This is a genomic window from Bacillus cereus group sp. BcHK124 (assembly GCF_027712065.1).
GTDB lineage: Bacteria > Bacillota > Bacilli > Bacillales > Bacillaceae_G > Bacillus_A > Bacillus_A pacificus.
Genome location: NZ_JAQFPJ010000024.1, coordinates 1 through 57,671, shown reverse-complemented (window position 1 = coordinate 57,671; position 57,671 = coordinate 1). Strand labels below are relative to the sequence as shown.

Genomic DNA, 57,671 nt, shown 5'->3' with positions numbered 1-57,671 from the left:
GATGTACAACGTATTTATAATGCGGTAGATATTAAAGATCAATTAGAATTAATTGAACTTGGAAAAGAACCTTCTATGGAAATTTCACGTTTTGCTGATCAAATTTTACATACGATGTCATTATCAAAGATAGAAGATTCTGGTGAATTATTAAAACAGCTTGGTAAAATTATGGACCGATTCGATAGCAAAGACTTTGCGGAAGAGAAAAGTGGTTTCTTCTCACGTATGTTCAAAAAAGCGGATAAAATGATTGAACAAATCTTTAGCAAGTATCAAACGATGGGCCGTGAAATTGATAAAGTGTATGTGGAAATTACGAAGTATCAAGATGAAATGAAAAAATCAATTGGTACGTTAGATGGTTTATATGAGCAAAACTTAAAATATTATTTAGACTTAGAAAAATACGTAGTAGCAGGAGAAATGTTATTAGAGCGTTTAAATACAGAGTTAGTTCCGATGTATGAAGAGCGTGTACGTAATAATGATCAATTAGCAGGTATTGAATTAGAGTCGCTTAAAAACTCTGTTGAAATTTTAGAACAACGTATTGATGATTTAGAAAAAGCGCGTATGGTTGCGTTACTGACAGCACCACAAATTCGAATGATTCAACGTGGTAATAATAAATTAATTGGTAAAATCAATACAGCATTTATTACGACGATTCCTATCTTTAAAAATGGTATCATTCAAGCGGTAAATGCGAAGCGTCAAAAGCTTGTTGCAGATTCCATGGCTGAACTGGATCGCCGTACAAATGAATTACTTAAGAAAAATGCACAAAATATCGCAACGCAAAGTGTGGAAGTAGCGAGATTATCCGGTTCTTCTAGTATTAAGATGGAAACACTTGAGGAAACTTGGAACATTATTTCAAGAGGTATGCAAGAAACACAACAAATTGAAGAGCAAAACAAACGTGAGCGTGAAGAAAGTCGCAAACGTATGGCTACATTAACTGAGAACATTAAAAAAGAATTACAAGGGTAAATGAAAAGGCAATGAGGACTATTCCTCATTGCCTTTTAGTTTTTCTTCGCTAATTTAATGATTTCATTCACAACGAGCGGAATGATACTTAATAAGAGAACAAATCCCCAATCTCGCAGCGTTAATGCATGCACACCGAATATATTTGCAAGGGGCGGAATGGAGATGATACAAACTTGCATAAGAACACCGATAAGAAGGGAGAAGACTAAATATTTATTTGTAAAAATCCCAATTGAAAAAATTGATTTCGTTCTTGAACGCAAGTTAAATGAATGAACGAGCTGAGAAAAACTAAGAACGACAAATGCCATCGTTTGAGCGTGTAATAGAGCATCCTCATCAATTCGCTCTGGGAAAAGAGGGAATAAATTTGTATCTCCAGTATAGAACTTTGCTCCGGCGATAAAGGCTATTAGCGTTAAAAGTCCAATGACAACCCCATTGAAAATAAGGAAAGGAACGCTACCGCTAAATAAGCTTTCTTTCGCATGTCGTGGTTTTTCCTTCATCACATCAGGATCTTCAGGATCCACCCCAAGTGATAATGCAGGCAGCGTATCTGTAATTAAATTTACCCACAAAATGTGAATAGGTCGTAGTGGTGTTGCCCAGCCGAGTAAAATGGCTAAAAATAAAGTGATAATTTCTCCGAAGTTACAAGAGAGTAGGAAGAGAATTGATTTTTTTATGTTACGATAAATGTTTCTACCTTCCTCAACAGCTTTCACGATAGATGAGAAATTATCATCTGTTAATACGACATCCCCTGCCCCTTTTGCAACGTCTGTTCCTGTAATGCCCATCGCTACGCCAACATCTGCTTGTTTTAAAGATGGAGCGTCATTGACGCCATCACCAGTCATAGAAACGATATTGCCTTTTGCACGTAATGCTTTTACGATCTTTACTTTATGTTCTGGAGAGACTCTAGCGAATACATGTAAGTGATCAATTTTGCTTGCTAGTTCTGTATCTGAAATGTTATCTAATTCAGTTCCAATCATAATTTCACATATGTCTTCAGCAATGCCAAGTTCTTTGGCAATGGCGAAGGCGGTATCTTTATGGTCACCAGTAATCATAACTGTGCGAATACCGGCTTTTTTACATTCTGTAATGGAATCTTTTACTTCAGTTCGCGGTGGATCAATCATACCGACAAGACCAATAAAGATGAGGTTTTCTTCGAGATGATCTATATCCACATTGCTTGAATTGTATTGTTTAAATGCGAATGAAAGTACTCTTAAAGCTTCTCGGGACATTGCCCTGGCAGCTTCTAATATTTGATTTTTATCAGCCTCTGTTAGAACTTCGATTTTATCGTTTTTCAATATGTGGGTACACCGAGGTAAGAGCTTATCGATAGCACCTTTCGTCATGCTATAGTAGCTTTCATCGTATGTATGTACAGTTGACATCATTTTACGATCTGAATCGAAAGGTAGCTCATTAATACGTTCATGTATTTTTTCTAAATAATCTTTTTGCATATTAAAAGTGCTTCCGGCAACGAGAAGAGCAATTTCAGTCGGGTCTCCCGTTTGTGATTCATTGTTGTAAGACGCATCGTTACATAGCACCATATTTTCTAACAATAGACGTTGCACATCATTATTTACATTTAAATTTTCTAATTGATCGTATGTGTTATCACTATAAAAGTGAGTAACGGTCATTTTATTTTGTGTTAACGTACCTGTTTTATCTGAACAAATAATTGTGACAGAACCGAGAGCTTCGACAGCTGGTAGTTTCCGAATGATAACATTTTGTTTAATCATACGCTGCACACCAATTGCAAGAACGATGGAAACGATAGCTGGCAAACCTTCTGGAATAGCTGCAACGGCTAAACTAATAGCAGTCATAAACATTTCTAGTGTATCTCGTCCTTGTAAAAAGCCGATGAGAAACATAACGATACAAATCGCTACAGCAACAAAGCCTAAATACTTTCCGACTTGTGCTAAGCTTTTTTGAAGTGGTGTCATATCATCGTCTGCTTCATGCAACAGGGTAGCAATCTTACCAATTTGTGAGTTCATTCCAGTTTCAACAGCAACACCGACGCCTCTTCCGTATGTTACAAGGGTAGACATAAAGGCCATGTTTTTTTGATCACCGAGTGGTACTTGTTCATCACTTTGCATGGAAGGGTGGTAGATTGCATCTTTATCAACAGGGACAGATTCACCAGTTAGAGCAGATTCTTCAACTTTTAAATTTGCGGTTTCGATAAGGCGTAAATCGCATGGGATATATCGTCCGGCGTCGAGCATAACGATATCACCTGGAACGACGTGCTCAGATGGAATTTCTTTTAGTTCACCATCTCGCTTGACGATAGCTTTAGGTGTCGCCATCTTTTTCAATGCCTCTAAAGCTTGTTCTGCTTTCGATTCTTGGACGACACCGATAACAGCATTTAAAACTACAACGAGTGCAATAATACTTGCATCAGCCCATTCACCTACAAAGGCTGAAATAAGAGCAGCAATAATAAGGACATATACGAGGACGTCATTAATTTGGGCGAAAATACGTTGCCATAAAGTGCGTTTTTGTTTTGTAGCTAATTCATTAGAACCGTATTGCTTTAAACGTTCACTTGCAATTTCTTCTGTTAAACCGTGTTGTTCATTTGTTTCTAAGTCGATTAATGTTTGATCTTTCGTCTTACTGTACCAATTGCTCATAAGTAAGCACCTCCAGTAAAAACAGTTAGCAATGGTAGTGTTGCTATTATTTGTGAGTAGTATGTATGGAGAAAAAATCTAAGGTGAGGTTCTACTTCTATTGTACAATATTTTACAGTTGCTTGAGGGAAAGAGAAGAGTTGTCATGAATTTGTTGGAAATAAAAAAGAGCCTCATAAACGAGGCTTTTTACTTTTTAATTAATGTACCTAATTCTTCTGTAATAGCTTGCATTTCACTAATGCTGAATGTTTCACGTTTCATAACATGCTCATAAATGTCACGTAAGTCTTCGTACATTTCTTCATTAAAGCTAGCAGCTCTCATCGCTCCAGCATTAACCATACGTAATTTTTCTTTAATAGCTTCGACCATATATTCAACGTTTTCTTCTGACTTTACGGATAAATCCACCGAAGTGTCCCCCTTTAAAATAACATAAGGCTATCTTAACATTTTTTATCATTTTCGTTAATGAATCTTTTCAATCCTATTAAATTAGTAGGGATTTCCTTTATATTTAATAATTGGTTGTTTATACTATAAGTATATATAAAGAAATGCACCAAGAAAGGAAGAAACAAAAATATGGTTCAAGTATTGTTTGTTTGTCTTGGGAACATTTGCCGTTCTCCAATGGCAGAAGCGATTTTTCGAGATCTTGTCGTAAAAGAGGGACTCGAAGAGAAAATTGTCATTGATTCTGCAGGAACTGGAGATTGGCATGTTGGCCATCCGCCACATAAAGGAACACAAAAAATTTTAAAAGAAAATGCAGTCACTTTTGAAGGAATTAAAGCAAGGCAAGTAGAAAAAGAAGACTTAACAAAGTTTGATTATATTATTGCCATGGACAACAAGAATATAGCAGATTTAAAAAGTTTAGGTAAAACTGGAGGCTATATTGGTAGGCTGTCCGATTTTGTTCCAGACGGTGGCTGGACAGACGTTCCCGACCCTTACTATACAGGGAATTTCCAAGAAGTATATGACCTTGTAACAGAAGGGTGTGCAAAGCTATTAGCTTTCATTCGAAAAGAACAAGGAATATGAGGAAGCTTAGAAAGAAATACTTTCTAACATAAGAAATGAAAGGGTGAAGGAATATGGCAAAGAAAAATAATATTGCTCGAAACATTGCGATTGGTGTAGCTGCAGGTGTAGCTGTATCTATGTTGAAGAAAGAAAACCGTGAAAAAGTAAAAAATACTGCAGAAAAAGCAAAAACCAAGATGATTGAAATTGGTGAAAATGCAAAGATCAAAGAAAAAGTGCAAACTGTTACAGATAAAGGACGCGAACTTGCTGATTTAAATGTAGTGAAAGCAAAAGTAGCAGAAATTAAAAAATTGACGCCGTCTGTTGTAGAGACGTTAAAAGAAACGAAAGAAATTTTTAGTAAGAAAAAGGTTGAGCCAGCAGAGAAGCCAGAAACGATTGAAATTCAAGCTGTTTCTCCAAAGGTAGATGAGCTGAAGGCAGAAGAAGAGCCGGTAGTTGCTGAAGATGGCGGTATGAAAGAAGCGCGTGAACTATTTATGAAAGACTCCAATGTAGAGGAAAAAAAAACTGAAGCGTACATTGAGTTGAAGCAAGATAAAGAAGAGAAGAAAAGCGTTTAACCATATATGAGAAAAATTTTAGAAAAGGTGAGAAGAAATCGTACTTATTCGTTTGGTAAAGATTTATATGACCGAACGATGCGCGATGATGTAGCGGGCTTGGCAGCACAGCTCGCTTATTTCTTCTTGCTTGCGATTTTTCCTGGGCTTGTTTTCTTAATTACGCTTCTTGGATTCATTGACCTTCAAACAGAAAGTGTGCTCAACTTATTAGAACCGTACGTACCCGAAGATGCAATGTCTTTAATTGAAGTAAACGTTGATAAAGTTGTAAATGAGCAAAATGGTGGTTTATTATCATTTGGTTTATTATCAATGCTATGGTTTGCTTCAAATGGTGTAAATGCGGTGATGAATGCTTTTAACCGTGCGTATGATGTAACGGAAACACGTTCTTTTATTAAAACGAGAGCTTTATCAATTGTGTTTACGTTAGCGATTATTTTTATGATTGTGTTTGCGCTAATTGTTCCAGTGTTTGGACAAGTCATTGGGGCAGCTGTATTTAAAGCAATTGGTTTATCGGATAGCTTTTCTTACGTGTGGAGTATTACGCGTTTAGTAGCGAGTTTCTTCGTGTTATTTGCATTGTTTAGTTTTTTATATACATTTGCACCAGATCGAAAATTAAAAAGAAGAGAAGTCATTTCAGGAGCAACATTTGCTACTGTAGGATGGATTGTGGTATCGTACTCATTTGCTTATTATGTAGATAAGTTTGCGAATTACGCCAATACATATGGTGGTCTCGGTGGTATTATTATTTTAATGTTATGGTTTTACTTAACTGGATGGGTAATTTTACTTGGCGGCGAAATTAATGGTTTACTCCATCATTATAGGACGGGTGACAATAATTCCCGTAATGAAAAGTGAGCTCTTGTTCCATAATAAAAAGGAACAGGGGGGATATTTCATGAGTAATAATAAAAAGAATCACAACAATAAAAATAACAATAAGCAAAAGAGCAGTTCGCATCCAAAGCATAAAACGAGTGGTAGTGCGAACGGGCATAATAGCTATCACTAAAATAAAACGGGTCCTCTATGAGGGACCCGTTCTTATTTGTTTCCTTTTAATAATCGTAAGCCATTCAAAATAACAAGAATTGTACTTCCTTCATGCCCGATAACACCGAATGGAAGAGCTAAAAATTGTAAGAAGTTTGAACAAATGAGCATTGCAATTACAGCTAGTGAAAAGATTACGTTTTGCTTTACAATACGGTTCATTCGTTTTGATAAACGAATTGCTTGTGAAAGTCGAGATAACTCGTTCTTCATAAGTACAACGTCTGCCGTTTCTAAAGCTACGTCTGTTCCTTCTCCCATCGCTACACCAATGCTAGCAGTAGCGAGTGCAGGGGCATCATTTATACCATCTCCGACCATTGCTACTGTCCCGTATTTTTCTTTTAGCTTTTTAATCGTTTCAACCTTTGTTTCTGGTAAGCATGATGCGTAATATTCCTTTATATTACTTTCAGAGGCAATAGCTTTTGCTGTTTCTTCATTATCTCCAGTAATCATAATGGCCTCGACACCGATGCTTTGTAATTCGCGAATAGCAGCTATTGTCTCTTGGCGAAGAGTATCTTTTAAAGCGATAAGTCCAAGGATGCCATCCTCATCACTAATATAAACCACAGTTTTACCTTCTTTTTCAAGTGAGGCAGAAATACCATTATGAAATGTCTTTGTTTCTTCACCGATAAAATCAGCTTTACCTATTTTATAAGCTTTGTTTTCGAATATTCCTTTTAGCCCAAAACCAGTTACATCTTCAACGTTTTCTGGTTTTTTTAATGTAATGTCATACGCATGTTTTGCATATTTCACAATAGATTCAGCTAAAGGATGTGTAGAGTGACTTTCAATTGCTGCTGTAATAGAAAGTACTTCTTTTTCTGTCATATTTTCTCGAACATATACATCTGTTACAGTAGGTTTTCCTTCTGTTAATGTTCCTGTTTTATCAAAGGCAATTGCTTTTACTGAAGCGAGACGTTCTAAATGTATGCCACCTTTAAAGAGAATTCCGTTTCTTGCGCCGTTAGAAATAGCAGATAACGTTGCTGGTGTAATGGCAGCAACGAGTGCACAAGGAGATGCGACTACAAGTAAAATCATAGCGCGATAAAACGTTTCATTCCAGCTCCAATCCAGCAAGAAATGAGGGACGAACATCATAAGCGCAACAACGAGTAGTACACCTTTTACATATGTTCCTTCAAACTTTTCGATGAATAGTTGTGATGGTGATTTTTCACTCTGTGCACTTTGAACGAGACGGATAATCTTTTGGAATAATGTTTGATCGCTCGGCTTCGTAATTGTAACTTCGATAGCACCGCGTAAATTTACAGTACCAGCAAATACTTCATCACCATATTTTTTTTCATTTGGAATGGGTTCACCAGTAATCGCTGCCTCATCGATATTTGTTTCACCGCTATGAATTGTACCGTCAGCAGGAACGCGCTCACCTGGTTTAATTAGAATAATGTCGTTAATTTGTAATCGTCCAACAGGAACACGTTCTTCAGTTCCGTTTGAAATACGTAATGCTTCTTCAGGTTGTAGATCAAGAAGCGCTGAAATTTCTTTTTGACTTTTACTTAATGTATAAGATTCCATCGCACCGCTTAGTGCGAAGATAAAGATTAAAATCGCGCCTTCTGCCCAGTAGCCAATGACTGCAGCGCCGATAGCAGCAAAGAGCATAAGCATTTCGACATTTAGCTCTTTCTCCTCAATTGTATCTTCAATACCTTCTTTTGCTTTTGCATATCCACCAACTATATAAGCAAGGATATAGCAAGTAATGCCTACATTCATTACATCGTTCTTTGTGAATAACCAACCAGCTAAAATGAAAATACCAGATGCGATTGCAAATATAAGTTCATAATGTTTCTTTAATGTATCCCATAAAGAGGGATGAGAAATAGACTTTTGTACTTGTAATGTTTTTACTTCTGAGTTCATTACTACTCGCTCCTTCCAAATTCTTATTGAGAAAAAGAATCAAAATCGAAACCCCTATAAAACGACGAAAGCTGCCATCCATAATGGATAGCAGCATTTCTGTTGAAACTGATTTTAATAGTTATTATGTTGTAATTATTCTATAGTATAGCATATGTTTTCGTTAGATGATATATTTTTGTTTGTTTAGAAACTGAAAACTTGTGTTTTCTCAATTCCTTTGGTATATATGAATACTGTTCATAAAAAGGTCGGAAAGGAAGACAACAAGTGAAGACAGAGAAATTTTTTACCCATCCGATTGGCGTATTTATTGCTGCAATAGTAGCAACTTTTTTATGGGGAAGCGCATTTCCTTTTATTAAATTAAGTTATGCTGAACTTGGAATTCAGCCACAAGAAGTTGGAGAGCAAATATTATTTGCTGGCTATCGTTTCTTTTTATCTGGGGTTATGCTTTTATTCTTCTTTAAAGCGTTAGGAAAAGATATGAATTTCAAAAAAGGAACGGGGAAGCAGTTAGTACAAATTGGCTTATTTCAAACATTTCTTCAATATATATGTTTTTATATTGGGATGAGTTATAGCTCTGGTATTGAAGGAGCTATCATTTCAGGAACATCATCATTCTTTCAAATTTTACTCGCGCACTTCTTATATAAAGACGATGCGCTCAATATGAGAAAAATAATTGGAGTCTCTATCGGATTTTGTGGTGTCGTTTTAGTAAATGTACCGAGTGATGGTAGTTTGTCATTCCATTTCGGAATCGGTAGTTTATTACTTCTGAGTGCAGCAATGTTGTACTCGTATGGGAATATATTGGCGAAAGAAGGTAGTAAAACATTAGATGTTGGCTATATGACAGCATACCAAATGATTTTTGGTTCTATCGGGCTATTATGTATAGGGGCTTTGCAAGTTGGAGTTATGCCATTTACATTCAGTGTACATGCAATACTTATGCTGATTTACTTATCTTTCTTATCCGCAGCAGGATTTTGCATTTGGAATACAATTATGAAGTACAACAAGGTTGGAAAAGTATCAATGTATATGTTCTTCATACCCGTATTTGGTGTGCTATTATCGAGCATGATTTTAGGAGAAGCAATTCACTCATTCGTACTATTCGGTTTAGCGTGTGTAGCTACGGGAATTATTGTGGTGAATCGGACACCAGCTAAGCAAAAAATAGAACAAGAAAAACAAGTAGCATAGGCAAAGGGAAGACGATTACAATGGAAGAACAGTACTGTTCTTCTTTTTTTGTATAGAAAAAGGATAATAGACTAGGTGTCACGAAAAAAGATACAAAAAGCATTTATTGAGGAGAACATATTATGAATCTACTTTATATGGTATTAATTGGACAAATCATTCTTTTTTTAATTGGTGCAATGTACGCAATAGGGCAGACGAAAAAAACAAGAAATAACATGCCGTTACCTTTAGCGGTGCGTCTTATTCTTAGTTTTTCTTTAACAGCAAGTGCAATTTGGATATGGTTACAAGATCCATCAGTAGATTATAGTACGTGGGTTGCACTAGGGATGACGTTATCAACTGTAGGGGATTTATTTATGGCAGGTTTAATTCCAATTGGTCACAGGCTAATTGGAGGGATGATTACTTTCGCGCTTGCGCATTGTTTTTATGTAAAAGCATTTTTGCAAACAGGCATTTCATGGAATGGTTTTTGGATTGGTTTACTCGTATACGGACTCTTTCTCATTATAGGATGGTTCTTCTTTATTCGAAATGAGAAACAGGATAAATTGTTTACGATAGGAGCGCTCATTTACGGATTGTGGGTTGGAGGCATGGCTTGCTTTGCGTTCGCCTTATACTATGAGAATACAGGAATATGGTGGATACCAGCTTTTGGTGGCTTACTATTTGTCATTTCTGATTTTATTATTGGCGTGACAGATATTGGAGGACGCAAATTAAAGTATGAACCACTTTGGATTTGGTTTACATATGTAGCGGCTCAAATGTGTATTGTATATGTGGGAATATAAAAAGGTACTCTTCGAATAGTGGATAGACTATTTGAAGAGTATCTTTTTTGTTACTATGCTACAATGTTTTTTTGTTGTAGAGCAGAAAGGCTGTATTCATCTGCTGCTTTATAACCTTGGGATAATAAATCATTGATGTAAAGCTTGTTGTAAATAAAGCAGAAGACTAAGTTAGAGAATCCGAATGTAAACATACTAGCGACTAAAATAATTAAAAACCATTTCCAGTCTCCACGGAATATAGCAGGGAAGAAACCAAAGAAAAATACAGTCCAACTAAAACCAATTTTTGCTTGTTTAATTTGACCGGTATTTTCATTTTTAAGCATAACTTTCATAGAAAAAGTCCTCCTAAGTAACTAAAAATATAATGATAAATGCAAGATATAGTATATCAAAATAATACATTCTTGAATATTATTATTTGTATTTTTGTAATATTAGAATTTTATAATTCAGAATTTTGTGGAAAATACATGGTTGAAGTCTTTATAATAAAAGTAAAAAGATAATGAGATGGTGGAATGATGCAAAAGAAAAAACGTTTGCGTGAATTCTTTGGAACAATTGCAATTGCTTTTTTGCTCGTGTTTTTGGCGAAAATTTTCGTGTTTTTTCCTACGACTGTAAAAGGGGCGTCTATGAAGCCAACATTACAAGATGGGGATAAGGTGATTGTGAATAAGTTGGCAAAGCAATTTGAAAGTTATGGGAGAGAAGATATTATTGTTGTAAAGACAGATAATTTTTATGTGAAAAGGGTTATTGGTTTGCCTGGCGATGTTATTGAGGTGAGAAATGATCAATTATATGTGAATCATGAAGTAATAGAGGAAGCGTATTTGTATAGTAATAAAAAACAAGCTGAAAAAAAACTTATGAATTTAACGGAGGACTTTGGACCGATTACAGTTCCTAAAAATAAGATTTTTGTTATGGGAGATAATCGCTTAATAAGCAGAGATAGTAGAAATGGTTTAGGACTCATTGATAAAGCAGATGTATTAGGAGAATTAGCGGCAATTTATTATCCATTTGGACATATGAAAATAATGAATTAAAGTAAAAAACCAAGCAAATTTCAGTTTGCTTGGTTTTTATGTTAAATCGTAGGAGACTCATTAAATTCATAGACGTCTTCATTGTTTTTGTTCGTACTTAAAACGAATTTGTGCTGCAATAGTTGTAGTTTAAAGAATGCTAACGGATCGTGATAAGTTTCTGGGTTGCTTCTTAACGTTGCTAATGTTTGCTCGTCTTCCTGTATTTCAAGTTGAGCGGTTTCTACATTTTGCTTCAATATGCTAAGTGGATCTTTAAAGAACATCATGATATCTCGTTCTAATGCGCCTTCAAATACTTCAAATTGAAGGAAGAATTGTTTTGAGATTGTTTGAGCAATTTCCGTATAATCTTCCGTTTCAATGTATTGTTTATATTTGTTTGCAAGCATAGATTGATTTTTTTGCATGTTACCAAACAGTTTTCCTGCACTCTTTAAGAAAAATTGTGTCGGTGTAAAGCGTAATAAAATATTGATGTTCGATACTGTAATTCTATTTGTCATACGTACAACATCTCGATGCCAATCATCTAGTAATTTGAAATCGCAAGGAAGTTTCATACGTTCTTCTTTATATAATTTATTAAATGTTTCACTCATTTCATCTAAATAAGATTGAGCTTGAATAAATTCATTATGCGCTGTTTCAATCCACTCTTGAATAAATCCAGTAAATTTAGGGAGAAGCACTTGCTGTACATGTTTTTGAATTCGTTCGTTCATGGCAGTATTTAATTCTTCATGAACTAATTTGAAATCACTATCTTCTTGAACAAGATCAGAGCAGCTCTGTAATAATTCAGGAATTTGAGAATGGATATCTCGTGTGATTTCTTCTTTCGTTAAAAGATAAGATTCTGTAATAGAACGAATTTTATCTTTTTCAAGAGCGGTAAGATTGTTAATAAATCCGTTTAGTTTTACTGAGATATGTTTATTCCAACGTACTGATTTGACTAATGTATTTTCTAATTCCACACGTTCATTTACAAGGTATGCGATGGTCTTTTGAGTAAACCATATTAGTTTTTCGATACGTTCTTGTTCTATATCGCGTTCTGCTAGATTAGAAAGAATAGACTCTGTCACGTCCCCAAGTTGTTGGCTTCCCTCTTGTGAAGGAGAGTATGGGAAGAACTGCGCATTTGGGAAATGGACTTTCATCTTACTCATTAGTTTTTCATTCGTATCCGCACTATTTGTGTGTAATACGAAATGAATTTGTAAGTTTGGTACTTGTTCACTTAAATAAAGTAATGTATCGAGTTCTTCACCATGTAACGATGAAGCAGAATTTAATACGTAAATAAGGCTATCTGCGGCTTGTAAGTATTCAAAATATGAGCTGTTTTTATCCACTTGTCCTTGAACAGATGGTGTAACAAGAAATGCAAATTTATTCTTTCTCAAAAATCTACTTGGTAATTTAATTTCTATACATTTGTTCTCAAGTTCTGATTGTTCAGGTGTAGCCATTATTTGATGGAATTCATCAAAGTTCGGTATATTGTGCACATCTAGCTCAGTGAATTCTGTTATTTCAGTTTGGCTATCATCCTTAAATAGAATAGGAGTTGTTATAGTTTCAGTTAAGATGTTCTCTCCTAATATTGAATTGACGAATGATAATTTATCATGGTCACTAGTTCCCGCAATTAGTAATTTTGTAACATTTAAATCACATAGTTCATGAACGAGTAACGTAAATTGATGACTTAAATCTACATCATTTTTTTCAGCCCATACAGCAATTGTTTCGAATAAATGAGAAACAGTTTCCATATTTACATTTGTTTCAGCTGTTGAATTAGAGAGTAGGGCTCCCGCACTTTTTACGAGTAATGACTCTAAAGTTGTAGGTGAAACTTCATTCCACGCTAACACTGCAGCAGAGACGAATAGAGCGTCTTTTGCTCTCGTTAAACTAAACCAATTTGTTAATAAGTCAGGTACAAGTCCTTGCATTTCATGCATGAAATGTTCACCAGTAATTAATTCAAAGTACGTATCTTGATAGCGTTCAACAATTTCATGCCAATCGTCATTGTTGTCTGTTTCAATATGTAAGAATAAATGATTTATTGTTTGAATCCAAGCTAGATGCGATTTTTCATTTTGATAGCTGTTCCAAAGAGCGATAACAAGTTCCTTAAATTGGACTTGATCAATTGCATATAAAGCTTTTAAAGATTCATAGAAATATTCTGGTTTGATTTGTTTCGTAAATCCTTGATTCACATAATTAATTAAAGTATCGAACCAGTGTAATGATTTTGTTCGAATTCCTTCTTGAACGGCAAGTTCGATGGCGTTATTCCAATCTTCTTGTTTTTCATAGAACGAGCGAGCAATTGAAGTAATATTTGGATAGTCAGGTTGAAATGCAACAGCTTCACTAATCGTCTTAAATGCTAGACCTAAACGATCTTGTTCGATATAAAGAGAAAGAAGTTGTAAGGAAACCTCCATTGTAAGAGTTGTATCTTCCGTTTGGATAGATTGATACATTTCTTCTGCTTTTGGTAAGAATCCTAGTTCAAAATAAGCATCTGCAATATTTTTGGTTGCCCAAAGTGCAAGCTCATTATTTACTTTCTCCCATTTAAATATCGCTGCTTCAAAGTCTTTATTTTGGTAATACAATTCACCTTGAGCAAAGCGAATATTAGAAATGTTGGAGAATTCATTTGTAGATTCATTTATATATGCTTCACCGAGTACTTCTGATACTGGAGTAGAAGTTTCTTCTGTTAAAAATGTTTTATAGTAAACCTTTTGGATAAATTGATTTTCAATGGTCATGTTCGTTCCCCCTGTATAATTTAGAAAAATGATGTTGTATGTAAAGGGTGCATGTTCTTTTAATAGGTAGAAGTTGCATTATATCGACCAAACTATGTTTTTGCTAGGTATATCATTTTTCCTGAGAGTTAAACCGTTGCGAAAAGTAACTTTCCTTTATTGTAACAAAAAAACAAGCATATGAATTTTTATTTTTTAATCCCGGTATTGGTGGATAGTAAGATTAGCCCTTCAAGAAGAGATAGATATAAGGGAAGAAGGCGGGAGTCTAGCGCATGATTGATGTGTACTAAGAATGAGCGAGGTCACTGATTAATAGTTCAATTTCCTCCTGCTAAAGGAATGGATAGAAGTAGAGTTCATTATAAAAACAATGTATAGTGAATATGTATACCATGTTTGTCTGAAAGATAGAAAGGGCACAATATGGAATAACGATCGTGTATAGGATGTGTCTTCCGAATGGAACAACATATTGGCGAGTTAATCGCACATTATGGGTATTTTGGAATTATTATAGCTTTGGCCGGTGGGATTGTTGGATTACCGATACCAGACGAGTTTTTATTGACTTTCGTTGGTTATAACGTTTCAAAAGGAGTTATGTCAGGAACTGCTGCTTTTTTAAGTGGGATGGCTGGTGCGATGTTAGGCATTACATTAAGCTACATATTAGGTTTAAAACTTGGACTCCCTGTTTTAAAAAAGTATGGACCGAAAATTAGAATTAAGGAACATCACATTGAAAAAACACATATTTTATTTGAAAAATATGGCCCATTTCTTTTAATAGTTGGTTATTTTATCCCAGGAGTACGTCATTTAACAGCATATTTTGCTGGGATGTCGAATTTAACACTTTGGCGTTTTTGTTTGTACGCTTACGGTGGTGCGTTTATTTGGATAAGTGTTTTTATTGGACTTGGCTGGAAGTTAGGAGAGAAGTGGCGTTTCGTTGAGTATAGTTTGCATCATTATGGAATATGGATTTTATCCATTTCAGTAGTTGTTACATGTGTCGTATGGTTTTACATAAAGAAAAAGAAAAACCGCGAGTAGCGGTTTTTTAGCTGAAAGCAATAAATAGTACACCAGCTGTAATAAAGACAACACCAATACCAGTCATAAAGTTTAATTTTTCGCCGAGTATAATCATAGCGAGAATGATAGAAAATACGACGCTTAATTTATCGACAGGAGCTACTTGTGAAACTTTTCCTGTTTTAAGGGCAAGAAAATAAAATAGCCATGACGAAGCACCTGCAACTCCACTTAATGTGATAAAAAGCAGTGCTTTTTTATTTAGAAGTACGTCGCCAATATTTTGAAATTTACCTTGTATAATAATAACGCCTACCATAAATAATGCCATGATAATAGAACGAACTGTCGTAGCAACATTGGCATCGATTCCATCTAAACCAATCTTACCGAAAATAGATACAAGGGCAGCAGCAATTGCTGATAATAGTGCGAATAAGAGCCATGAACTCATAGTAAAATTCCTCCAATCTTACATTATTATACATGAAAATCATTCTCACGTATAAAGTGAATGGGGTTTTACCGCCTCGCAAAGAGCTGGATAGATAACGAAATAATCCCCACCTTATATTTTTCATAAGGTGGGGATTATTATACTACTCTGCAATTTCTTCATATAAAAAGTACGTTACATTATAAATATGTTCTACTTCATCATCTGTCATAAACAATAATTCGTCACGCTCAATCCCTTTTTTCTTTTCAATAAACTCAATCATGTTTTTACGTTCTTCTCTTTTCATCAATTTTATTTCTCCTCTCAATCTGTTTTAATACAGTTTATTTAAGTTACTGCTATTATATAACAGAATCTTTAGAAAGTTCCACCTATTTTATTGTTTTTTTCAGAAGAACTTTTCGACAAAACAAGCCCACCTAAAGGGGGGCTTGTTTCACTTTATAGTCGTAAAAACTCGGGCTCCGTCGTACCGGCACCATCGATGTAATAAATTGTATCGGGGTTGATTTTAATTAGTACATAATTAGGGTCTTCAGGACCGAGTAACCAACGCTTTAAGCTATTATTCCAAAACTTGTTTTTTAATGTGGAGTCTTCCTCGATGGAGGCTAAGCCTTCCACTTCGATATAATCTTCATCTAATTTTTTTCCTTCACGACCAAGTAGTACATGTACATTTGGATTGTTTTCAATATCTGTTATCTTTTTTGATTGTCGATCTGTTGCAACATACAGTACAAAATCTTCATGGAAAAACATCATAAAGGCGCTATGAGGTTTCTCATTTCGTACTGTAGATAATACACCGGTACGTTGACCTTGAATAATAGTTGCGATTTTTTCTTTTAAGTGCATAATTTTAACCCCTTTTCATAATTTATAATTCTGTCTGTTTCAACAAGATAATTTAAATATCTTTCATACTGTTTTCTTCAATCCGATTTTTTAAACGCAATTGTGATGAAATCGGACAAGTTAGGAGAAGAATAATAATAATAATATCGAGGAGAAATACATACGATGGAAGGATGAAAAGCATGTTTAATAAAATATTTCTTATAGTAGCGCTTATAGGTGTACCACTGTCTGTACTTGGGAAAACACTTCATTGGCCTCAAACAATTATGTTCGCTGTGTATTGTATTACGATTATCGCATTAGCGGGTTTTATGGGGAGAGCGACAGAAAGTTTGGCAATTGTATCTGGTCCTAGAATAGGTGGATTATTAAATGCTACTTTCGGTAACGCTGTTGAACTAATCATTTCAATTTTTGCACTTCAGGCAGGATTAATTGAGGTAGTGTTAGCTTCTTTAACGGGTTCTGTACTTGGAAATTTATTATTAGTAGGAGGGCTATCCTTCTTTGTGGGAGGGCTTAAATATAAAAGACAAAGTTTTAATGTGTATGATGCAAGGCATAATTCAGCTTTATTAATCTTTGCTGTAGTAGTAGCATTTGTTATTCCAGAGATTTTTTCAATGAAGATGGACGCTGGAAAGACGTATCAGTTAAGTATTGGTGTTTCGATTATTATGATTATTATGTACCTTGCTGCATTGCTATTTAAGTTAGTTACGCACCGTGGTGTATATCAGCATAAAAGTGATGAAGTCGCTCATGAGGAAGAACCAGAGTGGTCGAAAGGGAAAGCACTACTCATTTTAGCGATAGCAACAATTGCGGTAGCGTATGTATCAGAGGCGCTCGTGCATACATTTGAGACAGTTGCAAAATCATTTGGTTGGTCAGAACTATTTATAGGGGTTATTATCGTCGCAATTGTTGGGAATGCAGCGGAACATGCATCTGCAATTATTATGGCGTATAAAAATAAAGTAAATATTGCAGTTGAGATTGCAATAGGTTCTACATTACAAATTGCCATGTTTGTTGCTCCTGTATTAGTACTGCTTTCTATGTTCTTCACGCAAAGGATGCCTTTAGTATTTACGATACCAGAACTTGTTTCTATGATTACAGCTGTTTTCTTAACGATTGCGATTTCAAATGATGGAGATACAAATTGGTTTGAAGGCGGTACTTTATTAGCAGCGTATGTCATTATGGGAATTGGTTTTTATTTATTATGAAAAAATAGGCATAACAATTGTGCCCAGAGAAAACAATAAACAAAGTAGTATATACCTTTACGTAGGAAGGAGCCAGACAGGTGAAACGAGTATACAGCATATGTCTTTCAACTATGGTCTCGTTTATTCTATTATTTCCTAACATGAGTTTTGCAAAGACAACGGTAGAAACAAAAATGCCTTCATCTGTTTTAAATATTTCTAAAGACAATACGTTTCCAAACGATGCACAAGATTTACCGCGTTTGCAGCCGAGTAAGTTTGCTCAAGAACTATTGAAAACAGCGAATATTAAAATTGAAAACCCAGACTTAATTCGAATGTTTAATGAAACGACAATTTCGAATGCGCCGCTTGCGGTAGGATACCGAGCGAAGATTTATTTAGGTCAATGGGCTTTGCATTATGAATCGGTTGATACATCGATTAATTGGGAATATAAACAAGTAAATCGCAATGTGTATGATAATCGAGGAGGAGATCGCCTATATCCGCTACGCTATAAGCAAGAAACGCAAAAGACGGTTGAAGGCGATTTAACAGCAGATATGAAAGATGCTGCAGATGTGAAGAAAATGATGCTTCTCAAAGCACTTGAAAAGGTACAATTGCCGCTTTCATTTAAAACGACCATTGGTTATGGTACCGGACATGAGCGTGTGTATAATATTAGTCCGAGTCAACTTGGATATTTATATGCTTATACACCAGCTGTAAATGAAAAAGGGAAAGTAACATTTGGAGAAGTATACCTTGTACTAAAGGGAAATCAAAAAAGGCTTGTTGTAAAAAATATTACTTCTCAAGGAATTGGAGCGGCTATTCCAATTCATGATCATTTATTCTTTAAATTCATTTCTTCTTCTCACTCGCAATAACATAAAAAACGTCAGCTTATAAGCTGACGTTTTTTTATAATGTAATATTTGCTGTTTTTGATAAGAAATCTTCTGTCGGATAGTAGCTGTTTTTTACAAGAACATTCGGTCCAAGACACTTTACTGCAGGACAGTGACAGCTTAATGATTTTGCTGTTTTTGAAGCGCTCCATTTTTCATACGCTTCTTGTAACGTATTTGTTTGTATGTTTCCTAGAAGTGGAACATCACCAAAGTCCGTTACAATAATATTTCCATCGAAAATATTTACATTTAAACGAGAACGGCCATCTGGATCATTACGAACTGTGACATTTTTGCTCTCTTGTAATTTTTTAAATGTGGCAATGTCTCGCTCGTCATTGCTACAAGCATAGAAAGGTAAAGTTCCAAATAACATCCATACATTTTCATCGCGAATTTCTAGTAAATGCTCAATTGCATCACGAATTTCAGCTTTTGTTAAAATCTCTAGATTACTCGCGAAGTCACTTGGATACATTGGGTGAACCTCATGACGTTTACATCCCATTTCGTCAACGATTTGACGATGAATATGTTCAATGTGTGGTAGAGTTCGTTTATTCAGCATCGTTTCAGCAGATACAAGTACACCTGCATCTGATAGAGCTTTACTATTTGTAATCATTCGTTCAAATAACTTTGCACGTTGTTCATACGTAGGTTTACGCTCCATCATTGCAAATCCACCTTCAACGAAGTCATCAATTGTTCCCCAGTTATGAGATATATGCAATACGTCTAAATAAGGAATAATTTGCTCGTAACGTGCTAAATCTATAGTTAAGTTTGAGTTGATTTGAGTGCGAACGCCTCGTTCATGGGCATATTTTAAGAGTGGTGTTACATAGTTGTCGACGGATTTTTTTGAAAGCATAGGTTCTCCGCCAGTAATACTTAAAGAACGTAAATGAGGAATCTCATCTAATCGTTTTAATAAAAGATCCATCGGAAGCGGATTCGGGTCTTTCGGCTGTAACGTGTAACCAACAGCGCAATGCTCACAGCGCATATTGCATAACGTCGTCGTTGTAAACTCAACATTTGTTAATAGTAGTTTGCCGTACTCTTCAAGGTCCATATACGCTTCCCATGGATCGTAAGAAGGAGTAATCGGCTTCATTTTTTGTGATATCGTCATATGAAATACTCCTTTGACTATTGAAATAACAATTTGTCCATTCTCTATAATAGAAGAATATGTACTTTTTATAAAGTGAAACTTTTTAGAGGAAAAAGAGAGAGGGCTTACATTATAGTGAATAACCGTGACAAAATTGATGAAATTACATACCCATTGTAATCATTTTTGCGGTATAATAAAAGCAACTCGAATTAAAAGGAGAGTGCCTTCATGGGAAAAGCAATTCAAGATAAAGATACACAATTAGTATATTTAAAGGAACGTTTAAATATGTTCATTGAAGTAATTGATACAATTGAACCTGAAGAAGTAGAATTAGAGGATGTAGATCGTCTTCTTGCAATGTTAGATGAATTAGAATTAAAATGTGAGCAATTTAAAAAAGACGAATAATATATTAAAAAGGCTGCCAATTCCAATTTGGTAGCCTTTTTCTGTACGGATAATAGAAGGACGATAGAAAAAGAGGTATAATCAAGTTGTGAAAAATTTCATTTATGCTTTAATAGCGTGAAAGAAATAAAAAGCTGAAGAGCATAACAATGAAATTTTCAGCTCATAACGTTTTGGTAGCGTTCACAATTGAGGGGGAAGTAACAATGGAAAAGCTTCAAGAAAGCATGTATCAACTAATTGTTGAAACGTCAACGAACTTACCGAAAGATGTTCGTCGTGCGATTCAACAAGCGAAAGAACGAGAAAATGCAGGGACTCGTTCTGCGATGGCACTTGGCACAATTACAAATAATATTAAAATGGCTGATGATAACATCTCGCCAATTTGCCAAGATACAGGGATGCCAACGTTTAAAATTTATACACCAGTTGGTGTGAATCAATTAAAGTTGAAGGAAGCTATCTATAATGCGCTTGAGCGGGCGACAAAAGATGGTAAACTTCGTCCAAATTCTGTTGATTCTCTTTTTGGAGACAATAGTGGAAATAATTTAGGACCAGGTACACCGGTAATTAAGTTTGAACAATGGGAAAAAGATTATATTGATGCACGTTTAATCCTAAAGGGTGGTGGCTGTGAGAATAAAAATATTCAGTATAGCTTACCATGCGAACTAGAAGGACTTGGACGAGCTGGCCGTGATTTAGAAGGGATTCGTAAATGCCTTCTTCATGCAGTATATCAAGCGCAAGGTCAAGGATGTAGTGCAGGTGTAATTGGTGTTGGTATCGGGGGAGACCGCACATCAGGTTACGAATTAGCAAAAAATCAATTATTCCGTACATTAGATGATGTGAATCCAATCCCAGAATTACAACAACTTGAAGAGTACGTATTAGAAAATGCGAATAAGCTTGGCATTGGTACGATGGGATTTGGCGGAGAAACAACTTTACTTGGCTGTAAAATTGGCGTGTATAACCGTCTGCCAGCTAGTTTCTACGTATCTGTGGCGTATAATTGCTGGGCATATCGTCGCCTTGGCGTAACAATCCATCCTGAAACAGGTGAAATTATGGATTGGTTATATCAAGAAGGTGAAGATACACTGGAGCAAGAAGTACAAGAAAAAACAGAGCAACGTGAAATTGTATTACAAGCACCAATTACAGAAGAGCAAATTCGTGAACTTCGCGTTGGTGATGTTGTAACAATTAATGGCATGATGTATACAGGGCGTGACGCAATTCATAAGCATTTAATGGATAACGATTGTCCAGTAGATTTAAATGGACAAATTATTTACCACTGTGGTCCAGTTGTTGTGAAAGATGAAAATGACAATTGGCAAATTAAAGCGGCAGGTCCAACGACAAGTATTCGTGAAGAACCGTACCAAGGTGATATTATGAAGAAATTCGGTATTAGAGCTGTCATTGGAAAAGGCGGTATGGGTGCGAAAACATTAGCAGCTTTAGAAGAACACGGCGGTGTATATTTAAATGCAATCGGTGGTGCAGCGCAATATTATGCTGAATGTATTAAAGAAGTGAAAGATGTTGATTTCTTACAATTCGGTATTCCAGAGGCAATGTGGCATTTACGTATCGATGGATTTAAAGCAGTTGTAACAATGGATTCTCACGGTAATAGCTTACATGCAGATGTTGATAAAACATCACTTGAAAAATTAGCTAGCTTTAAAGAGCCAGTATTTAAGTAAATAAAAAATGCATCTCGAATCATTCGAGATGCATTTTTTTGGTATATATAGAAAAACATGTTCAGCATGAAAGAATGCGTAGCAACAGAAACTACAAGTACGATTATATATGGAAAGGAGACTATTTATGAAACATAAATGGTTATATATCGGTCTCATTTTTTCAATTATGATGGCACTTGTTCCAGTTTCGGCATTAGCTTATACAAATACTCCACATAACTGGGGAATCCCGCGCCCTAAAAATGAAACAGTACCAGATGCAGGAAAGTTATATACAGATTTACTACAAAAAAATGGTGGTTTTTATTTAGGGGATACGAAGAAAAAAGATATTTATTTAACATTTGATAATGGTTATGAGAATGGATACACAGGGAAAATCTTAGACGTATTAAAAGAGAAAAAAGTACCAGCAACTTTCTTTGTAACGGGGCATTACATTAAAACACAAAAAGATTTATTGTTAAGAATGAAGAATGAAGGACACATTATTGGAAACCATTCTTGGAGCCATCCTGATTTCACAGCGGTAAACGATGAGAAACTTCGTGAAGAATTAACGAGTGTAACGGAAGAAATTAAAAAAGTAACTGGGCAAAAAGAAGTGAAATATGTACGTCCCCCGCGCGGTGTATTTAGTGAAAGAACGTTAGCCCTTACGAAAGAAATGGGCTACTATAATGTATTTTGGTCACTTGCATTTTTGGATTGGAAAGTAGATCAGCAAAGAGGATGGCAATATGCGCATAATAATGTTATGACGATGATTCATCCAGGATCTATTTTATTACTTCATGCCATATCAAAAGATAATGCAGAAGCACTTGCAAAAATCATTGATGATTTGCGCGAGAAAGGGTATCATTTTAAAAGTCTAGATGACTTAGTAAAAAGCAATCAACCGTAAGCATGTATGCTTGCGGTTTTCTCATGCTATAATGATGTGTAAAAAGGATGGGGAAACGTATGTGGAGCGAACATGTTACGTTAGAGTATCCGTATCATTTTGAAGAAGTGTTAAAACGTTTATCTTTTGATCCTCTTAACGTCATTCAATTAGATGAGAAAGTTGTTTATGTCCCGCTTTGTATAGACGAGGAACAGATTGTTGTTCGCCTGCAAGGGATTGGTACTGTTCAAAATCCACAGTTTTGGATTTCTAGTCAGACAGGAGATTCAGAGAAAGTCATGAAACGAATGAGGGCCATTTTTCATTGGAATGAACCGTTTCAAGATATACAAAATCATTTTTTAAACACATCATTACGTCCACTATTTGAAACATATGCTTATACTCCAATTATTTTAGAATTCGATTATTTTGCTTGTCTTCTTCGCTGTATCATTCATCAACAAATAAATTTGAAATTTGCTACTGTGTTAACAGAACAGTTTGTGAAACGATATGGAACAGAGAAGAACGGTGTATTCTTTTTCCCCACTCCAGAAATAGTAGCAAATATTTCAATAGAGGAATTGAGAGAGCAGAAGTTTAGTCAGCGAAAAGCTGAATATATGGTAGGATTAGCAAAGTGTATTATAGGTGGTAAGTTAGATTTAGCTAGAATAGAAAACGAAACAGAAGAAGGGGTTGCAGCACAATTGTTACCAATTAGGGGGATTGGTGCATGGACAGTGCAAAACTTTTTAATGTTTGGGCTTGGACGGAAAAATATGTTTCCGAAAGCAGACATTGGGATTCAGCGTGCAGTACAAGGTGTATTTCAATTAGATGATAAACCTGATGATGCATTTTTAGAAAACGTGAAACAAGAGTGTGAACCATACTGCAGTTATGCAGCGTTATATTTATGGAAAAGTATAGAGTAGAGGTGTAATAATGATACAAAAGCAACATGAGAGTAAGTTGGAAGTTGGTCAAACGTTTCCTGTGACAATTAAACGTCTTGGGATTAACGGAGAAGGCGTTGGTTATTTTAAGAGACAAGTTGTCTTCATTCCAGGGGCATTACCAGGAGAAGAAGTTGTTGCTGAAACGACGAAAATTCAGCGTGGCTTCGCTGAAGCGAAAGTGAAAAAGGTTCGTAAAGCTTCACCACATCGCGTGAAAGCGCCATGTCCGGTATATGAAGAGTGCGGCGGTTGCCAATTGCAACATTTAGACTATAAAGAACAATTAAATCAAAAGCGTGATATCGTTGTACAAGCATTCCAGAAGTATATGAACAACGGTTTGGAAGAGAAAATTCGTCCGACGCTAGGCATGGAAAATCCATGGCATTATCGTAATAAGAGTCAACTACAAGTGGGGCGTAAAGACGAAAAGGTTATTACAGGACTGTATAAACAAAATTCACATCAGTTAATTGATATTGCTCATTGTATGATTCAACATAGAGCAACGAATGAAGCGACAAAAGTTGTAAGACGTATTTTAGAAAAATTAAATGTTTCTATTTACAATGAGAAAAAACAAAAAGGTTTAGTACGTACAATTGTGACACGTACTGCAGTTCAAACAGGGGAAGTACAAGTTACACTTATTACAACAAAAGAAGAGTTGCCAAATAAAGAACAATTTATTGCAGAAGTACAAAAACAGATGCCAGCTGTTAAATCAATTATGCAAAATGTAAACTGGCGTAAAACATCTGTTATTTTTGGTGATAAAACATTTAAATTAGCTGGAAAAGAAGTAATTCAAGAAACACTTGGTGATTTATCATTTGAATTATCAGCACGTGCATTCTTCCAGTTGAATCCAGAACAAACGGTTGTTTTATATAATGAAGCGAAAAAAGCCGCTGCCTTAACTGGAAATGAGAAAATTGTAGATGCATATTGTGGCGTTGGTACAATTGGACTTTGGCTTGCAAATGATGCGGCGGAAGTACGTGGTATGGATGTAATTCCAGAAGCAATTGCAGATGCAAGAAAAAATGCGAAGCGTCACGGATTTACAAATACGAAATATGAAGCAGGTAAAGCTGAACAATGGTTACCGAAATGGGTAAAAGAAGGATGGCGTCCAGATGTAATTGTTGTCGATCCACCTCGTACAGGTTGCGATGATAAATTACTGGAAACAATTTTAAAAGTGAAGCCGAAACAAGTTGTTTACGTATCTTGTAACCCTTCTTCATTAGCACGTGATGTACAAGCGTTAATGAAGAGCTATGAAGTGGAATATGTACAACCAGTTGATATGTTCCCGCATACAGCTCATGTAGAAAATGTAGTGAAGCTTGTTAGAAAGTAAAGTTTATTAATATTCCCTCATGGTATGAGGGAATATTTTCTATGAAGGAGAATATTATGCACAATTATAAATTAACGATTCAGTACGACGGTGCACGTTTTAAAGGATGGCAGCGTCTCGGTAATAACGATAATACGATTCAAGGAAAAATCGAAAGTGTCATTTCTGAAATGGTCGGAAAAGAAACTGAAATTATCGGTTGTAGTAGAACAGACGCTGGTGTGCATGCTTTGAATCAAGTTGCTAACTTTCAAAGTGATGAGAAGTTAGTGGAACATAAAGTAAAAAAATATTTAAATCAATATTTACCTAATGATATTAGTATTACGAATGTAGAAGAAGTACATGATCGATTCCATGCCCGTTACAATTCTAAAGCAAAAACATACCTTTATAAAATTTGGAATGAAGAGCACACGAACCCATTTATGCGTAAATACAGCATGCATGTGAATAAAAAATTAAATGTGAAAAGCATGAAAGAAGCCGCGAAACATTTAGTTGGTTCACATGACTTTACTGCTTTTTCAAATGCAAAATCAAAGAAAAAGTCTATGGTGCGAGAAGTATATACACTTGAAGTGATGGAAGAAGCAGGATTTGTACAAATTAGAGTAAGTGGTAACGGATTCCTTCATAACATGGTCCGAAAAATTGTTGGAGCATTAATTGAAGTTGGGTTAGGACAATTAGATGCAGAGGCGATTCCACAGATTTTAGAGGCGAAACAACGTAATCAGATTAATTGCCTTGCTGAGGCGAGTGGTTTGTATTTGGAGAATGTTGAGTTTTAATAGTAATAAAAAAATCGAGCTGTGTAGGCTCGATTTTTTATGTTTTGGCGTTAAGAAGATTTTTCTTTCTTCATACGTATCTTCAAATTCCAAAAAGCAGCAAGCATAATAGCTGCAAAAGAGCCGCTAATTGTTGCTAATAGTTTTGCATAAGGATAGGCGTTTATATCAACTAGTAACATCATACATACAATGGTAGGGAAGAAGGCTAAGTATTGTAATAACTTTAATTTGTTATCATTACTCATATATATCGTTCCTTTCTAGTATGTTATATGTTTATTGTAGCATATTTTACCAAATGTTTATTTGTACTTGGAAAAAATTTAATGCGGTTTTAGTAGGAAATAAAAGTTAGGCTAGTAATCAGTGGAAGATGGACAAAATCTCCACTGATTAACGTCTTATTTTATATGTGTAAATGCAATTTTTTAATTCGATATTGTAAGTTTTGCCTACTTAATCCTAAAAACTTTGCAGCTTGTGAAATATTACCGTGATACTCTTTCAAAATTTGAGTGATGTAGTTCTTTTCCATTGCTTCTATTGTGTGCTTTAACGTTTTTGGCGCATCAGTATCGTTATTAGTTAGGAGAGGTTGCATATTGAATTCTTTTTTTATTCGTTCGCGAAAGCGAGTGGGAAGGTGAAACGCTGTAATGATATTTTCATCTTCAACTAAATTCATTGAACCTTCAATGACATGTTCCAATTCTCGTACGTTTCCAGGCCAATCATATGCATATAAGAATTCTCTTACATGTATATCTACATCTGTTACGCCGAGTCCAAATTGAATGTTGTACTTTTCGATAAAGTGCTGAACAAGAGCTGGAATATCTTCTTTTCGTTCACGTAAAGGCGGGAGACATAAAGTAACGACGCTTAATCTGTAATATAAGTCTTCCCGCAATCGATTGTGTGTAATAGCTTCAAGAGGGTCTTCATTAATAGTTGCTATAATACGAACATCAATTTCTTTTTCTTGTGTGCCTCCGATTCTTCGTATTGTTTTTTCTTGTATAGCTCGCAGCAACTTCGCTTGAAGTGCTGGACTTAACGAATTGATCTCATCTAATAACAAAGTTCCTCCGTTTGCTTCTTCAAATAAACCGGCTTTATCGATAGCTCCTGTAAATGCACCGCGGTTCGTACCAAATAATAAGCTTTCCATGAGTGTATCAGGTATAGCGGCACAGTTTTGCGAAATAAATGGTTTGCCCGAACGTTGACTTTCATTATGGATACTTTGTGCAAATAGTTCTTTTCCAGTTCCTGTTTCTCCTACGAGAAGTATGGAGGATGATGTGCGAATTACCCTTTTTCCTTCCGCAATGGTGGATTGAATGGCTTCAGAATCACCAATTATGTGATCAAAGGTAAATTTAGTGTTTTGTTTTCGGGAAGAGTCCATTTTTATTGTTTGCTTTAAGTGATTCATCTCTTTTGAAATTTCAATAGCGCCTTTAATTTTTCCGTTTTCTATTATTGGGAAAGTATTGTTAATCGTCGTAATTTCTTGCCCTTTATTGTTAAAATAAGTTTGTTTTATATTTTTGTTTGTTTTTCCTAATTTTAATGCTTCTATAAGAGTACTATTTTTATTTTCTTCAAATGCGAATACTTCTAAAGGACTTTTATATAGCACATCTGAGCGCTCCATTGATTCAATTTCCATCATTTTACGGTTATAGATAATCGTTTTACCTTCCTCATTAATAATATGAATCCCGATATCGAGTTCATTGAGCAAAGTTTCATATAGCATATTCATTTCAATGATCTGTTTCAAATTAATTTCTTCTGTACGCATAGATTATCTTCTCCTCATTTCACCCTATGAAGACTGACTTTTTATAATTTTATTAAAATTCTTATAAAATCGCAAAATTTTTTTGCGATTTTCCTTTTAAAACTTCTTACACGGTAGAAAAAATTTGCGGTTATGAAGATTTTTTTGTGAGGAACCCTCATTTTAAATAGGAATTTAAGATTGGTACGCATTTTGCATAAAGAATAGTTGAAATCTTTAAAGGAGGGATATGCAACGTTTCAGTACCAATTAATAAGAAGGAGGAGTGTATAAAGTGAAGACGGTTATAGAAGGCGTGTATAGTCCTTGTTACGGGAAAGTTGAGAAGTTATTTGTTACGGAAAATTCTTACGTATACGAATGGGAGAAATTAGCGTTAATTGAAACAATAGATAAACAGAAAGTAGAAATTAAGGTAGGAATCAGTGGGTATATCGAGTCATTAGAAGTAGTAGAAGGACAAGCTATCGCTAATAAAAAGTTATTAATAACAGTGAGGGATGATCTTTTAATAACAGGTAGTGATTAATACTATGTATTTTGCTCTTTTCAATAATTATTTTTCGTATAAACAATTTTAAAAACGCTTACATGAAATGGGTTTCCAAAGGGAAAAGGGGGGATTTATATGATGGATCAAAACCAAGGATTAAAAAGGGAATTGAAAAGCAGACACATATTTATGATTGCACTTGGAGGAGTTATTGGTACCGGACTTTTTTTAGGATCGGGGTATACAATTCATGAAGCTGGGCCTGGAGGAGCGATTGTAGCTTATCTTGTTGGAGGATTTGTTATGTATTTAACGATGCTCTGTCTCGGAGAATTAGCTGTTGCGATGCCTGACGCAGGATCTTATCAAACGTATGCTACGAAGCATATTTCCCCTGCAGCGGGTTATGTAGTCGGATGGATGTCGTGGCTAAACTGGTCGGCTACAATAGGTATTGAACTCATTGCAGTTAGTATTTTAATGAAACGATGGTTTCCTGATGTACCGTCTTGGATTTGGTGCGTAGTGTTTGCGGTACTACTTTTTGCTATTAACGCGTTATCTTCAAGAAGTTTTGCAGAAGTTGAATTTTGGTTTGCAAGTATTAAAGTCATTACAATCATTGCATTTATTATTTTGGGCGGGGCAGCAATGTTTGGTTTTCTAGATATGAAAGGAAATGAGCCAGCACCAATGTTTTCTAGCTTTACTGATTATGGTGGGTTGTTTCCAAATGGATTATCCGCTATTTTAATTACGATGATTGCTGTTAATTTTTCCTTCCAAGGAACAGAGCTAGTTGGTATTGCAGCTGGAGAGAGTGAAAATCCAGAAAAAACAATCCCGAAGGCAATTAATAATACAGTTTGGCGTATACTTGTGTTCTTTGTATTATCTATTTTCATTCTTGCAGGATTATTCCCATGGCAACAAGCAGGAGTGATAGAAAGTCCATTCGTAGTTGTATTTGATAAAATTGGTATTCCTTATGCAGCTGATATTATCAATTTCGTTATTATTACAGCGGTTCTATCCGTTGCAAATTCAGGGCTATATGCAACTTCTCGTATGCTATGGTCTATGTCTAATCAAGGAATGATTAGTCCGATTTTTAGTAAGTTATCTAAAAGCGGCGTTCCAATTTATGCATTGATTGTAAGTACAATTGTAGGTTGTCTCTCATTACTATCAGGTATTTATGCGGAAGATACAGTTTATTTATGGTTGCTTTCTATTGCTGGATTTGGAGCAATACTAGTTTGGGCATCTATTGCTCTATCTAACTTATTAGCTAGAAGGGCGTATATAAAGCAGGGCGGGGATGTGAAAGACTTGAAATTTAAAACACCGCTATATCCATTCGTACCACTTCTTGCATTAGTATTAAATGTAACAGTAATTGTTGCTATGGCCTTTATTCCAGAACAAAGAATGGCATTGTATTGTGGTATTCCCTTTATGATTGTTTGTTTACTGTTTTACCGTGCGACAAGAAATAAGGGGAGTAACTTAGAGCATATTGAAAAGACAAAGACAACAGAAATAGAGAGTTTATAATAGTGATTAATTTGGAGACTGTAAAATTGTAAACAGTCTCTTTTTTTGTGAAAATAAAGCTGGGAACATACTACGTATGCAAAGGGGAATTAGCGATGAATGAAGAAGTTGCACAGCTATTAGAACAGATTGATCTACGAAAAAATGAGTTACTAGAGCTTACAAAAACATTAATTCGTTTTGAAACACCAGCACCGCCGGCGAGAAATACAAATGAGGCGCAAGAATTTGTTGCACAGTTTCTAAGAAAACGAAATTTTTGTGTTGATAAATGGGATGTATATCCGAATGACCCGAACGTTGTTGGGGTGAAAAAAGGGATAGAAAGTGACACACATAAAAGTCTTATTATTAATGGGCATATGGATGTAGCGGAAATATCAGCAGATGAGGCGTGGGAAACGAGTCCGTTTGAGCCATTTATAAGAGATGGTTGGTTAGTTGGACGTGGTGCGGCAGATATGAAAGGGGGATTAGCTGGGGCATTATTTGCTATTCAGCTTTTACAAGAAGCAGGCATTGAATTGCCCGGAGATTTAATCTTTCAATCCGTAATCGGAGAAGAAGTTGGAGAGGCAGGTACGCTTCAATGTTGCAAAAGGGGTTATGATGCTGATTTTGCAGTCGTAGTGGATACGAGTGATTTACATATGCAAGGACAGGGGGGCGTAATTACTGGATGGATTACTGTGAAAAGCCCCCAAACGTTTCATGATGCAACACGCAGACAAATGATTCATGCTGGAGGACGTTTATTCGGAGCGAGTGCGATTGAAAAAATGATGAAAATTGTACAAAGTTTACAAGAATTAGAGCGTCATTGGGCAGTCATGAAAACATATGAAGGCTATCCATCTGGAACAACAACAATTAATCCAGCTGTTATTGAGGGCGGAAGACATGCAGCGTTTATTGCGGATGAGTGCCGGTTATGGATAACAGTACACTTTTATCCGAATGAAACACATGAACAAATAATAAAAGAAATTGAAGAGTATATTGGGAAAGTAGCAGCTGTCGATCCATGGTTAAGTGAAAATCCACCACAATTTAAGTGGGGCGGAGAATCAATGATTGTGGATCGTGGTGAAATTTTCCCTTCTTTAGAAATAGATAGTGAACATGCAGCTGTAAAAACGCTTAGCTCAGTACATGAATCAATTTTATCTAAAAATGCAATTTTAGATATGTCTGCAACGGTAACGGATGGTGGTTGGTTTAGTGAATTTCATATTCCAGCTGTTATTTACGGACCAGGTACATTAGAAGAGGCTCATTCAATAAATGAGAAAGTTGAAGTGGAACAGTTAATTGAATTTACAAAAGTAATAACAGCATTTATATATGAATGGTGTCATACGAAAAAATAGATTAGTATGTTGAAATTGTACAGGTATGTATACTTGTACGATTTTTTAGTGAACTATTTCAGAGTTGAATAGAAACAACTGAAATAGTTCTTTATTTTCTATGTCTTTCGTTTTAGTTCGATTAATTTCTCTTTTGCTAATTCAACAGCAATTGCATCATCTAAATAGCCAATTGGAAAGAGATAGTCAGGAATAATATCTGTCGATAAAATGAAATACAGTAATGCCCCTCCAAGAACTGCACGCTCTTCTTTTGGAATCGTTTCATTGCAAAATTGTTGATACATATCCGTTAATTGTTCAATGAAAGGACCAGCACTATCAATTTGTTCTAGCTTACTTGCAAAACTGTCATGAATACGTTTTTCTCCTTCTGTTGTTTGAGCATATCGTTCATAATTTTCAAGTTCTTGTTTCACACGGGTTGTTGTGTAGTCGAAATCGAATAAGTTAGAGGATTGCAGTGTTTGCTGAATGGTATCAAGAGATGTGTACATATCCGTCTTTTCTTTATTAATGTGAGGAGAATCAGGATACATTTCATCAAATAACAATTGGGGTGGAACTTGCAAACATTCTGCAAATTTTTGTAGATGTTTTTGTTTTGGCGGTTGTTTACCATTCATAATTCTTGAGATTGTTGCGGGATCAATATTTGTAAGCATTCCGAGTTGGCGCATAGATAAGGCACGTTCTTTTAAAAGTTTTTTTATTAATGTACTAAGCCGCTCATTTGGATTTTCTTTAGGCATAGCGAAGGCACTCCTTTTTGTTGTTGAAAAAATGTTGAGCATTTATTACATGTATATGAAACAGACAGGCACAGTTGCTCAACATTTTCATAAGATGCATGGAAAAGTGAGAAAAAAGGGGTGGCTGTTTATGAGTACGGCAGGTCTATTTTCAATTTTTTTAATTGGGATTGCTTCTAATTTAGATAATGCAGGTGTTGGAATTGCATATGGCATTCGTAAAATTAGAATTTCGTGGTTCAACAATTTTATCATCGCATTTTTTGGGTTTTTATTTACTTTATTAGCTGGCTTTTTTGGGAGTTGGATCGCATTATTTATTTCAGAGTTTACGGCAAATTTGATAGGGGCAATTGTTTTAGGAATAATTGGAGTGTTTATTTTATGTCAGCCTTTCTTGAGTAAAAAAGAGACCGTAGACTCTAAAGATGATAGTGTACTTATGGGGATTTTACGTGATCCGGAAAAAGCAGATTTTGATGGTTCTAAAACAATTAGTTTTTCAGAAGCAATTGTTTTGGGCGTTGCATTATCAATTAATAATATTGCAGGTGGATTTGATGCTGGGGTAACAAATTTAAACCTTTGGCTTACAGCGATTATTTCTGGTGTGTTTAGTTTTATTTGTATAAGTGGTTTTGCGTATGTAGGAAAACGATACTTAGCAGAATACTTAGGGAAATGGGCTACGGTTATTGCGGGAGTGTTATTAATTCTTATTGGGATCGATCAGTTGTTGTAAGGAGAACAAAAAACAACGTTCGAGTATTTCCTTGGAAATATGGCAAAGGATTGCATATATCGACGTACTTTTCTCCATACTAATACGGATTTCTTTTAAAGAAAGGGGGATCCGTATGGGACGCGGAAAAGCATTTGATCATAAGAAAAAAGGGCATGACCATCAACCACCTAAAGGAGCATTCATTCATAAAGATGTAAATGAACATACTTTAGAAGAGGAAGAGCTACCAGTAAATATTGAAACGTATAAAAATAGTTTGAAAAAACATTAAAAGCACCTACATAGGTGCTTTTTTAACGTATATCTTCAATTAATTGTTCCGATTCTTCATGCATACTGTACTCACTTAATACTTGGATACAAAGCCACTTTAATTCTTCAATCGTATGCTCAAATTCTTCAGGAAGCACATGATGAACGTCTTCAAGTCCCATTCCGAAATGAATAAGTTCAAGTACTTGATCATCGATGTTCCGATCCATTAATAGTTCAAGTACTTCTAAATTGAATATGTATCGGTGAGCTTCATCGAGTGAAACAACTTTTAGCTTTAAGCTTTCTACAATACTCAATATAAAAAGAAGAATTGTTTTTTCAAGAACAGGCTGTTTTCCCATTTGAAATATTAGTTTCATCTTTCACACCTCCACATATAGCGCTAGGTTGTACTATACTATTCAGGTTGGGGGAGCAAATATGCATAATATAGAGAAACTTTCAGCACGGTTTTTGTAAGGGGATCGGTAGCTAATAAAATTGAGGGTTTTATGCAAAAAAAATCCTGCTAGTATAGCAGGATGGTTCTGAATTAAAAAATGCTCCAACCTTCTTGAGCAGAAAGAAGTTCAAGGATTTTAAAACCAGCGATGCTATTTCCGTTTGCATCTAAAGCTGGTCCGAAAATACCAATTCCCATTTCTCCTTTTACGCAGCCGAAAATGCCACCAGCTACACCACTTTTTGCGGGGATACCAACACGAATCGCAAATTCACCAGACTCGTTATACATACCGCATGTAACCATAAATGTTTTACAAATCTTTGTAATATGCTTAGGGATAATTTGTTTTTTCTTATATGGATCATATCCATCCATCGCAAAAATTAAGCCGATACGTGCTAAATCGATACAGTTTACCTCAACTGCACATTGACGAGTGTATAAATCCATCAGCTCTTCAATGTCACAATCGATAATTCCGTTTTGTTTCATATAGTAACAAAGTGAGCGATTTAAGTAAGCTGTCTCTAATTCTGAATTAGCAACTTTAGAAGAATAATTAATAGTAGGATTATCTGTTATTTCACGTACGAAATGAAGAATGCGCTCCATTTTTTCTTCATTATCTTTACCTGCTAACATGCTTGTAATGGCTAGTGCCCCCGCATTAATCATTGGATTAAGTGGTTTAGAAGGACTTGTCGTTTCTAACTTAATAATAGAATTAAATGGATCACCAGTTGGTTCCATTCCAACTTTAGAAAATACATATTCTTCACCACGATCTAAAAGGGCAAGTGCAAGTGTAATTACTTTTGAAATACTTTGAAGAGTGAATAGTGTTTGTGAGTTGCCAGCATGGATGTATTCTGTTTCTTTATGGAAAATGGCAATCCCTAAATCATCTGGATTGGCATTTCCTAGTTCGGGGATATAAGTAGCAAGCTTTCCTTTTTTCGTATATGGTTTTACTTGTTCTAACAACTGTTGTAAGTTGTTTGTTTCAATGCACTGCATAGTACCAACGCTCCTATTTCGAATTAACTAAGTTTACTTTTCCCGATATGCTCGGAAATAAATAATAACATGAAAAAGTGGAATGATAAAACGAAAGTTGCATGTTCTATAGAGGGTCTTTTGTTTTGAATATTCTGTAGTAAAAAAGGAGAAATTTCCTTTTATATAACAGTTTGGAAATAGGAGATTTATCCATAAAAAATTCAAAAATAAAAACTACACATCTATACAACTATATGTTATTATGGTTATGTAAATAGAAAGCGTTTTCTAAGGCGTACTTATAATGATAACGATTTCATGAATTTGATAGGGGGAATTAAAATGTTGCAGTTTCTACAACGTATTGGTAAAGCGTTAATGCTTCCAATTGCCGTACTACCAGCAGCAGGATTATTGCTTCGTTTAGGACAAGAAGACGTATTTAATATTCCTGTTATGGCACAGGCCGGTGCAGCAATTTTTGATAATTTAGCACTTATTTTTGCAATTGGTGTTGCAATCGGTTTGTCTGTTGACGGTAGTGGAGCAGCTGGACTTGCCGGAGCAATCGGATATCTTGTTTTACAAAATACAACGAATGCTCTAAGTAAGACGTATTCAGCAGCAGAGTTAAATGATAAATTAAAAAGTGTTCAAGATTTAGTCGGTTCAGTAGATCCAACTAAATTAGCAGATACAATGACAAAGGTTTCAAAAGCAGCGGCGTTAACGCCGAAAATCAATATGGCCATACTCGGTGGTATTATTGCAGGGGTTGTTGCGGGATTACTATACAACAAATTCCATAAGATTAAACTGCCAGAATGGTTAGGGTTCTTTGCAGGAAAACGTTTCGTACCAATCATTACTTCAATCGTAATGTTACTTTTAGGATTAGTATTCGGTCAAATTTGGCCAACAATTCAAAGTGGTATTGATGCAGTAGCACATGGTATCGTAAACTTAGGTTCAATTGGTGCTGGTTTATTCGGATTATTAAACCGTTTATTAATTCCAATCGGTTTACACCACGTAATGAACACATACTTCTGGTTCGTACTTGGTGACTTTACAAATGCGGCTGGCGATATCGTTCATGGTGATATTGCACGCTTCTTTGCAAAAGATCCATCAGCAGGTATGTTTATGACTGGTTTCTTCCCGATCATGATGTTCGGTTTACCAGCAGCATGTTTCGCAATGATTGCAGCTGCTAAACCAGAAAAACGTAAAATGGTTACAGGTATGTTAGGTGGTCTAGCATTAACTTCATTCTTAACTGGTATTACAGAGCCAATTGAATTCTCATTCATGTTCTTATCACCAGTATTATATGGTATTCATGCTGTATTAACAGGTCTGTCTCTATTCATTACAACAACACTTGGCATACACGATGGTTTCTCATTTAGTGCTGGGGCAATCGATTACTTCTTAAACTTCGGTATTGCAACAAAACCAGTATTATTAGCAGGAATTGGTTTAATTTACGCAGCAATTTACTTTGTAGTATTCTACTTCTTAATTAAGAAGTTCGACCTAAAAACTCCTGGTCGTGAAGATGAAGAGGAAGAGGAAGTAGCTGAAGGTGAAGAAGCTCCAGTTGCAGGTTCAATTGGTGAAACTTACGTAGCAGCTTTAGGTGGAAAAGAAAACTTAACAGTTATTGATAACTGTGCAACACGTCTACGCTTACAAGTGAAAGATGCTGGTCAAGTAAACGAAGCAGCATTAAAACGTGCTGGTGCAAAAGGTGTTATGAAATTAAGTAACACGAGTGTCCAAGTTATCGTAGGTACAAATGTTGAATCTGTTGCCGATGATATGAAAAAACACGTATAAATAATTAGATAAGAGGATATCCAAAAAAATTGATAACATCAGTTTTTTAGAGGGTATCCTCTTTTTTTATATTAAAAATTTAACGGGAATCTTACTTTTGTAAATTTTCTTTTTCTTTTTTGTGCATATAGGTTGGTAATATGTGCAGTGCGTGATAAAGTAGGGATGACATCGAATGGAATGTCGAAAATCTATGAAAAAGATTCGGAATGAATCTTGTGTAGTGGAATTAAATTATCGGTAAATAAGGGGAAAAAAGCAATCATGGATCACGAAAAAAATAATGCGAATGGGAAATCACGTCGGCCAATTGTATACATAAAAAGAACAATCATTCTCGTTTTACTATTTTCACTTGTATATTTCATGTATACAAAAATTGTTGCGCATAATAAGAAAGAAGAAACTTTAAAAGCAGCAGCAGAAATGAAGAAACAAGAAGAGCTAAAAAAGAAAGAAGAAAAAAAGAAGCAAGAAGCAAAAAAACAAAAAGAGCAGGAAGAACAAGTGAAGCAAGCACAAGCTGTGGAAAAGCCTGCTGAGGGACCACCTCAAGAAATTAATGAAAACGCTCAATTAGATCAATATTTGCAAAAAACAGGATTTAGCGGGACAGCGGTTATTGTGAAGAACGGAAAGGTTCTTTTGAATAAAGGATACGGTATGGCGAACAAAGAAAAACAAGTACCGAATAATTCAGAGACAACTTTTTATATTGGTTCTATTTCAAAGGCTTTTGTAGCGACTACTATTATGCAATTAAAAGATCAAAATAAGTTACATGTAGAGGATACGATTGCGAAGTATATTCCAGATTTCCCTCAAGGTAATGGTATTCAGTTAAAACATTTACTAACACATACATCAGGAATTCCAGAGTATGAGCAGGGAACAGAGGATATCTCTCATGAAGAATTGATAAAACGAATAGGAAAGCAAAAGCGTATTGGAAGTCCAGGAGAGAAATGGAAGTATTCCGATTCTAACTATTCAATACTCGCCTATATTGCTGAGAAGGTAAGCGGACAACCGTTAGAAGAGTATATTAAACAACATATTTTTGCTACTGCTGGTATGAAACATTCTGGTTTTGGTAGAGAGCTAGAACAAACAAGATTTCCATCGACAGGTTATAAAATAGTAAATAACAATATGACAACACCTAATATTCCAAGTATGTCACAACTTTATGGTTGTGGTGATATATATACAAGTGCCCATGATTTATATTTATTTAATGAAGCGCTCTTCTCTGGAAAGTTGATTTCAAAAGAAAGCTACAATCAAATGTTTACAGGTGGAAAAAAAGATTACGGGTTTGGATGGTATGTAGACCCGGGAAGTTACTCGAACCACGGTGTAATGCCAGGCTGGAACTGTTTAAATGGATTTAGTAAAAATGGAAGTGTATATGTCGTTTTATTATCTAACATTCAAAACAATATTAAATCCTTTGGTAAAGTGAATAATGACATTTATACGATGTTACGAAATATTGAAGTGTAAGAGATTATCCTATTGGATAGTCTTTTTTTATTGAGGAAGTGTATGTGCAATGGGATAATGAAATAAAGTGAAACTTTAATCAGTTTACAGCTTCTATAAGTGAACAGGCAGCATTACCGAGAGCGGTTTATTATAGTGTCTCTGCGATAGTTACAATTAAAAATTAAGATATAAAAAAAGATAGATTGGATACCATCTATCTTTTTTGTAATTAGAACATATTGTTTCGTTGAAAAATGTATGTCTTACCTATCACAAAAAGAGTCTGCTTTGTATACATTAAGATGTATGGATATATTTTTATAATTTAAAAATAATAGGAGGAGAAGTGTATGTGTTTATTCGGTAAGTATTGGAAAAAGTTATCGAGATTGTTTAATAGACAATTAGATTATTTTTTAGATAATAAGTTATTACCTGCTGTGGAACGACTTTTATTTTCACAAAACTTCGCGAGATTTATTCAAAGAAACTCTAAGCAAGCTACGGAAGAATTTATTGAATCAAGTAGATTTCAATCTATTATTTGTAACATTTTAAAAGAATGTAATACATCACCTTTTAAAGAAATTGCAGAGCAGTATTTGGGTAAAAACGTAGAAATTACGGTGACAGTTGGACAGTTAACAGGTGTGATTGTAGCAGTTGGTGATGATTTCTTAACACTGCAAGAAGGAATAGGAACAGAAGTTTTATTGCCATTTACAAGTATTATATCAATTAAAGAAGCGTAAGAAAGGAGACTTATATATGTTATTTACTGAAGAATTACGTAATCATGTTGGTGAGCTAGTGCAAGTTGTGACAGCGGCCGAAATTGTTGCAGGTATTCTGTTATCTGTGACAGACGGGGCAGTAAGTGTTCGTACTTCTCCTTCTTATGGACCACCGGAAGATGTAGTTGTACGTATTCCTATCATTTCTTATGTTCGCTTGGAAGGGTAAGCGTGGTACAAGTATGAGGGTATCAGTTATTATTCCAGCGCATAATGAAGCGAGTACTTTATCACAAGTTTTAGTAGAAGTGGAGAAATTGAAACCATATGAAATTATCGTAGTAGATAATGGATCGACAGACGGAACAAAAGAAATAGCCTTACAACATCATTGCCATGTCATTTATTATAAATATTCTCTTGGTAATGATGTTGGACGGGCAATTGGTGCAAGAGAAGCGAAAGGCGACATTGTTTTGTTTTTAGACGGTGATATCGTCATTGATAATAAAGAGCTACAACGTTTTATAAAAGGCATTCAGCAAGGTCACCAAATTGTTGTGAATAATTTAACATGGTCTGTTTATTTAAAGATGAGACCGCATTATACGACAGTTGGCAAATTTATGTTGAATCGTTATTTGAATAAAAAAGAGCTTGTTGTTGGATCTTTAATCGCAATTCCGCATGCAATGAGTAGGGAAGTTATTCAAAAGTTTGGTTGGTGGAATTTAGCGGATCCAGCATTATTTCAAGCGATAGCGATGTCTAGAGGAGTAGATATTGTTGATATGGCTTCTGTCGATGTCATTCATACAAATAAAGTGCGTCCCGTTCATACTGGTACATCACCTGGCTCTCCTTATCCGAAAGCGACTAGTCGTATTATGGGGGATCATTTACGTGCTTTGCAATACGTAATCGAAATATATGGTAAGCGTGGTGGCTTTTCGGAAGGAAATAGGGATAGAGCATTTATAGGAAAGTATAAACCAGTTTTATTACAAAAGAAAAAAGCGAAATATAGTGCGATTATCCCAGTATCAGAAGAAAAGACGACTATAAGATCTGTTATACAAGAAGTGAAAAAATCAGGTGTAGATGAAATTATAGTTGTTGCGAATGGAGCGGACGTTGAGACAATTAAACAAGCGAAGCTAGAGAATGTCATTGTTATTGAATTTGAGGAAGCGCTTGGACATAATGTAGCCCGAGCGATAGGAGCTATGCATGCTACGGCCGATATTTGTTTATTTGTCGATGGTGATTTTGTTATTCCAGGAAAAAAACTAATTCCATTTTTACATGCTATTGAAGATGGAAATGATGTGGCATTAAATGATTTACAGTGTTTATTAGATATGTTTCATCCGGCAGACCCAATTAGCATGGGAAAATATTTTGTGAATTTAGTAGCGAAACGACCAGATTTATGGAATAACTCATTAACGGCAGTACCACATGCTATGCATAAAAAAGTAATAGAGAAAATCGGATATGATTCTCTTATCATTCCGCCACTCGCTCAAATGAAAGCTATTTTGGAGGGATTCTCTATTACAGCGGTAGAATTTGTAGATGTTATAAAAACAAATCGAGTACGCCCAGAGCAACATGGATTTGTAAATGGGCGTATTCCAGCATTTGATCGTATTTTCGGTGATCAACTCGAGGCGATTGCATATTTATTGCAATCCACAGACGAGCGCGGGAGTTTTACAGATGGAGAGCGGGATAGAAATATCATTCAACAATTGAGAAAGGAAGAAGAGAATACAGATGAATGTTAGTAGTACAGTTGCCATTATCGGATTAGGATATGTTGGTCTTCCTTTGGCAGTTCATTTTGCAGAGAGAGGACATACAGTACTTGGATTAGATAAAGATACTAGAAAAATAGAATCAATTATACAGGGAGAAAGTTATATTCCAGATGTTTCTTCTAAATTGTTACAAAGTTTATTGACTAGAAAAAAATTAATAGTAAATACACCGGATCAAGGTATTGCTGATTTTCAAAATAGTGATTACGTTATTGTCACTGTCCCAACCCCAATTAATGAACAAAGAGAACCAGACTTAAGTGCCCTCATTTCAGCTTCGCATTATATACAACAAAACCTTCAAAAAGGACAAACCTTCATTTTTGAAAGTTCCACATATCCAGGTACGCTCGAGGAAGTTATTATTCCGATTATTTCTCAAACAGGAAAAAAGGTAGGAGAAGATTTCTATATTGGATATTCTCCTGAGAGAATTGATCCAGCTAATAGTCAATATTCAGTTCAAACGATTCCAAAAGTCATTAGTGGACAAACAGAAATGTGTAAACAAAAAGTACAGGCTTTGTATAGCACTATATTTGATGTAGTTGTTCCAGTTAGCTCCCCAAAAGTAGCAGAAATGTGTAAGCTATTTGAAAATATTCAGCGCTTAGTCAATATTTCATTAGTAAATGAGTTAAATATACTATGTGAAAGTTTAGGAATTGATTTTTATGAGGCACTTGAAGCGGCATCTACAAAACCGTTTGGATTTACGCCGTATTGGCCAGGACCAGGGATAGGGGGACACTGTATTCCGGTAGATCCTTTATATTTCCAGTGGAGAATAAAAAAGAATGGAGCAATTAGTCAATTAATTGAGGCGGCACATGTAATTAATGAGGAAATGCCAGAGAAAGTGGTCCGGAAAGTAAAAGGTGTGGTGCAATCACCTGCAACGGTTTTAATTGTAGGGATTGCATATAAAAAAGATGTAAATGACTTAAGAGAATCACCAGCGTTACCAATTATTGAATTGTTAATAAAAGAAGGATATGAGATAGCGTATCACGATCCATATATTTCTTCTGCAAAATTTGGAGATAAGGTGTATCAATCTGTTTCTTTGGATGAACAAGTCGTTAAACAAGCGGATTGTATTTTAATTTTAACAGATCACTCTAATATCGATTGGAAGATTTTTAAAGGGATAAAGCAAGTCGTAGATACACGTGGAATTATAAAGAAGGTGAGTGTATGAGTAAGAAATGTTTAATTACAGGTGGAGCAGGATTTATTGGATCACATTTAGCTGAAGAGCTGGTGAAAAGAGGTTATGATGTCACCGTCGTTGATAATTTCTATAAAGGGAAAAATAAATATCATGATGAGTTAATGAAAGAAATTCGGGTTATTCCAATAAGTGTTTTAGATCGAAATTCTATTTATGAATTAGTGAATCAACATGATGTAGTGTTTCATTTAGCAGCAATTTTAGGTGTGAAAACGACAATGGAAAAGAGCATAGAGCTTATTGAAACGAATTTTGATGGAACGAGAAACATTTTACAAGCAGCGCTAAAAGGAAAGAAGAAAGTTGTTTTTGCGTCTACTTCAGAAGTATATGGTAAGGCAAAGCCACCCTTTTCTGAAGTAGGAGATCGATTATACGGTGCAACTTCTAAAATACGTTGGAGTTATGCAGTTTGTAAAACGTTAGAAGAAACATTATGTTTAGGATACGGTTTAGAAGGCTTACCTGTAACGATTGTTCGTTATTTTAATATTTATGGTCCAAGAGCGAAAGATGGTCCGTATGCAGGGGTAATCCCGCGATTTATCCGCGCAGCACTGCAAGGAGAAGACATTCTCGTATATGGAGATGGAAAACAGACACGTTGTTTTACGTATGTAAGTGATGCAGTAGAGGCAACGATTCGAGCAATGGATGAGAAGGTAAATGGTGAGATTATTAATATAGGTTCTGAGAATGAAAAGAGTATAAAAGAAGTAGCAGAAGTAATTAAAAAGCTAACGAAATCTTCTTCAAAGATTGTTCAAGTTCCTTTCGAAGAGGTATATCCACATGGCTTTGAAGAAATTCCAAATAGAAGACCAGATGTAACGAAATTAAGAGAACTTGTTCAATTTCAAGCGAAAGTAACGTGGGAACAAGGGTTGAAAGAAACTATTAAATGGTTTCGTGAAGAAAACAATGGCTAAGTCACTATCGATTATTATACCTGTATGTAATGAAGCGGATACGATTTCAGACGTTATTCATTCGGCAAAAGGATTAAATCCAGTAGAGATTATTGTAGTAGCAAACGGTTGTAATGATGGAACAGAAGAGGTTGCTGATCGTTTAGGGTGTAAAGTAATCAAGTATACAGAGCTACTGGGGAATGATGTTGGCCGTGCAGTTGGCGCAAAACACGCGATAGGTGACGTATTACTATTTATAGATGGAGATTTTGCTATTCAAACTTCAAAGTTACAATTATTCCTAAATCCAATTTTACATGATCAGGCCGACATCGTTTTAAATAATTTGGATGCGTTATTTTTAAAGAAACAAAAACCGCACTCAGTGACAGTATGGCGCCAAATATTAAATGCAATGCTAGAGCGTGAAGAGTTAAAGATTGATTCTTTATTATCTGTACCTCACGCGTTGACGAAAGAAGTTGTTCAAAGCATTGGGTATGAATGTTTTGTTAATCCTATTGTCGCTCATTTACGCCTTATTCAAAGCAAATGGAGAATTAGTCGACATTGTGCAATTGACGTTATTACACCAAATAAATTTCGGCCGACCGAGCATGCTGCGTATGGCACGGGTCTTTCTCATTCTGAAAAAAGGATGATAGGTGACCATATAGAAGCTGTAGCGGAGCGAATAGTAGGTAGCGATGAACGCGGAGGGTATTATGATGGAAATAGGAAAAGAGATAGTGTCTATCATACTTTAGATTTTAAAGATTTTTATCAAGGATGGGGCGTTACATCGAATTTGTATAAGGGAAAGCAATTATCGGTCATTATTCCTGTACAAGATGAAGAGAAAACAATTGGAAACGTTATAGAAGAACTTCGTAAAATTGAACCTTTTGAAATTATCGTTGTTGTAAATGGTTCGTCTGATCAAACAGCAACGATTGCAAAAGAAAAGGGAGCAACGACAATTGTATATAAAGAAGCACTCGGAAATGATGTGGGGCGCTCACTTGGAACGTATTTCGCAAAAGGAGAAATTGTGTTATTTATAGACGGCGATTTTGTTATTCCAGCGAGTGAGTTATATCCTTTTGCGAAAGCTATTGCAGATGGAACAGACGTTGCATTAAATGATCTAAATCATTATTTAGATTTAAGAGTACCGCTTCATCTTGTAACTGCATTTAAATATGCATTAAATTTAGCTTGTGATAGAAAAGATCTAGGCGTAGGCTCTCTTATCGCTGTACCGAATGCGTTTAGTCGTAAGTGTTTGAAAGAAATTGGATATAGATCTTTACTGGCACCGTGTGTAGCTCAAGTGAAAGCTATTCTTTCAGGATTTGAAGTTGCATGTGTAAGTCGTGTTGAAGTCGATAAGATGAACCGTATTCGACCCAGTGAACATTTTGCTAAAATAGGTCATCCACCAGCTGTACTTCGAATTATTGGTGATCATATAGAAGGGTTAGAGCAATTAATTGTATTAACAGGCAGTCGTGGTGGATTCCATGATGGAAATAGAAAAAGAGATATTTTATCCGACTTTAATGGGCAGTAAGACCCCCACTGATTAAAGTTTCATTTTATAGGTAACAAAAAAGTGTACAACATATGTACACTTTTTTGTTCTGCTATAAAAACTATAACAGATTAGGAGATAAGAGTATTACAGCTCTACAATGGGTATTGTTCTTATATTACAAAATAGGACTCGTATATAAGAATACCAAAAAAATACAATTAAGGAAAGGGTTAATTTTAAAGACTTTCAAATGAAGTTAACACTATGTATATAGTAGTTTGCTCAATATTTCACAAACATGTCACAACTATTTCGTTCACTTTCGTAAAAAAGTAGTATTCTAAGTGTGTAAGCTGTTATATAAAAAATCTTAGTCCTGTACTAATCAAAAATGGAGGAGATTAGGATGACTCAAGTATTAGAAAATGTTAAAAACGCATGGGAAAACTTTAAAGGTGAAAAATGGAAAGCAGAGATTGATGTTCGCGATTTCATTTTAAATAATGTAAACGTTTACGAGGGAGACGAATCTTTCTTAGCGGGAGCAACTGAAGCAACGAAACAACTTTGGGATCAAGTAATGGATTTAACAACGAAAGAACGTGAAAACGGTGGCGTTCTTGATATGGATACAAAAATTGTTTCTTCTATTACATCACATGAACCAGGATATTTAAATAAAGAGACTGAAAAAGTAGTCGGTTTCCAAACTGATAAACCATTTAAACGTTCTTTACAACCATACGGTGGTATTCGTATGGCGGAACAAGCTTGTGAATCTTATGGATACGAAATGGATAAAGAGCTTAGTCGTATTTTCAGAGATTGGAGAAAAACTCATAACCAAGGTGTATTTGATGCTTATACACCAGAAATGAGAGCTGCTCGTAAATCAGGTGTTATTACTGGTCTTCCAGATGCATACGGACGTGGACGTATTATTGGTGACTACCGCCGCGTAGCATTATATGGAGTAGATCATTTAATTGAAGCGAAGAAAGTAGATTTAAATTTAACTGGCGGTGTAATGAGTGAAGATACAATGCGTTTACGCGAAGAGTTATCTGAGCAAATACGTGCACTTCAAGAGTTAAAACAAATGGCTGCTTCTCATGGCTTTGATATTTCTAAGCCAGCAACAACTGCTCAAGAAGCATTCCAATGGTTATACTTCGCATATCTTGCAGCAATTAAAGAGCAAAACGGAGCTGCAATGAGTCTTGGACGTACTTCTACATTCTTAGATATTTATATTGAAAGAGATTTAGCAAATGGTACTTTAACAGAAGAAGACGTACAAGAAATTGTGGATCACTTCATTATGAAATTACGTCTTGTGAAATTTGCAAGAACACCTGATTATAATGAATTATTCTCTGGTGACCCAACTTGGGTAACTGAGTCTATCGGCGGTATGGCATTAGATGGCCGTCCATTAGTAACAAAGAACTCATTCCGTTTCTTGCATACACTAGATAATTTAGGACCAGCTCCAGAACCAAACTTAACAGTTCTTTGGTCTAAACAATTACCACAGAACTTTAAAAACTACTGTGCGAAAATGTCTATTAAAACATCAGCAATTCAATATGAAAATGATGACATTATGCGTGCTGACTACGGCGATGATTACGGAATTGCTTGTTGTGTATCTGCAATGAGAATTGGTAAACAAATGCAGTTCTTCGGCGCACGTGCAAACTTAGCAAAAGCATTACTATATGCGATTAACGGTGGTAAAGATGAAAAATCTAAAGCACAAGTTGGTCCTGAGTACGCACCGATTACTTCTGAAGTATTAGATTATGAAGAAGTTATGCATAAGTTTGATATGACAATGGAATGGTTAGCGGGTCTATATTTAAACACATTAAATGTTATTCACTACATGCACGATAAATATAGCTACGAGCGTATTGAGATGGCACTTCATGATACAAATGTTCTTCGTACAATGGCAACAGGTATCGCAGGTCTATCTGTAGTAGCAGACTCTTTAAGTGCAATTAAATACGCAAAAGTAAAACCAATTCGCGATGAAAACGGAATTGCAGTTGACTTTGAAATCGAAGGAGATTTCCCTAAATACGGTAACAATGATGACCGTGTAGATGAAATTGCTGTAAATCTTGTGAAAACATTTATGAATAAACTTCGTAAACACAAAACATATAGAAATTCTGTTCATACAATGTCAATCTTAACAATCACATCTAACGTTGTATACGGTAAGAAAACTGGTAACACTCCAGATGGTCGCCGTACTGGAGAACCATTTGCACCAGGTGCGAACCCAATGCATGGACGTGATACAAAAGGTGCGTTAGCTTCATTATTATCTGTAGCTAAATTACCATATGAAGATGCACAAGATGGCATTTCTAATACATTCTCTATTATTCCAAAAGCACTTGGTAAAGAGGATGAAGTACAAGTACGTAACTTAGTATCAATGCTTGATGGTTATGCAGTAAAAGAAGGACATCACTTAAATATTAACGTATTTAACCGTGAAACATTAATGGATGCAATGGAACATCCTGAGAAATATCCACAATTAACAATTCGCGTATCTGGTTACGCTGTAAACTTTATTAAATTAACTCGTGAACAACAAATCGATGTAATTAACCGTACAATGCATGAAAGCATGTAAATGAAAAAAGTGTCCCTCTGCATTTTATAAATAGCAGAGGGAGGCTGTTTCAATAAAGGAGGAAGTAACATGGTAAAAGGAAGAATTCATTCTGTAGAGTCTTGTGGTACTGTTGATGGCCCAGGAATTCGTTATGTCATATTTACACAAGGGTGTTTATTACGTTGTCAATATTGTCATAATGCTGATACGTGGGAGATCGGTAAAGGAAAAGAAATAACAGTCGAAGAAGTAATGCAGGATGTGACATGTTACCTTCCTTTTATTGAAGCTTCCGGAGGCGGTATAACAGTTAGTGGTGGGGAACCATTATTACAACTAGATTTCTTAATTGAATTATTTAAGAAATGTAAGGAAATTGGAATTCATACAACAATTGATTCTTCAGGTGGTTGTTATTCTGAAGAACCAGAATTCCAAAATAAGCTAGATATTTTAATGGAGTACACAGATTTAGTTTTATTGGATTTGAAACATATTGATTCAAAGAAACATCGTAAATTAACAGGAAAACCAAATGAACATATTTTACAATTTGCTCGTTATTTATCGGATAAAAATAAACCGATTTGGGTGCGACACGTATTAGTTCCTGGTATTACTGATAATGAAGAGGATCTACAAAAACTATCTAGTTTTATTCAAAGTCTGTCTAATGTTCAGAAAGTTGAAGTGCTACCATACCATAAGCTTGGTGTATATAAATGGGAGGCACTTGGGCATAAGTATCCACTCGCAAATGTAGAACCGCCTACTGAAAAAAATGTAGAAGAAGCAAGACATATTTTACAAGCAGTCTAATCCAAATATTGGGTTAGGCTTTTTGCTTTCTTTACAATAAAACCTAGAGTATATATGGAGAAAAGAGTATACTGAAAATAGAATATCCATATTTTTGTAAGGAATAAGTGGAGAAATTTACATAATTGTAAAGGGAAATCAAAATAGTAAAAAGAATTAAGAAGTAAAAGAGTGAGTATCATGGAATAGAGAACATTTGTAAGTTATTGCGAAAGCTCTTATAGGAAAGTATAATGTAAAGATATGAGCACAGATAGGATTAAGGGGTCAATCTTATATGCTTTGCATATCCACGACAGGTACATAGCTGAAAGTGAAATATTAGAGTCTGTTTATGTAATTTTTAAGGAAAATGTTTTTCCTATTGTCGTATATGCAATATGGAGAAACAATAAGCTAGGAGTGGATTTGTTTGATAAAAAACCCCAAGGTTTTAATATTAACTGCACATTACGGAAACGGTCATGTGCAAGTAGCGAAAACATTAGAACAAACATTTCGCCAAAAAGGAATTAAAGATGTAATTGTATGCGATTTGTTCGGAGAATCACATCCGGTTATAACCGATATTACAAAATATTTATATTTAAAAAGTTATACAATAGGAAAAGAATTGTACCGCTTGTTTTATTATGGCGTAGAAAAAATTTATGATAAAAAAATAGCATCTTGGTATGCTAATTTTGGAAGAAAACGTTTGAAATTACTTTTACAAGCGGAGAAACCGGATATTGTTATTAATACCTTTCCGATTATAGCTGTACCAGAATTAAAAAAGCAAACAGGTATTTCAATTCCTGTGTATAACGTATTAACGGATTTTTGTGTGCACAAAATATGGATTCATCGGGAAGTAGATCGTTATTTTGTAGCAACTGATCACGTAAAAAAAGTTATGGTTGATATTGGTGTGCCTGCGGAGCAAATTGTTGAAACTGGAATTCCGATTCGTAGTAGTTTTGAGTTAAAGATCAATTCAGATATTATATATAATAAATATCAGTTATGTAAGAATAAAAAGATTTTACTAATTGTAGCAGGTGCTCATGGAGTATTAGGAAGTGTAAAAGAACTATGCCAATCATTTATGTCAGTACCTGATTTACAAGTAGTTGTCGTTTGTGGGAAAAATGAAGCGTTAAAACAGGATTTATTAGGGTTACAGGAAAAAAATCCTGATGCATTAAAAGTGTTTGGTTATGTAGAAAATATTGATGAACTATTCCGTGTTACTTCTTGTATGATTACAAAGCCAGGCGGTATTACGTTAAGTGAAGCGGCAGCATTGCAAGTACCTGTCATTTTATATAAGCCTGTTCCAGGACAAGAAAATGAAAATGCGATGTACTTTGAAAGAAAAGGGGCTGCAGTTGTCATTCGTGATGATAGTGAGGTTTTTGCAAAAACAGAGGCGTTATTACAAGATGATATGAAGCTTCTTCAAATGAAAGAAGCGATGAAAAGCATTTATCGCCCAGAGCCAGCTGATCATATTGTGGATACAATTTTGGCAGAAAATCATGTAGAACCGAATCATATACCTATTAAATCACCTGCTCTTGCACAATCATTTACTTAATATGAAACCCTCTTTTGTATGTTTAAAGAGGGTTTTTTATTGTTTTCCAAGATAAAGACTTATCCACATGAAGAGTGCGCTTTCATTAAACAGTAAAGTCGGAATATTAACAACTATATCCACATTATCCACAATTTTTAGAAAAATATCCACAATTCTAACATTTGATGTGCGTTACAACATACAAACTTGTGAAGGGTTTTTGTAATTTATTCACAATTCTATAAATTATGTGGATAACGTTATCCACAGAAAAAATATGTAATGAGAATGAATAATTAGGGGGGAGAACTTCTAATTATTCATTCTCACTTTAAATACTTTTTGAGCGATAACCCGCTGCGCGATCTGCTTTACGAAATTCTCGTTGGTAGAGAACTTCTTGTGTACTAGATAATGCGTTTTTTGCTTTGTCACGTTTCTTTTTATCCATTACAAATCACCTCGTGTCCTAAATTTACTATATATCGTTTCCAGAGACATGGGGTGATATACGTATATATCAAAATGTTAATGGTTAATTATTATTTCTGAAAATTTAGATTACGCTTCTTTTAAGTGATGAGAATCTTGGAACGTTGTATCTCGCATTGTAGCAAGTGTATATTGATCTTTTGGAATTTCATATAAGTTATATACTTCTTCATTCGCGTTAATTTCATCATAAACGGATTTTCTTGTTTCGTTTGCTAGATTTACATATTGTAATTTTTCTGCAGCTTTAATAGAACGAATATTTATTTTGCGAATACGCATAAAGATCGTTTCAATATCTAACTCGTAGAAAAGTTCGCTAAAAAATGAATCTTTTGCCAATTTATTGTAGCCTTTTCCGTGATAAGGTTTGCCAAGCCATGTTCCAAGGAAGCCGGCTTTTTCTTGCACATCAAATAAAGTAATTGTTCCGATAGGGTTACCCCATTCGTCTAAAATTGTGCGTGAAATTAATTCCCCACGCTCTTCAGCTTCAATCGTTTGTTTCGTTAAAAATAAATATTCCTCATAAGAATAAGCCTTTTGACGCACAAAAGGGAAGACAGCTGGATCCACCATTAACTCGTATAGAACGTGGCTGTCGTGTAAGTCGCGTTTTTTCAACATACTAACTCCTCCTCACACGAGGGTAGCATGACGAAAAAACACCCCACCCTCGAAATTTTTATATCAATCTTTAAAAAATTTCGGGGTGGGAATCGAACCCACTAGAACCAGTTTCTAACGCTGGTGGCGCACCATTTGCCTTCCCCATTCATCAATTTGAAAATGATAATCACGACACAAATTGATTATGGTTTCATTCAGTTTATAATCGTATAATACTTTATCTAGTCAAAAAAATAAACTAGTTTTTTTTATTTTTTTTGTAAATTATTTTTCCATCAATCATAGTTAGTACAGGCTTGGCTAAATAATGGAAAGGATGATGGGTCCAGAGCACAAGATCGGCGTCTTTTCCAGTCTCAATGCTTCCAATTCTATCCTCTAAACGTAAATTTCGCGCTGGAAATATAGTGATTCCTTCTAGTGCAGTTTTTTCGTCTAATCCTTCCCTTACTGCGACAGCAGCACAAACATTTAAATATTGAATGGGTGTATAGGGGTGATCTGTTGTGATGGAAACTTCCACTCCATTTTTTGATAATATATGGTAAGTATCCCATGTTTTATTTTTTAGTTCGATTTTAGAACGGCGTGTAAGCGTGGGGCCAACTGAAACCTTCAAATTGTGTTTTGAAAGCTCTTCAACAATAAAGTGTCCTTCTGTACAATGTTCAATACGTAAATCAAGATTGAACTCTGTTGCAAAGCGTAGAGCAGAACTAATATCATCTGCTCGGTGAGCGTGGATACGTACGGGTATTTCACGGCGTAATGCTTTTAAGATAGGAAGCATTCGAAAATCAGCTTCATGCCCGTAGTGCTGTGCTTCATAGAATGATTCCCGAAGTAATCCCATAATTCCCATACGCGTAATGGACTCTTTTGTGCCATTACTATGGACCTTTTTAGGATTTTCTCCAAAGGCAATCTTTAAGCCAGCAGGCTCTTGAATAATCATATGATCAATACAAGTTCCAGCTGTTTTTATTACACAAGTCGTACCACCGATAATGTTTTGACTTCCTGGCATAACGTGAACAGTTGTGATTCCATTTTGTACCGCATCTTGAAATGCAATATCAAAAGGGTGAATTCCGTCCAAAGAACGGATATGTGGTGTTGAAACTTCAGATGTTTCATTTGCGTCATTGCCAGCCCAACCAGTACCTTCATCATAGAGACCAAGATGGGTATGGACATCAATAAATCCAGGTAAGAGATGAAGAGCACGTGCGTCTATAACTGTCATATCTTGAGTAGGTTGAATGGAAGGCTTGACCTCAGCAATTTTTTCTCCTGTAACGAGTACATCCCCTTGAAATTTTTGGGATGTAATAGGATAGACAATGGCTTGTTTGAGCAATATTTTCATAGGTACCTCATTTCTGTTACTTTATAATGTTAATGGAATGTAAAGGAAAGTAACTGAAAGATTATTTGTGTAATAATGCTCCGGATGCTAGAAAATGAAAGTTTTGAAAGGGCCTCCTGTAAAACTGTGTTTTAGAAGTACTACATTGTATGCGAAAGTATATTTTGTAATGCATGGTCTATTGACGGAAATGTGTATTGATATCCATGCTCAATTGCTTTACTAGGCAATACATGTTGCCCTTCTAGTACAAGTATGCTCATTTCACCAAGTAAAGCGTGAAGCATAAATGAAGGGACAGGTAACCAATGAGGTTTTTTTATTATAGTTGCAATGATTTCTCCAAATTCCTTCATTCTTATAGGCTCGGGAGCTGTAATGTTAAGAGGTCCATCAATTTCTTCTTTGTGTATGATGAAATCAATCATGCAAGCGACATCATCTATATGAATCCATGATAACCATTGGTTTCCAGACCCGACTGTACCTCCGATATAAAATTGATAGGGAAGTAGCATCTTTGGAAGAGCTCCTCCGTCTGGCCCTAAGACGACTCCGAATCTTGCGTAGATTGTTCGTATTCCGAGAGAACGTGCTTTAGATGCTTCTTGTTCCCATGAATATACTGTATTTGCTAAAAAGTCATTTCCAGGAGTCACATGCTGTTCTGTAAAAGACTCAGTTTCAGACGTTCCGTAGTATCCAATTGCGCTTGCGTTAATAAATGTGTGTGGTTTTGTAGGGAGTGCCTGCAATTGTTTAATGAGTCCTTTTGTTGTTTGAATTCTACTGTTTAAAATGACTTTCTTTTGTTTCTTTGTCCATCTACTATTAATAGACTCTCCAGCTAGATTAATAACTACATCAATAGAAGAGAGGGGGAAGGTTCGTAAATCTGGTGTCCATTGTACATACTGAAGGTTAGGATCGGAAGTTTCAGCAGTTTTTTTTCGCGAGAGAATGTAAACAGTATATCCTTTTTGAATAAAAAAAGTAGAAAGGTATTTACCGATAAAACCGGTACCACCAGAAATTGCGATTTTCACAATTATTTCCTCCTCATTATATATATTCTTGAAAAGCAAAAACGTTCCTTGACTATGTTAAAATAATAGAGAGGTGAGAGTATGGCTGTCATTACAAAAATAGAAGTGCAAAAACGATCGAAAGAACGGTTTAATATTTATATCGATAAAGGTCAAGGTGAAGAATACGGATTTAGTGTGAATGAAGTAATCTTAATAAAACACGGATTACAAAAGGGCTTAGAAATTGATGAAATAGCGTTAGGAAATATTTTGTACAATGAAGAGGTACAAAAAGCATATTTACAAGCAATTTCCTATTTATCCTATCAAATGAGAACGAAACTAGAAATAGAAGATTTTTTACGAAAAAAAGAAGTGGGACAAGCCATCATCTCTGAAGTCGTTTCGAAATTATTACATGACCGATATATTAATGATAAAGAGTATGCTATTTTATATACGAGAACACAAAGTAATGTGAATCGAAAAGGTCCAACGGTTATTAAAAGAGAGCTGTTAAATAAAGGTGTTCAGGATCTAATTATTACGCATAGTTTACAAGAATATCCGAAGGAAAAGCAAATTGAGAATGCTTTAATTCTTATAGAAAAGAAAAAGAAATCTTATCAAAAGCATTCCTTTTTACAAATGAAGCTAAAGTTAGACGAAATGCTTGTTCGTAAAGGATATTCTAGAGATGTGATTCAAATTTGTTTGGAAGAATTGAAAGACGAAAAAGATGACGAAAAGCAACAAGAAGCGTTACACTATCATGGGAATAAATATTATGAGAAATATAAGAAGTATGATGGATGGACATTTGAAAATAAGATGAAACAAGCGTTATATCGTAAAGGATTCTCTATTGATGAGATAGAGATATTTTTACAAATGAAACGCGAAGAGGGATGAGGGAACAAAATGAATATGCCAAAACGCTACAGTGAAATGACACCATATGAGCTAAGGGAAGAAATTGGGGTTTTGAAAGAGCAAGCGATAAAAGCTGAGCAACTTGGAATTGTAAATGAGTTCGATGTATTAATGCGAAAGATAGCAATGGCTCGCGCTTATATGACTGACATAAACAAATTCCATATCGGTGAGACATATGAATTAGTAGAAGAACCTGGTATATTATTTGAAATTACGTATTTCAATGGGGTATTTGCTTGGGGACATAAGCAAAATGATAATGAAGAGATTGGAATACCGATTTCTTTATTGCAAGAAAAATAAAAACCAGAGAGCGAATATCTCTCTGGTTTTCATCTTTGGTAGGCGTTACAGGAGATAGGAGATTCTAAAATTGGCGTTTTTTACATTCATTCGCCAATATAATGAGAGACTGGGTTTGTTGCGTCTGTCCGTTAACTTGCGCTTTTGCATGTTTCGGACGAGTCCACGTATGGTTAAATAATTCAGAACGACTATCTAAGCGATCACGGTAGCTCATCTTTATCACCTCGTGTAGGAAGTTAAGTTACTTTGTTACTACTCTTCCTGCTGATTTGCAGCACGCATACGTTCTTGTGGGTGCGTGTTAATTGTGCCGTTAGGTCGTTTCGAAGCGAAGCGTGATTTCGCTTTCGGTTGACCGTCGATTTTGCTGTTGTTTTTTGACTCAGACCAAAATTCGGCTTGTTTACCCATTGCGAACGCCCTCCTCATCATCAGTTGATACCTCTTGAAGAAGTATCAATTATAGAATGTGCAAAATAGAAGAAACTATCCTTTAGAAATGAAGGGATAATTAGGTAAAGGAGACTAGAACATGAATGATATTTATGAAGCATTAACGAAAGAACTATTAGACAAAAATGACAAGCTTTCTTACGCGCAAGCTCGTGCGTGGGTTGAATTACTATGGGAAGATTTTCAAACGACTTATGCGAAATCAGGTCGTTATCAAGGAGAAGAAATGACCGAACAAGTGGTGCGATCATGGATTAATAATCATGGAGGACGCCTTCATGAAATGCGTACAAATAATCCGAAATATAGCCATCTAATCAATCAAGAAGATCATTTGAAACATTAAAAAAAGCGACTGAAGTCGCTTTTTTTAATGTGGAAGTAACTCAAGTTTTTTTCGAAGTTTTTCTTCACTAAAAATCCATCCTGTATAGGAACTAATAATATTTAAATTATGATCGAGTTGAACGATCGCAACGAATGGATAATAGTCTTTACTGCGATATCGCAAATCAATGAATCGAACTTCATAATAATGATCATAATCGAAAATGTCCCAGCGATATACAGGGGAGAAAGATAAAAATGCTGAGATGTTTTCATCTTGTTTAGCTGCGTGCATAATAGCATTATCTGGGAACGGTACCCGATCGAACTTATCATAAATCATGATGTTACCGCGATGCCATCTAGCAACGTAGTAATAATCGGTTGTAACGACTGCTAAATGATAATGATAAAATCGATAAGAAGGAGAAATGATTATCTTCTCAACATTTTTGAAACGTTTTTGTACAACGCTTCTTATATTTCTATGCATCATAATCCGTCCGATGTAGTAAACAATCATTAATATATACGCAGCTAAGGCAGTATATCCTTTATGGGAACCTACGAGCATACAAGCAATTGCGAGTATATGGATAAAGAAAATGACGGTATCAAATGTATTAATGATGCCGAGCGCTATCCATTTTTTTGTGAAGGGCCGTAATGCTTGTGTACCGTAGGCATTAAAAATATCTACAAAGACATGAAGAAAGACGGCAATAAAGGACCAAAGTAGTAGATGCAAATATGGAGCGTCTGAAAAGAAGGCGAAAGAGATGCCACTTATAAGGAAAGACCAAAGAATCACTGCAGGAATGGAATGAGTAATCCCACGATGATTTCTTATATATTTAGCGTTATTACGCAATTTTAAAACTGTATCGATGTCAGGAATATTGGAGCCGGCAATTGTAGCAAGCATAACTGCTTGTGGCCCAATATCACTTTGTGCTATGGCTGGATCTAACGTGGCCAAACTGCCTAGAGTAACGCCCATAACAAGGTGAGTGGCTGTGTCCATAGAAATCCACCTCCGTTTTTTATTAATGTAACTCTTTTTATTCGATACCTCAAGTCCTTTGCCTTCTATTTCCTATGTCATCTTACTTAAATTTTTTCCTAAAATCTTTATAATAGTACTTATATGCAAAAAAATGAGGGGGACCAAGTTTGACACTTGAAATATTAAATAATTTTAACATAGAGCAGTTTCAAAATGATTTAATTGGTTGGTTTGAAAAAGAGCAACGCGACTTACCGTGGCGTAAAAATAAAGATCCATACCGTGTTTGGGTTTCGGAAATTATGTTGCAGCAAACTAGGGTAGAAGCTGTAAAACCATATTACGCAAATTTCATGGGGAAGTTTCCTACTCTAGAAGCTTTGGCAAATGCTGATGATGAAGAAGTGTTAAAAGCATGGGAAGGTTTAGGGTATTATTCTAGAGCGCGAAATTTACATGCAGCCGTAAAAGAAGTAAAAGAAGTATATGGCGGGATTGTGCCAAGTGATGTAAAGAAGATTGAGAAATTAAAGGGAGTCGGTCCCTATACAAAAGGTGCTATTTTAAGTATCGCATATGGTATACCAGAGCCGGCAGTTGACGGAAATGTTATGCGTGTATTATCTCGCATTTTATCAGTATGGGATGACATTGCAAAACCGAAAACGAGAAAAGTGTTTGAAGAGATTGTGCGTGAAATTATTTCGGCTGAAAATCCATCTTATTTTAATCAAGGTTTGATGGAATTAGGAGCACTGATTTGTATTCCTAAAAATCCAGCATGCTTACTTTGTCCTGTACGTGAGCATTGCAGGGGATATGCTGAAGGTGTTCAAAAGGAATTACCAGTAAAAAGTAAAGCGAAAGCCCCTACGATGGTACCGATTGTTGCAGGAGTACTTCAAACAGAAGATGGTCGTTACGTCATTAATAAACGTCCAAGTACCGGTTTATTAGCCAATATGTGGGAGTTTCCGAATATTGAACTTGGCGAAGGGATTCGTAATCAGAAGGAACAGCTTATAGATTATATGAAAGAAAAATTTGAGCTTTCGATTTCTATTGAAGAATACGCAATGAATGTACAACATACTTTTACACATCGCACTTGGGATATATTCGTATTTTACGGAAAAGTAACTGGCGACATTGTTGAAACAGATACATTGAAAATTGTATCGAAAGAAGCATTTGAGCAATTACCTTTCTCTAAATCGCATCGTACGATTTATGAGAGTTGTGTTGAGAAAATTACAATGCAATAAAGTGAAACTTTAATCAGTGGGGGTTTTCTTCATCCCCCACTGATTATTAGCCGTCACCAATCGGACTTTAATGGGCAGCCCGCCCCCCCACCTAACTTCTTTGCTTTCGCTGCATTTTGAGGTGGGGGTCTTACTGTCCATTAAAGCGGGATAAACAAAAAAGTGTTCCCTAGATTGGGAACACTTTTTTAATCGTAAGAAATTTTTGTCCCATGAGTCCAACTAGCATCACCCTCTTGTAAGCCACCTCTTGATTCAATTTCTATTACAATTTCTTTGTAGATACTTTGACCTTCTGTATTTAAATACGGCAGAATCTGTTGTAATGAATGATGAAAATAAGCTAATTCATCTTCTTTCCACTCATTTTTTGAAATCATCGTTAGTTCAGTCATATCGCGTCCTATATACATATTTCCACCTCCATTTTCTATAGTTTGAATGAGTGACAAGAGATATATACGGAGATTAAAAAAAGAAAATCACGGATAGCTTCTAAGTGAATTGGTTACATTATTGGTTGTGGAGGTGAGAAAGATGAGTAAAAAACAACAAGGTTATAACAAGGCAACTTCTGGTGCTAGCATTCAAAGTACAAATGCTAGTTATGGTACAGAGTTTTCAACTGAAACAGATGTGCAAGCAGTAAAACAAGCAAACGCACAATCAGAAGCAAAGAAAGCACAAGCTTCTGGTGCACAAAGTGCAAACGCTAGTTATGGTACTGAATTTGCAACTGAAACAGACGTGCATGCTGTGAAAAAACAAAATGCACAATCAGAAGCAAAGAAAGCACAAGCTTCTGGTGCACAAAGTGCAAACGCTAGTTATGGTACTGAATTTGCAAC

59 protein-coding genes (1 of these 59 running past the window's edge) are annotated in these 57,671 nt (G+C 35.4%); 37 read left to right on the top strand and 22 right to left on the bottom strand.

Going from position 1 to position 57,671, the window contains the following annotated elements; translation table 11 throughout:
• Nucleotides 1–996, top strand: partial view of a toxic anion resistance protein gene (locus tag PDK19_RS23740; RefSeq protein ID WP_001064413.1) — the 3' portion only. 87 nt of this gene lie to the left of the window's left edge; only the last 996 of its 1,083 coding nucleotides appear in the window; its start codon lies off the left edge, out of view; its stop codon occupies nucleotides 994–996.
• Nucleotides 997–1,031: 35 nt separating this feature from the next.
• Here PDK19_RS23740 and PDK19_RS23735 read toward each other — a convergent pair whose 3' ends face one another.
• Nucleotides 1,032–3,698 carry a cation-translocating P-type ATPase gene (locus PDK19_RS23735; RefSeq protein ID WP_049112251.1) on the bottom strand — a complete coding sequence of 889 codons (2,667 nt, stop codon included), beginning with the start codon at nucleotides 3,696–3,698 and terminating at the stop codon, nucleotides 1,032–1,034.
• Between the two features lie 189 nt (nucleotides 3,699–3,887).
• Nucleotides 3,888–4,112, bottom strand: a complete 225-nt coding sequence (locus tag PDK19_RS23730; RefSeq protein WP_000366197.1) for a DUF1128 domain-containing protein — start codon at nucleotides 4,110–4,112, stop codon at nucleotides 3,888–3,890.
• A gap of 174 nt (nucleotides 4,113–4,286) precedes the next feature.
• Between PDK19_RS23730 and PDK19_RS23725 the strand changes: the two genes are divergently transcribed.
• Genes PDK19_RS23725 through PDK19_RS23715 form a run of 3 tightly spaced genes read left to right on the top strand, consistent with a single transcriptional unit; the run spans nucleotide 4,287 to nucleotide 6,196 of the window.
• Nucleotides 4,287–4,751, top strand: a complete 465-nt coding sequence (locus PDK19_RS23725; protein ID WP_000250909.1) for a low molecular weight protein-tyrosine-phosphatase — start codon at nucleotides 4,287–4,289, stop codon at nucleotides 4,749–4,751.
• 53 nt (nucleotides 4,752–4,804) lie between these two features.
• A complete protein-coding gene (locus PDK19_RS23720) occupies nucleotides 4,805–5,320 on the top strand; it encodes a DUF4075 domain-containing protein (protein ID WP_001085393.1) in 516 nt (171 codons plus the stop codon).
• Nucleotides 5,321–5,326: 6 nt separating this feature from the next.
• Nucleotides 5,327–6,196 carry a YihY/virulence factor BrkB family protein gene (locus tag PDK19_RS23715; protein ID WP_001226530.1) on the top strand — a complete coding sequence of 290 codons (870 nt, stop codon included), beginning with the start codon at nucleotides 5,327–5,329 and terminating at the stop codon, nucleotides 6,194–6,196.
• Nucleotides 6,197–6,382: 186 nt separating this feature from the next.
• Here the strand turns inward: PDK19_RS23715 and PDK19_RS23710 are convergent, their stop codons facing one another.
• Nucleotides 6,383–8,308 (bottom strand): heavy metal translocating P-type ATPase, encoded by a 1,926-nt coding sequence (locus tag PDK19_RS23710; RefSeq protein ID WP_001083789.1) that lies wholly within the window; start codon nucleotides 8,306–8,308, stop codon nucleotides 6,383–6,385.
• A 270-nt stretch (nucleotides 8,309–8,578) separates the two neighbouring features.
• On the opposite strand from PDK19_RS23710, the gene PDK19_RS23705 reads away from it, so the two are divergent.
• Both PDK19_RS23705 and PDK19_RS23700 read left to right on the top strand, forming a co-directional pair.
• Nucleotides 8,579–9,529, top strand: a complete 951-nt coding sequence (locus PDK19_RS23705) for a DMT family transporter (RefSeq protein ID WP_074615703.1) — start codon at nucleotides 8,579–8,581, stop codon at nucleotides 9,527–9,529.
• A 122-nt stretch (nucleotides 9,530–9,651) separates the two neighbouring features.
• Nucleotides 9,652–10,332, top strand: a complete 681-nt coding sequence (locus PDK19_RS23700; RefSeq protein WP_001051060.1) for a lysoplasmalogenase — start codon at nucleotides 9,652–9,654, stop codon at nucleotides 10,330–10,332.
• A 53-nt stretch (nucleotides 10,333–10,385) separates the two neighbouring features.
• Here the strand turns inward: PDK19_RS23700 and PDK19_RS23695 are convergent, their stop codons facing one another.
• Nucleotides 10,386–10,670, bottom strand: a complete 285-nt coding sequence (locus tag PDK19_RS23695; RefSeq protein ID WP_000867043.1) for a hypothetical protein — start codon at nucleotides 10,668–10,670, stop codon at nucleotides 10,386–10,388.
• Between the two features lie 186 nt (nucleotides 10,671–10,856).
• Between PDK19_RS23695 and lepB the strand changes: the two genes are divergently transcribed.
• The gene (gene lepB, locus PDK19_RS23690) at nucleotides 10,857–11,393 is read left to right on the top strand and encodes a signal peptidase I (protein WP_074615177.1); all 537 of its coding nucleotides are present in this window, start codon (nucleotides 10,857–10,859) and stop codon (nucleotides 11,391–11,393) included.
• A gap of 41 nt (nucleotides 11,394–11,434) precedes the next feature.
• On the opposite strand, the gene PDK19_RS23685 is transcribed toward lepB, so the two are convergent.
• A complete protein-coding gene (locus PDK19_RS23685) occupies nucleotides 11,435–14,197 on the bottom strand; it encodes a tetratricopeptide repeat protein (RefSeq protein ID WP_074615178.1) in 2,763 nt (920 codons plus the stop codon).
• A 462-nt stretch (nucleotides 14,198–14,659) separates the two neighbouring features.
• Here PDK19_RS23685 and PDK19_RS23680 point away from each other — a divergent pair, with 462 nt between their 5' ends.
• The gene (locus PDK19_RS23680) at nucleotides 14,660–15,256 is read left to right on the top strand and encodes a DedA family protein (protein WP_016716373.1); all 597 of its coding nucleotides are present in this window, start codon (nucleotides 14,660–14,662) and stop codon (nucleotides 15,254–15,256) included.
• Nucleotides 15,257–15,263: 7 nt separating this feature from the next.
• Here the strand turns inward: PDK19_RS23680 and PDK19_RS23675 are convergent, their stop codons facing one another.
• From PDK19_RS23675 to PDK19_RS23665, 3 genes are all read right to left on the bottom strand, one after another.
• Nucleotides 15,264–15,692: an EamA family transporter gene (locus PDK19_RS23675; protein ID WP_000100306.1), complete on the bottom strand. Its 429-nt coding sequence runs from the start codon at nucleotides 15,690–15,692 to the stop codon at nucleotides 15,264–15,266.
• Between the two features lie 145 nt (nucleotides 15,693–15,837).
• On the bottom strand, nucleotides 15,838–15,984 hold the full coding sequence (locus tag PDK19_RS23670) for a BH0509 family protein (RefSeq protein ID WP_000817786.1): 147 nt from the start codon (nucleotides 15,982–15,984) through the stop codon (nucleotides 15,838–15,840).
• Nucleotides 15,985–16,139: 155 nt separating this feature from the next.
• Nucleotides 16,140–16,556 carry a pyridoxamine 5'-phosphate oxidase family protein gene (locus tag PDK19_RS23665; protein WP_000550219.1) on the bottom strand — a complete coding sequence of 139 codons (417 nt, stop codon included), beginning with the start codon at nucleotides 16,554–16,556 and terminating at the stop codon, nucleotides 16,140–16,142.
• Between the two features lie 182 nt (nucleotides 16,557–16,738).
• Between PDK19_RS23665 and cax the strand changes: the two genes are divergently transcribed.
• Nucleotides 16,739–17,794, top strand: coding sequence for a calcium/proton exchanger (gene cax / locus PDK19_RS23660; RefSeq protein WP_000482144.1), 1,056 nt, complete (start codon nucleotides 16,739–16,741; stop codon nucleotides 17,792–17,794).
• Nucleotides 17,795–17,874: 80 nt separating this feature from the next.
• The gene (locus tag PDK19_RS23655; protein ID WP_061685941.1) at nucleotides 17,875–18,672 is read left to right on the top strand and encodes a YfkD famly protein; all 798 of its coding nucleotides are present in this window, start codon (nucleotides 17,875–17,877) and stop codon (nucleotides 18,670–18,672) included.
• Nucleotides 18,673–18,706: 34 nt separating this feature from the next.
• Here the strand turns inward: PDK19_RS23655 and yfkAB are convergent, their stop codons facing one another.
• Entirely contained in the window at nucleotides 18,707–19,834 is a 1,128-nt protein-coding gene (gene yfkAB / locus PDK19_RS23650; RefSeq protein ID WP_139869500.1) for a radical SAM/CxCxxxxC motif protein YfkAB, read from the bottom strand.
• 213 nt (nucleotides 19,835–20,047) lie between these two features.
• On the opposite strand from yfkAB, the gene PDK19_RS23645 reads away from it, so the two are divergent.
• From PDK19_RS23645 to truA, 6 genes are all read left to right on the top strand, one after another.
• Nucleotides 20,048–20,230, top strand: coding sequence for an SE1561 family protein (locus PDK19_RS23645; protein WP_000513558.1), 183 nt, complete (start codon nucleotides 20,048–20,050; stop codon nucleotides 20,228–20,230).
• 206 nt (nucleotides 20,231–20,436) lie between these two features.
• Complete coding sequence (gene fumA / locus PDK19_RS23640; RefSeq protein ID WP_000413517.1) at nucleotides 20,437–21,957, top strand: class I fumarate hydratase; 1,521 nt, start codon at nucleotides 20,437–20,439, stop codon at nucleotides 21,955–21,957.
• A gap of 127 nt (nucleotides 21,958–22,084) precedes the next feature.
• On the top strand, nucleotides 22,085–22,867 hold the full coding sequence (pdaA, locus tag PDK19_RS23635; protein WP_000681212.1) for a delta-lactam-biosynthetic de-N-acetylase: 783 nt from the start codon (nucleotides 22,085–22,087) through the stop codon (nucleotides 22,865–22,867).
• 59 nt (nucleotides 22,868–22,926) lie between these two features.
• Entirely contained in the window at nucleotides 22,927–23,790 is an 864-nt protein-coding gene (locus PDK19_RS23630; protein WP_000269453.1) for a DNA-3-methyladenine glycosylase family protein, read from the top strand.
• A 10-nt stretch (nucleotides 23,791–23,800) separates the two neighbouring features.
• A complete protein-coding gene (gene rlmD / locus PDK19_RS23625; protein ID WP_000615225.1) occupies nucleotides 23,801–25,180 on the top strand; it encodes a 23S rRNA (uracil(1939)-C(5))-methyltransferase RlmD in 1,380 nt (459 codons plus the stop codon).
• Nucleotides 25,181–25,236: 56 nt separating this feature from the next.
• Nucleotides 25,237–25,974: a tRNA pseudouridine(38-40) synthase TruA gene (gene truA / locus PDK19_RS23620; RefSeq protein ID WP_000553123.1), complete on the top strand. Its 738-nt coding sequence runs from the start codon at nucleotides 25,237–25,239 to the stop codon at nucleotides 25,972–25,974.
• Nucleotides 25,975–26,024: 50 nt separating this feature from the next.
• Here the strand turns inward: truA and PDK19_RS23615 are convergent, their stop codons facing one another.
• Entirely contained in the window at nucleotides 26,025–26,222 is a 198-nt protein-coding gene (locus PDK19_RS23615) for a hypothetical protein (RefSeq protein ID WP_000063916.1), read from the bottom strand.
• Nucleotides 26,223–26,383: 161 nt separating this feature from the next.
• Nucleotides 26,384–27,787 carry a sigma-54 interaction domain-containing protein gene (locus tag PDK19_RS23610; RefSeq protein WP_001258440.1) on the bottom strand — a complete coding sequence of 468 codons (1,404 nt, stop codon included), beginning with the start codon at nucleotides 27,785–27,787 and terminating at the stop codon, nucleotides 26,384–26,386.
• A gap of 274 nt (nucleotides 27,788–28,061) precedes the next feature.
• Between PDK19_RS23610 and PDK19_RS23605 the strand changes: the two genes are divergently transcribed.
• The 3 genes from PDK19_RS23605 (at nucleotide 28,062) to PDK19_RS23595 (ending at nucleotide 31,207) form a co-directional block, all read left to right on the top strand.
• Nucleotides 28,062–28,316 (top strand): biotin/lipoyl-containing protein, encoded by a 255-nt coding sequence (locus PDK19_RS23605; protein ID WP_000859488.1) that lies wholly within the window; start codon nucleotides 28,062–28,064, stop codon nucleotides 28,314–28,316.
• Between the two features lie 99 nt (nucleotides 28,317–28,415).
• Complete coding sequence (locus PDK19_RS23600; RefSeq protein ID WP_000969258.1) at nucleotides 28,416–29,837, top strand: amino acid permease; 1,422 nt, start codon at nucleotides 28,416–28,418, stop codon at nucleotides 29,835–29,837.
• Between the two features lie 95 nt (nucleotides 29,838–29,932).
• Nucleotides 29,933–31,207, top strand: a complete 1,275-nt coding sequence (locus PDK19_RS23595; protein WP_001001563.1) for an acetylornithine deacetylase — start codon at nucleotides 29,933–29,935, stop codon at nucleotides 31,205–31,207.
• A gap of 98 nt (nucleotides 31,208–31,305) precedes the next feature.
• Here the strand turns inward: PDK19_RS23595 and PDK19_RS23590 are convergent, their stop codons facing one another.
• Nucleotides 31,306–31,959 carry a helix-turn-helix domain-containing protein gene (locus PDK19_RS23590; protein ID WP_001123724.1) on the bottom strand — a complete coding sequence of 218 codons (654 nt, stop codon included), beginning with the start codon at nucleotides 31,957–31,959 and terminating at the stop codon, nucleotides 31,306–31,308.
• Between the two features lie 130 nt (nucleotides 31,960–32,089).
• On the opposite strand from PDK19_RS23590, the gene ytaF reads away from it, so the two are divergent.
• On the top strand, nucleotides 32,090–32,701 hold the full coding sequence (gene ytaF, locus PDK19_RS23585) for a sporulation membrane protein YtaF (RefSeq protein WP_000100734.1): 612 nt from the start codon (nucleotides 32,090–32,092) through the stop codon (nucleotides 32,699–32,701).
• Between the two features lie 115 nt (nucleotides 32,702–32,816).
• A complete protein-coding gene (locus PDK19_RS23580) occupies nucleotides 32,817–32,975 on the top strand; it encodes a hypothetical protein (RefSeq protein WP_000532411.1) in 159 nt (52 codons plus the stop codon).
• 22 nt (nucleotides 32,976–32,997) lie between these two features.
• On the opposite strand, the gene PDK19_RS23575 is transcribed toward PDK19_RS23580, so the two are convergent.
• Both PDK19_RS23575 and glsA read right to left on the bottom strand, forming a co-directional pair.
• Nucleotides 32,998–33,339 carry a DUF3969 family protein gene (locus PDK19_RS23575; protein ID WP_000766605.1) on the bottom strand — a complete coding sequence of 114 codons (342 nt, stop codon included), beginning with the start codon at nucleotides 33,337–33,339 and terminating at the stop codon, nucleotides 32,998–33,000.
• Between the two features lie 173 nt (nucleotides 33,340–33,512).
• Nucleotides 33,513–34,442: a glutaminase A gene (gene glsA / locus PDK19_RS23570; RefSeq protein WP_001149853.1), complete on the bottom strand. Its 930-nt coding sequence runs from the start codon at nucleotides 34,440–34,442 to the stop codon at nucleotides 33,513–33,515.
• Between the two features lie 324 nt (nucleotides 34,443–34,766).
• Here glsA and nagE point away from each other — a divergent pair, with 324 nt between their 5' ends.
• The 11 genes from nagE to PDK19_RS23515 all read left to right on the top strand — a co-directional run bounded on the left by nagE (nucleotide 34,767) and on the right by PDK19_RS23515 (nucleotide 49,029).
• Nucleotides 34,767–36,266, top strand: a complete 1,500-nt coding sequence (gene nagE / locus PDK19_RS23565; RefSeq protein ID WP_000938881.1) for an N-acetylglucosamine-specific PTS transporter subunit IIBC — start codon at nucleotides 34,767–34,769, stop codon at nucleotides 36,264–36,266.
• 264 nt (nucleotides 36,267–36,530) lie between these two features.
• Nucleotides 36,531–37,772 carry a serine hydrolase domain-containing protein gene (locus tag PDK19_RS23560; protein WP_270708136.1) on the top strand — a complete coding sequence of 414 codons (1,242 nt, stop codon included), beginning with the start codon at nucleotides 36,531–36,533 and terminating at the stop codon, nucleotides 37,770–37,772.
• A 332-nt stretch (nucleotides 37,773–38,104) separates the two neighbouring features.
• On the top strand, nucleotides 38,105–38,506 hold the full coding sequence (locus PDK19_RS23555; protein ID WP_000335520.1) for a hypothetical protein: 402 nt from the start codon (nucleotides 38,105–38,107) through the stop codon (nucleotides 38,504–38,506).
• Between the two features lie 16 nt (nucleotides 38,507–38,522).
• The gene (locus tag PDK19_RS23550; protein WP_000899480.1) at nucleotides 38,523–38,717 is read left to right on the top strand and encodes a hypothetical protein; all 195 of its coding nucleotides are present in this window, start codon (nucleotides 38,523–38,525) and stop codon (nucleotides 38,715–38,717) included.
• On the top strand, nucleotides 38,698–40,278 hold the full coding sequence (locus PDK19_RS23545) for a glycosyltransferase family 2 protein (protein ID WP_000458459.1): 1,581 nt from the start codon (nucleotides 38,698–38,700) through the stop codon (nucleotides 40,276–40,278). Before PDK19_RS23550 ends, PDK19_RS23545 begins: the two co-directional genes overlap by 20 nt.
• The gene (locus PDK19_RS23540) at nucleotides 40,268–41,512 is read left to right on the top strand and encodes a nucleotide sugar dehydrogenase (protein ID WP_270708135.1); all 1,245 of its coding nucleotides are present in this window, start codon (nucleotides 40,268–40,270) and stop codon (nucleotides 41,510–41,512) included. The genes PDK19_RS23545 and PDK19_RS23540 overlap by 11 nt, the downstream gene beginning before the upstream one ends.
• On the top strand, nucleotides 41,509–42,474 hold the full coding sequence (locus tag PDK19_RS23535) for an NAD-dependent epimerase/dehydratase family protein (protein ID WP_049110724.1): 966 nt from the start codon (nucleotides 41,509–41,511) through the stop codon (nucleotides 42,472–42,474). Before PDK19_RS23540 ends, PDK19_RS23535 begins: the two co-directional genes overlap by 4 nt.
• Nucleotides 42,467–44,029: a glycosyltransferase family 2 protein gene (locus PDK19_RS23530; RefSeq protein ID WP_049110721.1), complete on the top strand. Its 1,563-nt coding sequence runs from the start codon at nucleotides 42,467–42,469 to the stop codon at nucleotides 44,027–44,029. Before PDK19_RS23535 ends, PDK19_RS23530 begins: the two co-directional genes overlap by 8 nt.
• 370 nt (nucleotides 44,030–44,399) lie before the next feature.
• On the top strand, nucleotides 44,400–46,649 hold the full coding sequence (gene pflB / locus PDK19_RS23525; RefSeq protein WP_074615572.1) for a formate C-acetyltransferase: 2,250 nt from the start codon (nucleotides 44,400–44,402) through the stop codon (nucleotides 46,647–46,649).
• 69 nt (nucleotides 46,650–46,718) lie between these two features.
• Nucleotides 46,719–47,450, top strand: a complete 732-nt coding sequence (gene pflA / locus PDK19_RS23520; protein WP_000238472.1) for a pyruvate formate-lyase-activating protein — start codon at nucleotides 46,719–46,721, stop codon at nucleotides 47,448–47,450.
• Nucleotides 47,451–47,862: 412 nt separating this feature from the next.
• On the top strand, nucleotides 47,863–49,029 hold the full coding sequence (locus tag PDK19_RS23515) for a diglucosyl diacylglycerol synthase (RefSeq protein ID WP_000594712.1): 1,167 nt from the start codon (nucleotides 47,863–47,865) through the stop codon (nucleotides 49,027–49,029).
• A gap of 313 nt (nucleotides 49,030–49,342) precedes the next feature.
• Here the strand turns inward: PDK19_RS23515 and PDK19_RS23510 are convergent, their stop codons facing one another.
• From PDK19_RS23510 to PDK19_RS23495, 4 genes are all read right to left on the bottom strand, one after another.
• Nucleotides 49,343–49,462, bottom strand: coding sequence for a YfhE family protein (locus tag PDK19_RS23510; protein ID WP_000358480.1), 120 nt, complete (start codon nucleotides 49,460–49,462; stop codon nucleotides 49,343–49,345).
• 110 nt (nucleotides 49,463–49,572) lie between these two features.
• Nucleotides 49,573–50,130: a GNAT family N-acetyltransferase gene (locus PDK19_RS23505; RefSeq protein WP_000914741.1), complete on the bottom strand. Its 558-nt coding sequence runs from the start codon at nucleotides 50,128–50,130 to the stop codon at nucleotides 49,573–49,575.
• 241 nt (nucleotides 50,131–50,371) lie between these two features.
• Complete coding sequence (locus tag PDK19_RS23500) at nucleotides 50,372–51,502, bottom strand: amidohydrolase (RefSeq protein ID WP_000698310.1); 1,131 nt, start codon at nucleotides 51,500–51,502, stop codon at nucleotides 50,372–50,374.
• A 140-nt stretch (nucleotides 51,503–51,642) separates the two neighbouring features.
• Nucleotides 51,643–52,548, bottom strand: coding sequence for a TIGR01777 family oxidoreductase (locus PDK19_RS23495; protein WP_074615100.1), 906 nt, complete (start codon nucleotides 52,546–52,548; stop codon nucleotides 51,643–51,645).
• 81 nt (nucleotides 52,549–52,629) lie between these two features.
• On the opposite strand from PDK19_RS23495, the gene recX reads away from it, so the two are divergent.
• Together recX and PDK19_RS23485 are read left to right on the top strand one after the other, a co-directional pair.
• Entirely contained in the window at nucleotides 52,630–53,442 is an 813-nt protein-coding gene (gene recX, locus PDK19_RS23490) for a recombination regulator RecX (RefSeq protein ID WP_000268520.1), read from the top strand.
• A gap of 9 nt (nucleotides 53,443–53,451) precedes the next feature.
• The gene (locus tag PDK19_RS23485) at nucleotides 53,452–53,769 is read left to right on the top strand and encodes a YfhH family protein (protein ID WP_001057035.1); all 318 of its coding nucleotides are present in this window, start codon (nucleotides 53,452–53,454) and stop codon (nucleotides 53,767–53,769) included.
• A gap of 64 nt (nucleotides 53,770–53,833) precedes the next feature.
• Here PDK19_RS23485 and PDK19_RS23480 read toward each other — a convergent pair whose 3' ends face one another.
• Nucleotides 53,834–53,986: a YpzG family protein gene (locus PDK19_RS23480; protein WP_000122093.1), complete on the bottom strand. Its 153-nt coding sequence runs from the start codon at nucleotides 53,984–53,986 to the stop codon at nucleotides 53,834–53,836.
• A gap of 38 nt (nucleotides 53,987–54,024) precedes the next feature.
• Nucleotides 54,025–54,183 carry a small, acid-soluble spore protein K gene (locus PDK19_RS23475; protein WP_000517891.1) on the bottom strand — a complete coding sequence of 53 codons (159 nt, stop codon included), beginning with the start codon at nucleotides 54,181–54,183 and terminating at the stop codon, nucleotides 54,025–54,027.
• A 121-nt stretch (nucleotides 54,184–54,304) separates the two neighbouring features.
• Here PDK19_RS23475 and PDK19_RS23470 point away from each other — a divergent pair, with 121 nt between their 5' ends.
• Nucleotides 54,305–54,571 carry a YfhJ family protein gene (locus tag PDK19_RS23470; protein WP_000998157.1) on the top strand — a complete coding sequence of 89 codons (267 nt, stop codon included), beginning with the start codon at nucleotides 54,305–54,307 and terminating at the stop codon, nucleotides 54,569–54,571.
• 24 nt (nucleotides 54,572–54,595) lie between these two features.
• On the opposite strand, the gene PDK19_RS23465 is transcribed toward PDK19_RS23470, so the two are convergent.
• A complete protein-coding gene (locus PDK19_RS23465) occupies nucleotides 54,596–55,576 on the bottom strand; it encodes a metal-dependent hydrolase (RefSeq protein ID WP_000379121.1) in 981 nt (326 codons plus the stop codon).
• Nucleotides 55,577–55,725: 149 nt separating this feature from the next.
• Between PDK19_RS23465 and mutY the strand changes: the two genes are divergently transcribed.
• The gene (gene mutY, locus PDK19_RS23460) at nucleotides 55,726–56,823 is read left to right on the top strand and encodes an A/G-specific adenine glycosylase (protein ID WP_000171402.1); all 1,098 of its coding nucleotides are present in this window, start codon (nucleotides 55,726–55,728) and stop codon (nucleotides 56,821–56,823) included.
• A gap of 188 nt (nucleotides 56,824–57,011) precedes the next feature.
• On the opposite strand, the gene PDK19_RS23455 is transcribed toward mutY, so the two are convergent.
• Nucleotides 57,012–57,236, bottom strand: coding sequence for a hypothetical protein (locus PDK19_RS23455; RefSeq protein WP_000275435.1), 225 nt, complete (start codon nucleotides 57,234–57,236; stop codon nucleotides 57,012–57,014).
• Between the two features lie 109 nt (nucleotides 57,237–57,345).
• On the opposite strand from PDK19_RS23455, the gene PDK19_RS23450 reads away from it, so the two are divergent.
• Nucleotides 57,346–57,671: gamma-type small acid-soluble spore protein (locus PDK19_RS23450; protein WP_270708142.1), on the top strand; the 326-nt coding region annotated here is incomplete at its 3' end.

Bases quoted from the DNA above. Each gene is read 5' to 3' on its own strand.
- PDK19_RS23470 (WP_000998157.1), top strand. From the start codon at position 54,305: ATGAATGATATTTATGAAGCATTAACGAAAGAACTATTAGACAAAAAT.
- PDK19_RS23670 (WP_000817786.1), bottom strand. From the start codon at position 15,984: ATGAAAAGAGAAGAACGTAAAAACATGATTGAGTTTATTGAAAAGAAA.
- PDK19_RS23645 (WP_000513558.1), top strand. From the start codon at position 20,048: ATGGGAAAAGCAATTCAAGATAAAGATACACAATTAGTATATTTAAAG.
- PDK19_RS23505 (WP_000914741.1), bottom strand. From the start codon at position 50,130: ATGTTGAAAAAACGCGACTTACACGACAGCCACGTTCTATACGAGTTA.
- pdaA (WP_000681212.1), top strand. From the start codon at position 22,085: ATGAAACATAAATGGTTATATATCGGTCTCATTTTTTCAATTATGATG.
- rlmD (WP_000615225.1), top strand. From the start codon at position 23,801: ATGATACAAAAGCAACATGAGAGTAAGTTGGAAGTTGGTCAAACGTTT.
- PDK19_RS23455 (WP_000275435.1), bottom strand. From the start codon at position 57,236: ATGTATATAGGACGCGATATGACTGAACTAACGATGATTTCAAAAAAT.
- PDK19_RS23530 (WP_049110721.1), top strand. From the start codon at position 42,467: ATGGCTAAGTCACTATCGATTATTATACCTGTATGTAATGAAGCGGAT.
- PDK19_RS23715 (WP_001226530.1), top strand. From the start codon at position 5,327: ATGAGAAAAATTTTAGAAAAGGTGAGAAGAAATCGTACTTATTCGTTT.
- PDK19_RS23725 (WP_000250909.1), top strand. From the start codon at position 4,287: ATGGTTCAAGTATTGTTTGTTTGTCTTGGGAACATTTGCCGTTCTCCA.
- cax (WP_000482144.1), top strand. From the start codon at position 16,739: ATGTTTAATAAAATATTTCTTATAGTAGCGCTTATAGGTGTACCACTG.
- PDK19_RS23475 (WP_000517891.1), bottom strand. From the start codon at position 54,183: ATGGGTAAACAAGCCGAATTTTGGTCTGAGTCAAAAAACAACAGCAAA.
- ytaF (WP_000100734.1), top strand. From the start codon at position 32,090: ATGAGTACGGCAGGTCTATTTTCAATTTTTTTAATTGGGATTGCTTCT.
- PDK19_RS23560 (WP_270708136.1), top strand. From the start codon at position 36,531: ATGGATCACGAAAAAAATAATGCGAATGGGAAATCACGTCGGCCAATT.
- PDK19_RS23735 (WP_049112251.1), bottom strand. From the start codon at position 3,698: ATGAGCAATTGGTACAGTAAGACGAAAGATCAAACATTAATCGACTTA.
- PDK19_RS23630 (WP_000269453.1), top strand. From the start codon at position 22,927: ATGTGGAGCGAACATGTTACGTTAGAGTATCCGTATCATTTTGAAGAA.
- PDK19_RS23615 (WP_000063916.1), bottom strand. From the start codon at position 26,222: ATGAGTAATGATAACAAATTAAAGTTATTACAATACTTAGCCTTCTTC.
- PDK19_RS23710 (WP_001083789.1), bottom strand. From the start codon at position 8,308: ATGAACTCAGAAGTAAAAACATTACAAGTACAAAAGTCTATTTCTCAT.
- fumA (WP_000413517.1), top strand. From the start codon at position 20,437: ATGGAAAAGCTTCAAGAAAGCATGTATCAACTAATTGTTGAAACGTCA.
- PDK19_RS23665 (WP_000550219.1), bottom strand. From the start codon at position 16,556: ATGCACTTAAAAGAAAAAATCGCAACTATTATTCAAGGTCAACGTACC.
- PDK19_RS23700 (WP_001051060.1), top strand. From the start codon at position 9,652: ATGAATCTACTTTATATGGTATTAATTGGACAAATCATTCTTTTTTTA.
- PDK19_RS23465 (WP_000379121.1), bottom strand. From the start codon at position 55,576: ATGGACACAGCCACTCACCTTGTTATGGGCGTTACTCTAGGCAGTTTG.
- lepB (WP_074615177.1), top strand. From the start codon at position 10,857: ATGATGCAAAAGAAAAAACGTTTGCGTGAATTCTTTGGAACAATTGCA.
- PDK19_RS23500 (WP_000698310.1), bottom strand. From the start codon at position 51,502: ATGAAAATATTGCTCAAACAAGCCATTGTCTATCCTATTACATCCCAA.
- yfkAB (WP_139869500.1), bottom strand. From the start codon at position 19,834: ATGACGATATCACAAAAAATGAAGCCGATTACTCCTTCTTACGATCCA.
- pflA (WP_000238472.1), top strand. From the start codon at position 46,719: ATGGTAAAAGGAAGAATTCATTCTGTAGAGTCTTGTGGTACTGTTGAT.
- nagE (WP_000938881.1), top strand. From the start codon at position 34,767: ATGTTGCAGTTTCTACAACGTATTGGTAAAGCGTTAATGCTTCCAATT.
- PDK19_RS23675 (WP_000100306.1), bottom strand. From the start codon at position 15,692: ATGAGTTCATGGCTCTTATTCGCACTATTATCAGCAATTGCTGCTGCC.
- PDK19_RS23485 (WP_001057035.1), top strand. From the start codon at position 53,452: ATGAATATGCCAAAACGCTACAGTGAAATGACACCATATGAGCTAAGG.
- PDK19_RS23580 (WP_000532411.1), top strand. From the start codon at position 32,817: ATGGGACGCGGAAAAGCATTTGATCATAAGAAAAAAGGGCATGACCAT.
- PDK19_RS23550 (WP_000899480.1), top strand. From the start codon at position 38,523: ATGTTATTTACTGAAGAATTACGTAATCATGTTGGTGAGCTAGTGCAA.
- PDK19_RS23575 (WP_000766605.1), bottom strand. From the start codon at position 33,339: ATGAAACTAATATTTCAAATGGGAAAACAGCCTGTTCTTGAAAAAACA.
- PDK19_RS23600 (WP_000969258.1), top strand. From the start codon at position 28,416: ATGATGGATCAAAACCAAGGATTAAAAAGGGAATTGAAAAGCAGACAC.
- PDK19_RS23595 (WP_001001563.1), top strand. From the start codon at position 29,933: ATGAATGAAGAAGTTGCACAGCTATTAGAACAGATTGATCTACGAAAA.
- recX (WP_000268520.1), top strand. From the start codon at position 52,630: ATGGCTGTCATTACAAAAATAGAAGTGCAAAAACGATCGAAAGAACGG.
- glsA (WP_001149853.1), bottom strand. From the start codon at position 34,442: ATGCAGTGCATTGAAACAAACAACTTACAACAGTTGTTAGAACAAGTA.
- PDK19_RS23535 (WP_049110724.1), top strand. From the start codon at position 41,509: ATGAGTAAGAAATGTTTAATTACAGGTGGAGCAGGATTTATTGGATCA.
- pflB (WP_074615572.1), top strand. From the start codon at position 44,400: ATGACTCAAGTATTAGAAAATGTTAAAAACGCATGGGAAAACTTTAAA.
- PDK19_RS23685 (WP_074615178.1), bottom strand. From the start codon at position 14,197: ATGACCATTGAAAATCAATTTATCCAAAAGGTTTACTATAAAACATTT.
- PDK19_RS23555 (WP_000335520.1), top strand. From the start codon at position 38,105: ATGTGTTTATTCGGTAAGTATTGGAAAAAGTTATCGAGATTGTTTAAT.
- truA (WP_000553123.1), top strand. From the start codon at position 25,237: ATGCACAATTATAAATTAACGATTCAGTACGACGGTGCACGTTTTAAA.
- PDK19_RS23680 (WP_016716373.1), top strand. From the start codon at position 14,660: ATGGAACAACATATTGGCGAGTTAATCGCACATTATGGGTATTTTGGA.
- PDK19_RS23540 (WP_270708135.1), top strand. From the start codon at position 40,268: ATGAATGTTAGTAGTACAGTTGCCATTATCGGATTAGGATATGTTGGT.
- PDK19_RS23610 (WP_001258440.1), bottom strand. From the start codon at position 27,787: ATGCGTACAGAAGAAATTAATTTGAAACAGATCATTGAAATGAATATG.
- PDK19_RS23510 (WP_000358480.1), bottom strand. From the start codon at position 49,462: ATGGATAAAAAGAAACGTGACAAAGCAAAAAACGCATTATCTAGTACA.
- PDK19_RS23720 (WP_001085393.1), top strand. From the start codon at position 4,805: ATGGCAAAGAAAAATAATATTGCTCGAAACATTGCGATTGGTGTAGCT.
- PDK19_RS23545 (WP_000458459.1), top strand. From the start codon at position 38,698: ATGTTCGCTTGGAAGGGTAAGCGTGGTACAAGTATGAGGGTATCAGTT.
- PDK19_RS23590 (WP_001123724.1), bottom strand. From the start codon at position 31,959: ATGCCTAAAGAAAATCCAAATGAGCGGCTTAGTACATTAATAAAAAAA.
- PDK19_RS23695 (WP_000867043.1), bottom strand. From the start codon at position 10,670: ATGAAAGTTATGCTTAAAAATGAAAATACCGGTCAAATTAAACAAGCA.
- PDK19_RS23480 (WP_000122093.1), bottom strand. From the start codon at position 53,986: ATGAGCTACCGTGATCGCTTAGATAGTCGTTCTGAATTATTTAACCAT.